The sequence below is a fragment of the Kribbella antiqua genome (assembly GCF_004345665.1).
Lineage (GTDB): Bacteria > Actinomycetota > Actinomycetes > Propionibacteriales > Kribbellaceae > Kribbella > Kribbella antiqua.
Window position 1 is genome coordinate 111,571 of the sequence record NZ_SLWR01000008.1, and the last position, 56,651, is coordinate 168,221.

A 56,651-nucleotide genomic window follows, 5' to 3' on the forward strand; every position below is an offset into this window, starting at 1 on the left:
TCGGCTCGGTGACCGGCACGAAGCAGGCCGACGACAGCGACAGTGACATCGGCGAGGTGACCCGCGCCGACAACATCGTCAAGTCCGGCAACTTCGCCGACCCGGACGTGGAGAGCGTGCTGATCACGTCGCCGGCCGGGACGCTCGACCAGGCGGAGGCAGCCAAGGCGGCCAGTGTGGTGATCCAGCGGATGCGCGCCCTCGGTGGGGTCGCGGAGGTCGCTCAGCCGATGCCGTCACCGAAGAAGGACGCGCTCATCGTCAGGGTCACCCTGAAGGACGGCGACAATGACAACCGGGTACAGCCGTTGCTCGACACCACGGCACAGATCCAGCAGCAGTATCCGAACCTCCGGATCGAGGAGGTCGGCGGCCTGTCCATCGACAAGGCCCTCAACGAGACCCTCGGCAAGGACTTCAAACGCGCGGAGATGTTCAGCCTGCCGGTGACCCTGGCGATCCTCTTGGTCGCGTTCGGCGCGCTCATCGCCGCCTCGGTCCCGCTGCTCCTGGCGCTCTCGGCTGTCGTCGCCGCGATCGGCCTGTCCGCGGCCGCTTCGCAGCTGGTGCCGGCGGTCGATGCGGTCAACAGCGTGATCCTGCTGATCGGTATGGCGGTCGGCGTCGACTACTCGCTCTTCTACCTCCGCCGCGAACGCGAGGAACGCGCCAAGGGCCGCGGTCACGTCGACGCGGTCGAGATCGCCGCGGCCACCTCTGGTCACGCCGTCGTCGTCTCCGGTACGGCGGTGATCATCTCGATGGCCGGCTTGTTCCTGGCCCGGGACGCGGTCTTCTCGTCCTTCGCGGTCGGCTCGATCCTGGTCGTCGCCGTGGCCGTCGTCGGCTCGCTCACCGTGCTGCCCGCCGTACTCGCGAAGCTCGGCCGGTGGGTGGACCGTCCGCGGATCCCGTTCCTGTGGCGGCTTACCGCAAGCAAGGGGCAGCCGCGGTTCTGGCCGGCCGTGCTGAAGCCCGCGCTGAAGCACCCGGTCGCCACGCTGCTCGTTGCCGTCACCGCACTGCTCGCCGTCGCTTCGCCTGCACTGGGCATGACGCTGAAGTTCCCAGGCACCGAGGATCTGCCGCGTGACACCGCGGTGATGAAGGCGTACGACCGGCTCACCGCAGCCTTCCCGAGCACCGGCACCAGCCACGAGGTCGCCGTACGCGCGCCTGCCAACCAGCAGCCGGCAGTGAAAGCCGCCCTGGCTGAGCTGGTCCAGCGCAAGCAGAACGACAAGCTGTTCGCGCAGGACGGCTTGGAAGAGCCACGCGTCTCCAAGGACGGCACCGTCACCGTGCTCGAGGTCGCCACGCCGTACGAGGGTGGTAGCCAGCAGGCCCGCGACTCCCTGACCAAGCTGCGCAACGAACTGATGCCGGAGACGGTCGGCAAGGTGCCAGGAGTCGAGTACGCCGTTGGCGGCTTCGTTGCGGCTGATGTCGACTATGCGGCTCACACGCGAGCGAAGCTGCCGCTGGTGATCGGGTTCGTGCTGCTGCTGACGCTGATCGTGATGATGGTGACGTTCCGGTCCGTGGTGGTCGCGGTCACCGCGATCCTGCTGAACATGCTGAGCGCGGGAGCGGCGTACGGCGTCGTCACCGCGGTCTTCCAGAACACTTGGGCCGAAGGCATCCTCGACTTCCGCTCGAACGGGTCGGTGGTCTCCTGGCTGCCGCTGTTCCTCTTCGTGGTGCTGTTCGGACTGTCGATGGACTACCACGTGTTCGTCGTCAGCCGGATCCGCGAGGCGGTCCTCCGCGGCGTCCCGACCAAGCAGGCCGTTGCCGAAGGCATCACCGGCTCCGCCGGCGTCGTGACCAGCGCGGCTGCCGTCATGATCGGCGTCTTCGCGGTCTTCGCCACGCTCAGCACTCTGGACATGAAGCAACTCGGCGTCGGCCTCGCGGTGGCGATCCTCATCGACGCCACCATCATCCGAGCCGTCGTCCTCCCCAGCGCGATGATCCTCCTGGGCGACACCAACTGGTGGGCCCCCCGCTGGCTCCGCGGCCGCCACCCCAAGCACGCGGCCCCAGCCCCGGCGGAGGAGGAGCGCGAACTAACACCAGTCGGCTAACCCCCAGCACGACCCTCCGCGCCTCGCCCGACCCACTCGGGCGAGGCGCGCGGCTTTCCACCACCAAAGCCCGCCACCGCCCAACTCTCCTGGCCGAGCCATCGACCCTTCCACCACCAAAGCCCGCCACTGGCGGGTTATGTCACCGCTGGCCTGCTGCAACCGGCCATCCGTTACGTATCCCGCTACTGATGCCCTAGGCAACTACCTCGTGAGGCTGGTTTTGCGGGGCGGAAGGCTGGTTAGTTGGGTGGTGGGGTGGATCGGCCGGGGGTAGCGTGCGGTGTCCGTCGGGTTTGAGCGGCCTTGGGGAAAGAGGACGGCGTGGGTGAGCGGGCTGAAGTACTGGCGGAGTTGGCGGAGCTGGTGCTGAAGGTGGAACGGACGCATCCGGTGCGGGTCGCGATCGATGGGTGTTCGGCGGCGGGTAAGACGACGCTGGCCGATGAACTGGCGCAAGTACTGCGTGATCGCTCCGAGCGCCAGGTCATCCGGGTGGGGATCGACTTCAAGCGTGCTCCCAAGTTACGGACGGCGTATCCGCACGACTCGCCGGAGAGCTACTACCTGGACTCCTGGGACAACGATGCGATTCGCGACCGGCTGTTGATCCCGCTCGGCCCAGGCGGCGATCGACAGTACTCGGCCGGCGTCATGGACCCCTCCGCGCAGACTTACCTCGAACCATCGGTCGAGTTGGCCGCCGCCGATGCCGTCCTGCTCGCCGACGGGGCATTCCTGCAACGCCCGGAGCTGGACGCCTACTGGGATCTTCGCATCTACGTAGACGTCACCTTCGACGAAGTCCTCCGCCGCGGAATCGCCCGCGACCAGCAATGGATGACCTCCGCCGAAGCCGCCGAACACCGCTACCGCACCAAGTACATCCCCGGCGAACAGCTCTACGTCAACCAGATCCAACCCCGCGACCGAGCCCAACTCGTCCTGAACAACCAAGACCCCACCAACCCAACCCTCACCCCGCACCCGCACCCCTAGCCACCCCAGCCCGCTGTGCCCCGTGTGTTGTCCGGTCGTGCGCTGCGGTGGGGTGCGCAGCGGGCGGAGGCGGATGGGTGGGTTAGGTGGTGGGTGGGTGTTGGCGGGCTCGGTGGGCGGCTGCTTTGGCTCGGCTTTGGCATTGGGGGGAGCAGAAGCGGCGTTGGGCGTTGCGTGAGGTGTCGACGAAGACGCGGTCGCAGAGTGGGGCGGCGCAGACGCCGAGGCGGCCGCCGAGGTCGCTGCCGAGGGCTATGGCGAGACCGGCGGCGCAGCCGGCTGCCCAGCCGTTGGCCAGTTCGTCGTTGGGTCCGTGGAAGTGCAGGCTCCACCCCTTGCCGCGGCCGCGGTCGAGCTGAGGTCGTGCATTGGTGTCCAGCAGCAGCGCGTTGACCTCGGTCGCCGCCCGGTCCAGGTCTCCCGTGTGAGCCGCCTCGAACACGATCCGCATCCGTCCCGCCAGCGATGCGAGCCGTCGTGCGTCAGCCGCGCGTACGGCGGGCTGCGGGTACCCGATGGCCACCAGCGAGTCCGCGACCGCCTGCGACTCATCGGCCGGCGCGGCGAAGGGCGCGCCGCCGGAGTGGCCGGGCGTCAACCGGTTCACGTACTCGACGGCAGCCGCCAGCACACTCCGTGTATGACTATCAAACGACACTTGACCAGTCACGAGCTCTCTCCGTACAGTCGAACCTGCGTGACTAACCATATCGCTTTAGATAGTCACGCGAGAGGAGATCGCGGTGAGCACACCAACCAGGATCGCCCCGTGGAGCGGGCTCTCCCCAGCTGTATGGATCCTGGTGGTGGCCCGTACCGTCAACCGGATCGGCGCCTTCACCTTGCCGTTCCTCGGCGTGGTGCTCACCGTCGAATTCGGTGCCTCGCTCACCGAGACCGGGCTGATCGTGGCTCTGTTCGGCGCCGCCACGATCCCGTCCAGGCTGCTCGGCGGTCAACTCGCCGACCGTCTCGGACGTCGACGTACGATCGTTCTCGGCCTCACCGGCTGTGCGGTCGCCCAGCTCTGGATCGCCGTCTCGACGCAACTCTGGTCCGCCGTCGTGGCCACTCTTCTCCTCGGCCTGGCCTTCGAGATCTACGAGCCACCCAGCCAGGCGACGATCGCCGACGTCACTGAGCCCGTCGACCGCCCGAGAGCGTATGGGCTGCTCGGTGCGGCGATGGCCGCTGCCGGTGTCCTGGCCGGTCTGCTCGCGGCAGCCGTCAGTCACTGGGACCTGCGCTGGTTGTTCGTCGCCGACGCGCTCAGCTGTCTGGCGTGTGCGGCGCTGGTCGCAAAGGCGTTGCCGGCCGACATACGACGGCATCGTGAGCAGGCGGCGCCAGCGGTATGGCGCGACCGACGGCTCGTGCTCCTGCTAGTCAGCGGCACGGTCTTCGCGACCGTCTACATGCAGCTGATCATCGGGCTGCCGCTGACGCTTCTCGAACAAGGTCTGCCGAAGTCAGGCACCGGCTTCATCCTCGCCGTCTCCGCGGTCACTCTGATCGTCGGCCAGCGACTGCTGCGGGTGCGGCACCTCGACGACTTCCGAGCGATGACAGTCGGCTACATCCTGCTCGCAGCAGGCCTGGCAGTCACTGCCTTCTCGCAGAGCCTCACGGCCTTCCTCATAGCCACATTGCTGTGGAGCCTGGGCGACCTGTTCCTCCTCACCCGCTACCTCACACTGGCCTCCGGACTCGCGCCCGACCATGCACGCGGTCGCTATCTGGCCGTCTTCGGCCTCAGCTGGGGTGTCGCGACCACGATCGCGCCGCTGACGGTGACGCAGCTGCTCAAGATCGGACCAGAAGCACTCTGGCTCTCCAGCGCTGTGGTGTCCGTCGTACTCGCGATTCTCCAGCCCTGGTTCAGGACGAGACTGGCTCGAGCCTGACCGTCAGCCCCTTGGCCACTGGCGTGTTGCTGCCCTTGGCGAGGTCGTCGGCGGACATGAGGACGTTGGTTTCCGGGTAGTACGCCGCGACGCAGCCGCGCGCGGTCGGATACGACACCAGCCGGAACCCGGAGGCGCGTCGTTCGACCCCCGCGAACTCGCTGACGATGTCGACGTACGCGCCGTCCTTCAAGCCGAGGTCGGCGAGGTCCTGTGGGTTCACGAAGACCACTTCGCGCGTCCCGTGGACGCCGCGGTACCGGTCTTCCAGGCCGTAGATGGTGGTGTTGAACTGGTCGTGGCTGCGCATCGTCTGCAGCAACAGCCGACCAGGTGCCGTCGGCAACCAACTCAGCTCGTTGGCGGTGAATTGCGCGTGGGCGTCGGAGGTCCGGAACTCGCGTTTGTCCCGGGCGGCGTGCGCAAGCAGGAATCCGCCCTCGTTGGCTCGCAGCCGCTCCTCGAAGTCCTCATACCCGTCGGCCACCCGACCGATCCGCTGCCGGATCAGGCTGTAGTCATCGGCGAAGTCGGCCCACGGAATCTCGCCGGCATCCGGTACGACGGCCTGCGCCAGCCCGCAGATGATGCCGATCTCCGACTTCAGCTCCGGACCCGGCGGGATCAGGTTGCCGGTCGACAGATGGACGGCGCCTTGGGAGTCCTCGACCGTCACCGACTGCGGACCCGCCGCGGTGTGGTCGTGGTCGGTCCGCCCGAGGGTCGGCAGGATCAGGGCCTCCCGGCCGGTGACCGTATGCGACCGGTTGAGCTTCGTCGACACGTGCACGGTCAGGTCGCACTGCCGCAGACCCCGGTGAACGACCTCGGTGTCGGGGGTCGCGGACGCGAAGTTTCCACCCATCGCGATGAACACCCGGACGGCGCCGTCCCGCAACCGCCGTACTGTCCCGGCCGCGTCGACACCGTGCTCGCGGGGAGATGTGATGGCGAACTCGGCGTCCAGTTTGTCCAGGAACGCGTCCGGCATCTTCTCCCAGATCCCCATGCTGCGATCGCCCTGGACGTTCGAGTGCCCACGCACCGGGCACGGCCCTGCGCCCGGCTTGCCGATGTTGCCCTGCAGGAGCAGCACGTTGACGATCTCGCTGATCGTCGCGACCGCCTCACGGTGCTGCGTCAGGCCCATCGCCCAGCAGATCACCGTTGCCTTGGACTTGATGAATCGCTGGGTGAACTCCTCGATTTCCGTACGACGCAAGCCGGTCGCCAGCTCGACGGCGGGCCAGTCGAGCTCGGCGTTCTGCTTGGCGTAGAGGTCGTAGCCGCTGGTGTGACTCTCGATGAAAGCCTTGTCCAGCACGGTCCCTGGGTTCGCCGCCTCGGCCTCGAGCAGAAGGTGGCCGACGGCAAGGAACAGGGCCTGGTCCCCACCGATCCGGATCTGCAGGTGCTGGTCGGCCAGCGGCGTACCCTTGCCGATCCAGCCGCTCGGGCGCTGCGGGTTCTTGAAGTTCATCAGGCCCGGCTCGGGCAGGGGGTTGACCGAGACGATGCCGGCGCCGTTGCGCTTGGCGATCTCCAGGTGACTGAGCATCCGCGGTGCGTTGGTGCCTGGGTTCTGCCCGACGACGACGATCAGTTCGGCCTGCTCCAGCATCTCCAGCGTGACGGCGCCCTTGCCGCTGCCGATCACGCGTGAGAGCGCCGTACCGGAGGATTCGTGGCACATGTTGGAGCAGTCCGGCAGGTTGTTCGTGCCGTACGCGCGGACGAACAGTTGGTAGAGGAACGCAGCCTCGTTGCTGGTCCGGCCGGAGGTGTAGAAGACGGCGTCATCAGGGTTGTCGAGGCCTTTGAGATGCCGCGCGACGACCCGGAAGGCCTCTTCCCAGCCGACCGGTTCGTAGTGGGTGGCGCCGGCGCGGAGCAGCAGCGGCTCGGTGAGCCGGCCGAGCTTGCCCAGCTCGAACTCGGAGATCTCGTGCATCGCCTCGACCGAGTGCTCGGCGAAGAAGGCTCGCGGCACCCGCTTGCGGGTCGCCTCCCAGGCCACCGCCTTGGCACCGTTCTCGCAGAACTCGGCCGCGTGTTTGCGCTTGTGGTCGGGGTCCGGCCAGGCGCAGGACGGGCAGTCGAAGCCGCCGTCCTGGTTCATCTTCAGGAACACCTTGCCGGTCCGCGCCGGGCCCATCTCCCGGAAACCGAACTTGAACGACGACAGCACCGCGGGGACGCCGGCGGCCTTCTTCTTCGGCTGTTCGATATCGACCATGCTTCAACAATAGGCCCGGCTATCAGCACGCGCCGGATTGATAGGCGAGGTTGTGGACAAGTGGCGGCACCCGCCACCAGTGGCCGTGGAGTTATGTGGTCCCAGCCCATAGTGCGCCGGGCCGCGGATTTCTACAGTCATCGGCCATGGAGACCCGTCGAGCCCTTGTCACCGGAGCTGCGTCCGGCATCGGCGCTGCCTGTGCCCAGCGCCTGGCGGCTGACGGCGTGCAGGTCGTCGCGGTCGACTACGACGCCGCCGGACTCGAAGCACTCGAGGGTGTGGAGACGGTGGTAGCCGACCTGGCCGACCTGGAGCGCCTGGAAGACCTGCCCAAGGACGTGGACATCCTCGTGAACAACGCGGGGGTCCAGCAGGTCGCACCACTCGAACAGTTCCCACCGGAGCGTTTCAGCTACATCGTGCGGCTCATGCTCGAGTCACCGTTCCGCCTGATCCGTCAGACCCTCCCGCACATGTACGGCGCCGGGTGGGGCCGGGTGGTCAACATCAGCTCGGTGCACGGACTCCGGGCCAGCCCGTTCAAAGCGGCGTACGTCGCTGCCAAGCACGGGCTGGAAGGACTCAGCAAAGTGGTCGCACTGGAGGGTGCGCCGCACGGAGTGACCAGCAACTGCGTGAACCCGGCCTACGTCCGTACGCCGCTCGTCACCGCGCAGCTGGCGGATCAGGCGGCTACTCACGGCCTGTCTGAGTCAGAGGTGCTCGACAAGGTCCTGCTCGAGCCGGTCGCGGTGAAGCGGCTGATCGAGCCGGCCGAAGTGGCAGAGCTGGTCGCGGTGCTCTGCGGCCCGGCCTCGGCCTCCATCACGGGGAGCTCGTTCGTACTCGACGGCGGCTGGACCGCCCACTAGCTCAGGAGAGCCCGCCATGACAGCAACAGAACCAGTCCGTACCCGCACACCGATTGTCCGGGTGGTCGGCGCCAGTCTGGTCGGTACCACCGTCGAGTGGTACGACTTCTTCCTGTACGGCGTCGCCGCGTCGGTCGTGTTCGGCGACTTGTTCTTCCCCAAGGGCGAGGAGCTCACCGGGACCCTGCTGAGCTTCGCCACCTTCGCCGTCGGGTTCTTCGCCCGTCCGATCGGCGGAGTCGTGTTCGGCCACTTCGGCGACCGCCTGGGTCGTAAGAACCTCCTGGTGCTGTCGCTGCTCATGATGGGGATCGCCACCTTCGCCATCGGCCTGCTGCCGACGTACGCGCAGGTCGGTGCGCTCGCTCCGATCCTGCTGACCGTGCTGCGGCTGGTGCAGGGGTTCGCACTCGGTGGTGAGTGGGGTGGCGCCGTACTGATCGTGTCGGAGCATGGTGACCCGGCACGGCGAGGGTTCTGGGCCTCCTGGCCGCAGGCCGGTGCTCCAGCGGGTCAGCTGATCGCCAACGGCGTACTGGCCGGGCTGGCGGCTTTCCAGTCGGACGCGGCGTTCGACTCGTGGGGCTGGCGCATCCCGTTCCTGCTGTCCGCCGTACTGGTGCTGGTCGGGCTCTGGGTGCGGCTGCGCATCGAGGAGTCGCCGGTGTTCAAGGAGGCGCGGGCGAAGCAGCAGCCGTCGGACAAGCTGCCGCTGATGGAGGTGCTCACCAAGTACCCGCGTGAGGTACTGACCGCGATGGGTGCGCGCATGGCGGAGAACGTGAGCTACTACATCTTCACCATCGTCATCGCGACGTACGCCAAGGAACACCTGGGCATGGGCAAGTCGTTCGCGCTGAACGCCGTACTGATCGGTGCGGCCGTGCACTTCTGCGCGATCCCGCTGTGGGGTGCCCTGTCGGACCGGATCGGCCGGAAGCCGGTCTACCTGGTCGGTGCGTTCGGAGTCGGTATCTGGGCTTTCGTCTTCGTGAGCTTGGTGGACACGAAGAACTTCGCCCTCGCGACGCTCGCGGTGACTGTCGGGCTGGTGCTGCACGGTGCGATGTACGGGCCGCAGGCGTCCTTCTTCACCGAGCTGTTCGGGACGCGGGTGCGCTACTCCGGTGTCTCGGTCGGCTACCAGCTCGCGTCGATCATCGCCGGTGGTCTGGCGCCGTTCATCGCGGTGGCACTGCTGAAGGCGTACGACTCGGGCTACGCGATCGCCGTGTACGTCGCAGTGTGCGCAGCCATCTCGGTCATCGCCGTGACGTCGTACTCCGAAACTCACCGCCGGGACCTCACCCGGGTCTAGGTGGCATCATCACGAACGTGGAGGAGCTTCTCAGGCTGCTGGCCGAGGATGCGCCCGGGAGTGAGCTGGCCCGGGCGGCGGGCGAGGACGCGGTGGCACGCGACCTCGCCCTCCGCGTCCGAGCCGGCATCGATGCCAGCAAGAAGCGTGAGGCCGAGCTGTCCGCCCTGGTGGACGTTGCCCGCGAACTCGCCTCCGCCCGCGACCCAGGCGGCGTACTCGACACCATCGTCCACCGCGCCCGGACGCTCATCGGGACGGACGTCGCCTACCTGACCCTGTACGACGCCGCACACGGCGATACGTACATGCGTGCGACGGACGGGTCGGTGTCAGCAGCCTTCCAACAGCTGCGGTTGCCACTGGGCGCAGGGCTCGGCGGTCTGGTCGCGGAGACGCACAAGCCCTACTGGACGGCGGACTACCCGTCCGACCGACGATTCCGTCACACAACGCCCATCGACTCCGCAGTGGGGGAGGAGGGCCTCGTCGCCATCTGCGGTACGCCGCTCATAGTCGACGGAGCCTTTGTCGGCGTGCTGTTCGCCTCCAACCGGACACGCCGGCCGTTCAGCCGCGAGGAGGTGTCGCTACTCGGCTCACTCGCCGCACTGGCGGCTGTGACGATCGTCCAGGTACGAGCAGCTGCAGAGACCGCGGCAGCGCTGGACCAGCTCTCCGCAGCCCACGCCGGTGTTGAGCACGCGGCCGCGGCGCACGACCGGTTTGCTGACATCGTGTTGTCCGGTGGGGATGTGGACGCGATCGCCGCCGCACTGGCCGAGCTGCTCGACGTGTGGGTCGTTCTCGTCGATGCTGTCGGCAACGAGTTGGCTGTAGCTGGTGCCGCGCAGGACTCTGCTGTCCCTTGGCAGGAGTCGGAGTCTGGCCGGCTGACACGGATCGGCGACTGCTGGGTCGTCGCTGCGACCGCGAAGGGCGAGCGTCTCGGCGCACTGGTCATCGGCGGCGTGGACGACCTGTCCGGCGCCGACCAGCGCATCGTCGAACGTGCCGCAGTCGTGACCGCTCTGGTGCTGCTCTTCCGTCGCCAGGCCGCTGAGCAATCCCAACGTGCACAGGCGGATCTCCTGGCCGACGTACTCAGTGGAAGCGCAGACCCACGCACACTGACCGACCGGCTCCGCCTCCTCGCACCCAGCCGCCGCCACGACCGGCTGGTCGTAGCAGTCTGCCGCGGCGACCACTCCGCCGTACGCGCTCGCATGCCCGCACCGCTAGAGGACAAGCTCGTCCTCTCCGGCCCGTACGGCGGCGACCTCGTGCTGCTGCTCGCACTACCCGACGCCGTACGCGCGGCACGCGAACTGACCGAGGTAGCCAAGCGGACCGGTGTCACGATCGCCGTGACAGGCCCAGCGGCCTGGGGCTCGGCACTAGTCGAGGCACACCGCCAGGCGGCCCGTCTGGCAACGACCATGCTGCGCCTCGGCCGCAGCGGCGAGTCCGCAACGCCAGACGACCTGGGAGTCGCCGGTCTGGTCGGTGCTGCGGATGTCGACGTACGAGCCCATGTAGAACACGTCCTCGGCTCGGTCCTCCAGTACGACGCCCAGCGCGGCACCGACCTGATCGGCACCCTCCACGCGTACTTCGCCGCAGGCCAGAGCCCCACCCGCGCGGCCACCGCCCTGCACATCCACCCCAACACAGTCCAGCAACGCCTGGACCGCATCAGCGCCCTCCTCGGCGACGGCTGGCAACACCCAGACCACGCCCTGGACCTCCAGGTAGCCCTACGCCTCCACACCGCCCTCGGCTGACCCCGTCAGCCGTTCGGACGACACGGTGTCAGCCGATCGTGGCGACCTGTCATCCGTTCACCCGCTGTGACGAACTCTGGCGCTCCAGCACTCTTTAGGCGGAGCCAACACCGCCGATCGTGACACAGAGTGCTTGTCTCCTTGAGAGGCGCCGGGGGGTGTCGAATGTCGGACGGACGGATCATCGCGGTCTTCGCGGCCAAGGGTGGCTGCGGAAAGACGACCGTCGCCACGAACCTCGCGGTGGCCTTGTGCGCCCGTGGCACCCGTCCCGTCTGCCTGGTCGACCTCGATCTCCAGTTCGGCGACGTTGCCAGCGTGTTGGGGCTCCGTGCCGAGCGCAGCATGTTGCAGGCCTTGGAATGGGCCGGCGAGCTCACCGTGCCGCTGACTGCGGCCCTGATGACGCCGCTTCGGCCCGGTCTGGACTGCCTGCTCGCACCCACCGGCCCGGGTGAGGCCCACCAGATCCCGCCGAGCCTGGTCGCCGAGCTGCTCTCGATCCTGCCCACGGCGTACGACTTCGTCGTCGTCGACTGCCCGGCGGTCTTCAACGGGGTCGTGCTCGCAGCGCTCGACGCGGCGCACCACCAGGTCGTGGTGACAACGTCCGAGCGCCCGGCACTGAAGAACCTCCGGCTCACCCTCGACGTCCTCGATCTGTTGTACGACGCAACGACCCGCTCGGTGGTGCTCAACAAGTCAGACGGACGGACGGGTCTGACCGCGGCAGAGATCGACCAGCTGATCAGGAGTCCGGTCGCGGACTGCCTGCCCCGCTGGGACGACGTACCAGCCTCCATCAACCGGGGCGAACCACTGGCCCTCGCCTACCCGGACCACCCGGTCAGCCAGGCCGTCCGCCGACTGGCCGACGCAGTGGCCACCAGCGACGGGAGGTGCAGCCGCGATCCGCCCGCCGGTTAACCGAACACCTCAACTCCGTCATCCATCGAAAATCCTTTGTACAGAAAGAGAAACCATCATGCTTGATCGAATCCGCGAAGCCCGCAAGAACCAGGCCGGCTTCACCCTGATCGAACTCCTGATCGTCATCGTCATCCTGGGCGTCCTGTCCGGCATCGTCGTCTTCGCGGTCAGCGGCATCCAGAACCGCGGTCACCTCGCGGCTTGCAAGTCCGACCGAGCGAGCGTCGAGGTGGCTGTCGAGGCCTTCTACGCCAAGAACGGCACCTGGCCGGGGTCCATCGCTGCTCTGACCACAGCGCCGAACCAGTTCCTGCGCAGTGAGCCCAGCACCACCTACTACACCATCTCCTACGACTCAACCACTCACGCGGTCACCGGCGATTACGCCGGCTGCAACGCCTGACCTCACGATCCCACTGCCGGGGGAGGGCTTTCCCCAAGGGCCTTCCCCGGCAGTGATCCACAATCTGCAAAGGAATCATCATGAAAGGTCTTGCCCGCGGCAGTCGTGTCGATCTGCTGTTGGAGGAGCTGTGGAACGCCGGCGGTACCGACCTACTGCTCACCGCGGGCATGCCTCCGCAGATCCGTGTCCACGGCGATCTGCACCCCGTCCACGACGCCGCCGTACTCACTCACGACGACACCGACGAACTCGTCGCCGAACTCCTGACCCCCGCCCAGGCCGACGCCTGGACGAACACCTACGAGCTCGACTTCTCCTTCTCCTGGCGCGACAACGCCCGCATCCGCGGCAACGCGTTCAGCCAGCGCGGCGACACCACCGTCGCCCTCCGGATGATCCCGCGCTCGATCCCGACGATGGACGAGTTGTGCCTGCCGCCGGTGCTCGGCGACTTCGCCAAGCAGCACCAGGGCCTCGTCCTCGTGACCGGCCCGACCGGCTCCGGCAAATCGACAACGCTGGCCGCCGTGATCAACCAGATCAACACCGACCGCGCCTGCCACATCATCACCATCGAAGACCCGATCGAGTACGTCCACGACCACAAGCGCTCCGCCGTCAACCAGCGCGAGGTGGGCAGCGACACCGCAAGTTTCCCGGACGCGCTGCGTTCGGCGCTCCGCGAGGATCCCGACGTACTGCTGGTCGGTGAGATGCGCGACCTGGAGTCGATCCGGTTCGCGCTCACGATCGCCGAGACCGGCCACCTGGTCTTCGCCACCCTGCACACCAACGACACCGCGCAGTCGCTGGCCCGCATCATCGACGTCTTCCCGGCCGAGCAGCAGTCCCAGGTCCGGGTCCAGCTCGCGGCCGCGTTGAGCGGCGTCGTCTATCAGCGGCTGATTCCCCGCATCGGCGGCGGCCTGATCGCGGCGTACGAGGTGATGGTCGCGAACTCCGCGATCCGCAACCTGATCAAGGAAGGCAAGACGCACCAGCTGCGCAACTCGCTCGTCACCGGTCAGCGCGAAGGCATGCTGACGCTCGAGCAGTCGCTCTCGTCGCTGGTTCAGACCGGCGTTGTCTCGTACGACGATGCCGTCGCGCGCAGCCTCTACCCGAAGGAGATCGAGATGCGGCCACGGCTGCGGGCGGGGGTGCCGGCATGAGGCACCGTAGGCGAGAGGAGTCCAGCACCATCACGGTGCCCGCGGCGCGGCCCGAGGTCCGGCCGGCGGCGAGCCAGGAAGACCTGCAGATCGAGCGCAATCGCGCCCGCCAGATCGCGACGAGCCACGGTCTGGCCCAGGTCGACCTCGGCGACGTCACCCCGGACCCGGCCGCGACAACCCTGCTCGACGAGCGGACCGCGCGCGTCTTGACCGCGATCCCGCTGACCGCGGATGAGAACAACGTCATCGTCGCGGTGGCCGATCCCGAGGTCGAGGCCGATCTCCGGGCGGCGCTCGGGCGTCCCGTCGTACTGCGGATCGCGGCTCCGACCGACGTACTCACGGCGATCGGCAACAGCTACCGGGCCCTGACCGGTATCGACAGCAGGGTCAAGGTTTTCGAGGCACGCGACGTGATCCGCAAGGACGCCAGCCGGGTGGACCTGGCGACGGCGAACGAGGACGCGCCGGTGGTGCAGGTCGTGCAGCTGATCATCACCCAGGCACTGCGCGACCGGGCGTCCGACGTACACATCGAACCGCACGACGACCGGGTGCGAGTCCGCTTCCGGGTCGACGGCGCGCTGCATGACCAGCTCGAGCTGCCCGGGTCGATCGGGCCGGCGGTGGTCAGCCGGATCAAGATCCTTGCCGACCTCAACATTGTCGAACGGCGCCGCCCGCAGGACGGCCAGATCAGCATGGACATCGAGGGCCGCGAGGTCGACATCCGCGTCTCGACTACTGCGGTCGTCGGCGGCGAGAAGGTCGTGCTGCGGTTGCTCGACAAGAGCCGGCCGCTATTCCGGCTGGAGCAGCTCGGCATGCCGCAGGAGATGGCCGGTCGCTACTCGGCGCTGCTGAGGTCGCCGTACGGCATGGTGATCTGCGCCGGACCGACAGGCAGTGGCAAGACGACCACGCTGTACGGCTCGCTGGGCGAGATCAACACGCCCGAGCGCAACATCATGACGATCGAGGACCCGGTCGAGTACACCTTCCCGTCGATCAACCAGATCCAGATCAACGAGCCGGCCGGCATCACGTTCGCGGGTGGACTGCGGTCGATCCTGCGGCAGGACCCGGACGTCATCCTGGTCGGTGAGGTCCGCGACGTCGAGACCGCGCGGATCGCCGTACAGTCCGCGCTGACTGGCCACTTCGTGCTCTCGTCGCTGCACGCGACCGATACCGCGACCGCGCTGCATCGCCTGCTGGACATGGGCATCGAGAACTTCCTGATCGCCTCGTCGGTGACCGCGGTCGTCTCCCAGCGGCTCGTACGGCGGATCTGCGACAACTGCCGCGAGTCGTACCAGCCGCCCGCCGAGGAGCTCGCGTTCCTGGACACGTTCAGCGGCCACGTCCCGCTCGGTGGGCTGACACGGGGCGCCGGGTGCAACTACTGCGCGCAGACCGGGTTCCGCGAACGGATCGGCGTCTACGAGCTGATGCCTGTCACCGACAGCATCCGCGAGCTCGTGGTCGACCGCGCCTCGCACGACGAGATCCGCAAGGCCGCCCGGTATGAGGGCATGCGGACGCTGCAGGAAGAGGCGGTCCGGCTGGTCGAGGCGGGCGTGACGACGGTCGCCGAAGTTTGGCGTTCCATCTACGTGGTCGGGAGCTGAGATGGCCAGGTACGCGTACGTCGCCGTCGCACCGGACGGCCGCACCGCCAAGGGCGTCACGAAGGCGGACACCCTGGAAGACGCCGAGCTGGCGCTCTACGAACGGGAGCTCCGCGACATCCGGGTGACCGAGAAGCGCAGCGTTCTCCAGCTGGAGATCACCGCGAAGCGGGTCAAGCGCGAAGAGGTCATGCACTTGTCCCGCCAGCTCGGTGCCTTCATCAAGGCCGGCCTGCCGCTGATCGACGCCGTGCACAGCCTGGCCCAGGAGTCCGGCAATTCCTCGGTACGGCGGATGATGACCGAAGTCGAGCACGGACTCCGCGGCGGCGAGACGCTGTCGGACTGCTTCGACCGGCACCCGAAGATCTTTCCCGAGTTCTACCGCGGCATCCTGCGGTCGGCAGAACTGAGCGGTCAGCTCGACACCGTCCTGTCCCAGTTGGCGAAGTACCTCGAGCGCGACCTGGAAGCGCGCCGTAAGGTCAAGCAGGCGATGATCTACCCGAGCATCGTCGCGGTGATGTCGCTGGTCACAGTCGTCGTGCTGGCGGCTTTCGTGCTGCCGCGCTTCAAGGACTTCTTCGCCAGCCTGGACGCCGAGCTCCCGCTGCCGACCCGCATGCTGCTCGCCGTCACCGACTTCCTCACCGCATGGTGGTGGGTGATCGGCGTCGGCGGAGCATTCCTGGCTCTGCTCGTGTTCGCGGTGACGCGGACCCACGGCGGCCGCTATGCCAGGGACAAGCTCTTCCTGGCTCTGCCCGTTCTCGGCGGCACGATCCGGTTCGCCTTGGTCGAACGCTTCTGCCGGATCCTCGCGTCGATGGTCGGCGCCGGCGTCCAGCTTCCCGAGGCCCTGCGCGTCGCGACCGGCTCCCTGCCGAACCTCGTCTTCCGTCGCTCGCTGAACAACGTCGGCGAGCTGCTGCTCGAGGGCGGAGGCCTGGCGCGACCGCTCGCCGCCACCGGTCTCTTTCCGACCACTGCTGCGCAGATGATGCGCGTCGGCGAGGACACCGGAACTCTTGACACCCAACTCGAGGTCACCGCGCAGTACTACGAAGGCGAACTCGACTACAAGCTCAAGAAGCTGATCGGCCTCTTCGAACCCGCCGTCATCATCGTCATGGGCGTGGTCGTGGGCTTCGTCGCCGTCGCCCTCGTCTCTGCCATGTACGGCATCTTCGGGCAGGTCCAAGGCTGATGAGCGGAAGGAGCGCCTCCGAGCGAGGTGAGAGTCTGCTGGAGGTGCTGATCGCCGTAGCCATCATGGGTATCGCCGCGGTGGCGATCATGGCCGGCCTGACCACCAGCGTGCTGATGTCCGACATCCACCGCAAACAAGCGACGGCCGGTACGGCGGTTCGCGACTATGCCGAGGCGCTCCAGACGTTCGTCGCCACCGGGGACAACTACGTTCCTTGTGCGACGGCAGCCGCCTATGCCCTGCCCAGCTTCACCGTGCCGGCGGGCTACGCCAAATCGGTGGTCGCGGGTTCGACTCGCTACTGGGACGGCGCCAGCTGGCAGTCGAGTTGTGGCACGGACAAGGGCCTGCAGAAATTGACGATCCAGGTCGCGAGTAGCGACGGACGCGCCACGGAGCATGTCGACGTCGTACTGCGGAAACCATGCGGGCTGGAGGACGACCTATGTTGAGGAACCGGTGCCGCGGTGAGCGCGGGTTCACCCTGGTCGAATTGATGGTGGCGATCGCCATCCTCGGCGTGATCACCGTGCCGTTGGCCAATGTGATCCTGGGCGCGCTGCGCAACACCACCGAGACCTCCGACCGGCTGGACCTCTCCCACGACGCTCAGATCAGCTCGTCGTACTTCGCCCGTGACGTCGCACAGGTAGGCCTGAGGGACCGGGCAGCTGCCAACGGGGAGTCCGTGCCCTTCAAGCCGTCGGTCGAGGTCGGGGCGGCGTACAACAAGGACGGCAGGGTGTGCGGTGACTCCAGTACGCCGGTGGCCGCCGTACGGCTGCTGTCCGACGCCTGGAACCCCGCGGTGTCCATGACGGACCCCACCACTGACATCGTCGCGTACTACGTCGAAGGCTCCGAACTGCACCGCATCAAATGCATCGGCCCCGCCGTCACCGGAACCGACGTCGTACTCGCTCACAACGTGAAGAGCGGAAGTGTCGCCGTGACCTGTTCCTCGACCTGTACCGGCGTTCCGGTGCCGGACGAGATCACCCTGAAGTTCCTTGCGAGCAAGGGATCCGTCGACGACTACCAGATCACCCTTAACGGCCAGCGGAGGCAGTCATGAGAGGCCGGTTCGTTCGTGCACGAGGAGAAGACGGTGCTGCGCTCGTCCTGGCACTAATCATCGTCACCGTCGTCGCGCTCGGTCTCAGTGCCCTGTTGTCGCTGTCCGACACGAGCATCCGTACCACTGTGGGACTGCGCGATCAGGTGTCGACGACGTACAGCGCCGATGGCGCCATGCAGGCGGCCGTCAACAATCTGCGCAACAGCACCTACAACCACGCCGCCGGCCAGCACTGCTTCGGCACCACCGACACGCTGCAGCTGAGTGGTTTCTACGGTTCGGACTCAGCCGCGGTGACCTGTGAGTCCGACCCGAAGAGGATCCTGATCCACTGCCCCACACTGTCCGACTGCAATCGACCCGGCAACGCCATCCTCACGCTCGGCACCAATCCGGCTGAGGACGGTGTCAACATCACCCAGCCGATCGGCTCGACCTTCAGGGTGCACGGCAACGTGTTCTCCAATTCGAACATCAATGTGGTCAAAGGCGCCCTAAACACCAATGCCGCGGTGTGGGCAAGGTCTTCGTGCTCCGGGACGATCCAGAGCGTCCCCGCGCCCTCGTGCAATTACGGGGACTCGAACGAGTTGGGCGATGACCCCAACTACGTGGCCGACGCGACGACGGCGCCCGTGCACCGGGATCTGCCGACCTGTAACCGGCCGAACTCCCTCGTGACGTTCCTGCCCGGCACCTATGACGATGCGAACGGGCTGAGCACGATGATGGGCAACAGCAGCTCGTGCAAGAACAGCACGTGGTGGTTCACGCCAGGGACCTACTACTTCGACTTCCACAACAGCGGGCCGGCGGCGAACCCGCTGCTCCCGTCGGCCGGCGACAACGTTTGGACGATTGACAACGGCACGCTGGTCGGCGGCACACCCGTTGACAGCGCGGGCGGGATCATCGCTAAGCCGCCGGTGCCCGCGAGCATCCCAGGCTCCTGCGACAACCCGATCAATAACGTGAATTTCACCACCGACGGCGTGCAGTTCATCTTCGGTGGTGACAGCCGTCTCACGGTCAAGGCAGGCGAGGCCGAGCTGTGCGGCTCCATCAAGGAAAACAAAGTGCCTGTGGCCGTCTACGGCCTCAAGTCCGGCACGGAGACGACCACGACCTGGACGGGCGACGCCAAGTCCTTGAAGCTCAACGCGGTCACCGCCGGCAGCAAGTTCACCAACGCCACGCCCACCACGCTCGCAACCAACGACGCTACGGTCGCGACCTGGAACAGCACCAAGAAGAACGACTCGACAGTGCTGACACTCAAGGGATTCGCGCCGGTCGATCCGATTCCGGCTGGATCGAGGCTGCAGTCGGCGGAGGTGAAGATCCGTCACCGGCACACCGATATCACCGCCGCCGATTCCTTTGACGTCAGCTTGATGACCGGGAGTGGTCCGGCCCTGACCGGTTCGACGACCGGGCGAATCGGCAACCCGTCGCTACAGACAGACACGATCAGCCTCGACACCGCACGTACTGGTGCCCTTGCCACAGCCATCTACAAGGGCAACTACAGCGACGCGACGATCGATCTCACGACGAAGCTGCAGAACGATCCCAAGAACGACGCCGAGCTCATCGACTCGGTCCAGCTCGAGCTCACGTTCATTCCTCCCGCCCTACGAGGTGCGAACGGTTGCGTCACCAGTGGGCCGTACACGGGTGGTGGCGATTCGGCAGCGAACTGCTCGATGATCACTGCGACCAACACCTCCGGCAACCAGTTCTACGTTCAAGGCACGACGTACGCACCGAAGGCCGCGCTGGACATCACTCTCAACAACGCTGAGGAACAGGTCTTCCGGTTCGGCGTCATCTCGCGAGCCCTGTGGGTCAAGGAGACCGGCAGTTTCAGCTACACGGGTGTGGTGATCGAGGTCCCGGACGACTCACCGGGCTTCGTCTTCAGCATGTACCTGACTGCGTACCTCTGCCCTGGTGCCGGGCCCTGCAGCACGACCGGCGCACCGGCGCTGCGATCGAAGGTCGCCCTTGTGGACGCCAATCCGAGCACTCCACAACCCGGCGCCCGACAGGTCACCATCCTCAGCTGGTCACGACCTGGCTAGGTGCCTCGGCGGAGTCCCGCCTACTTGGGACCTAAGTCCCTATCTGGCCCCGGTGGCTGTTACCTAGGGTGACGGTCACACGGGGAGGGACACAATGAGTCATCGGATCAGGATCGTCGTGGTCGATGGTCACACACTCACACGGTTCGGATTGGTTGGTCTGGTCAGCGGGCAGCCGGACATCGCTGTTGTCGGGGAGACCGGGCTCGGTGCCGAGGCCGCCGCGATTGTGGCGGCGGCTGCCGCCGATGTGGTTGTGCTTGACAGCGCACTGCCGGACGGCGACGGACTGCGGGTCGCGCGGGCATTGCGCGACCGGTACGCCGGACTCGGCATCGTGCTGCTGACATCGAACGGCGAGGACGACCTACTGTTCCGGGCTCTGGAGCTCGGTGTGTCCGCCTTCGTCACCAAGACCGCTCCGGCGGTCGAGGTGCTGGCCGCGATCCGGCACGCGGCAGTCGCGGCAGGCTCGTTCATAGCCAGCGGTCTCGGCCAGGCCGTCGCCAGGCGCCAGACCGCCGCGGTCAAGGCGGCGCTCAGCCCGCGCGAAGCCCAAGTGCTCGCGTTGCTCGGTCAGGGCCTGTCGGTCGCGGCAATCGGTACGACGATGTTCGTCAGCCACTCCACCGCCAAGACGTACGTCGCGAGGCTCTACGAGAAGCTGGGTGCGTCCAACCGGGCTCAAGCGATCATGGCCGGCCTGCGACTAGGCCTGCTGCAGCAAGAGCTTCTGACACCTGCCTGAGCTCACCCGGCCACCAAGACGGCTAGTAAGGCCGCAGCGATCATGAACGGCCCGAACGGCAGGGCGGTCTTGCGTCCTCCGCGCCCGGTGGCCATGACGACCACGCCGACGACAGCACCGAGCAGGAAGCCGCCGAACGCGCCGATCACCAGCGTCCACCAGGACAGGTAAGCGAGCACACCGCCGAGCAGGCCGGCCAGCTTCACGTCACCCCCTCCCATTCCGCCGGTCAGCGACAGCAGCACGAAGAAGCCGAGCAGCGCCACCGCTCCGATGCCTGCCCGTGCCAGCGGCCACCACACGTGCTCCCAGGCAGCCGACGCCGTCAGCAGCACGGCGAGGATTGGGTACGACGGCAGGATGATGCGGTTCGGCAGCTTCCTCAGTTCGAGGTCGATCAACGCCAGCGCAATCCCGGTCGAGGCGAACCACAGGTACGCCGGCAGCGCGGACAGCAGCCCGAGGTCGTCCAGCCGCCAGGCGAGCGCGGCAAAGACCAGTCCGGTCCCCGCCTCGACCAGTGGGTAGCGCACGCTGATCGGTTCCTTGCAGGCGGCGCACCGGCCGCGCAGCACGATCCACCCGAGCACTGGGACGTTGTGCCGGGTCAGGATCGGCGTACCACAGCGGGGGCACTGCGACGGCGGGCTGCTCAGGGAGAGCCGGCGCGGCAACCGATGGACCACGACGTTGAGGAACGAGCCGATCGCCAGGCCGAACAGAAGTGCGAAGAACTCGACCATTCGGACCTCCGCAATCGGGTAACCAAGTGCTCAACCAACTGGGTGGAAAGCACCCGCTTGAAATGCGTAACGCCGTGTAGCGGCCGTCCGATCATAGTTACAGCAGGTGATACTCGTCACGCTGTGCTGGGGAGATCTTCCGGGGGCGATCATGAGCAATTCCATCACCGTCGTGGTCATCGACGGTCACACGCTGACTCGGTACGGCTTGATCCGGCTGGTCAGCGCCGATACCGATATCCGCGTCGCAGGTGAATGCGGCCTTGCGTCCGAAGCCGCGGCCCTGGTCGCCGAGGCCCGTCCGGACGTCGTCGTACTGGATGTCGTTCTTCCCGATGCCGACGGCCTCCGGCTCGCCCGCGAGTTGCGTGACCGTCACCCCGGCCTGGGGATCGTCGTACTCACCTCGCACGACGAGGACGACGTACTGTTCCGGGCGCTGGAGACCGGCGTGTCTGCCTTCGTCGGCAAGACCGCCCCGAACACGGAGGTGCTAGGGGCGATCCGCCACGCAGCGGTCGCGGCCTCCTCTTTCACGGCGACCGGTCTGGCGTTGGCACTCGCTCGACGCAGCCTGGCCGCTCAGGCCGTCATGGCGCTCAGCCCACGCGAGCGGGAGGTTCTGGCGCTGCTGGCCGACGGGCAGTCCGTGCCGGCGATCGCTGGCATGATGTTCGTCAGCCTCTCGACGGCCAAGACCTATGTGTCACGTCTGTACGACAAGCTGGGCGCTACCAACCGCGCCAACGCGATCATGACCGCCTTGCGCCTCGGCCTGATCAAGGCCGAGCTGCCCGTGCCGGCTTAGTTAACGAGCACCAGGCGGCCGCGGACGCCGCCCTTTGCCAGGCGGTTGTACGCCGCTGGGGCTTCGTGCAGCGGGTAGGTATCGGCAACTCGGGTTGAGAGGACTCCGGCCTCGACGAGCTGGACTAGCTCCTGGAGTTCGCTGCGGTTCGCTTGGACGAAGATCTGCTCCACGGTGATGCCGCGGAGGTGCGGTGGAGTCGGGCCTGCTTGTACGTGTGCGTGCCAGCCGCGGTTGCGGACCGCCTCCTGCGCAGCGATGCCTCGTACTGCGGCGTCCACCAGACCATCCACACCTGCTGGGGCGATCGTGTGTACTGCCGTCAGGTCCTTCGGCACGAAGTGGTCGGCGCCAAGGCGTCGTACTAGGTCTTCGTCTTCCTCGCCGGCACTGGCGATGACGGTCAGGTCTAGACGCTTCCCGAGCTCGACTGCGTAGCCGCCGACCCCGCCAGCCGCGCCGGTGACGAGCAGTGTCTGGCCGGGAGTGAGCTGGAGGGCTTTGAGTGCCTGCAATGCAGTCAGGGCGTTCAGGGCGATTGTGGATGCTGCGGTGAGGTCGAGGCCCTTTGGTGCCGGCGCTACGGCGTCTGCGTTGAGTACGACGTACTCCGCGTGGGTCTTGAGCGGCAGGCCGAGCAGGTCGGCCAGTCCGATGACCGGCGTACCTGGTGTGAGGTCTACGCCTTCGCCGATCGCGTCGATGGTCCCGGCGACGTCCCAGCCGAGTCCGAACTGCTCCCGCGGTGCTGTCACGCCGTACTGGACGACTTTGCCGGTGCTGACCGCTACGTCGACCGGATTGACCGCGGCCGCGGCCACTTTGATTCGGACCTGTCCTGCTGCCGGTTCGGGGACCGGAGTCTCGATCACTTCGAGGGCGTCGGGGCCTTCGAGCCGACGGGCCACGAGTGCGCGCATATCTGTTCTCTCCTTGGCTGAATGATGCTTGGCGACACCACTCTGGGAGAGTTACTCTCTGCCGGGAAGTACGCACTTCTGAGTGCCTACCGTACGACGAGGAGAGTCATGCCGACGCGCACCGCGGCTCAGCGCCGGGAAGAGGCAGCACGTGAGTACGACGCGTTCCTGGCCTCCTGTCCGGCCAGACAGCTGCTCGACCGGATCAGCGACAAGTGGGTGACCCTCATCCTCACTGCACTCGCCGACGGACCGCAGCGGTACTCCGACCTGTCCCGCCGCATCGCCGGCGTCAGCCAGAAGATGCTGACCCAGACTCTGCGCTCGCTGGAGCGCGACGGCTTGCTCACGCGCTCCGTAACGCCGTCTGTACCAGTCCGGGTCGACTACGAGCTCACTCCGCTCGGGACGACTCTGATGCCCCTCATCGCGTCTATCAAGGCTTGGGCCGAGTCGCACATGACCGAGGTCGCAGCCGCCCGAGCGCAGTACGACGACGTGAGCGCTACGGCATGACCGATCGGCGAGTGGTGGTTCTCGTCGTACCTACTGCGGGGACGTGGGCGCCGCCGGGACGGGATCCTGAGGCGTGGCGCCTGGCGATGGCGGAAGACACCTATGAAGTGCTGGCAGCGCTGGACCGGGTGGATGTGGCAGTGGCCGTTGCGGGTGGCGACGAGGCTGCGCTGTCCGAGGTGGGTGCGCTGACGTGGCCTGGGACGCCTGTGTACGCCGTTGACGCCGTACGGCCGGTGCTTGGAGCTGTGGAGGGGGCTGGGCCTGCGGCGGCGGTTGTGGCTGTCAGCTACGACGTACCTGATTTGCCTGGCCTGCTCATTGGGAAGCTATTCCGTGCGCTGAGCAATGCCGATGTCGCTGTGACGCCGGCTGAGGACGGGTCGCTGGCTGCTATCGGTGTCCGGCTCCCGGTCGCGGAATGGGTTTCTGCGGCCGCTCCGACCTTCGACACAGACCTGTCGGCGTTGGAGAGCCTCAAGCCTCGCCGACATGCCGTTGCCATCGGCCCTGGTTGGCACCGTCTGCGATCAACTGCTGACATAGCGCGACTGGATCCGGGGCTTGAGGGCTGGGACGCAACTCGGTCCGTACTTCGTCACGCTTGACCCGTCACCTTCCCGCTGCCCGCTCGTTCATCTGGCAGCGGGGCTTTCTGGGGGAAAGCCCGCGGCCGTCGCCGCGCGGGTGCCGATGCCGTTCAGGGGCGGAGATCGACACCGGGGGGCGCAGCGACGACATCCACGGGGATTCGCACCGTGCTGTGGTGAGGCGGGGACAGTACAAGGGGGTTGTCATGAAGTGGGGCATCACGGGGGCGGCTGGAACTCCGGCGCGGGAAACCGCACTGGATCCCGCACGTCCACCAGTACGACGGGGAATCGCACGAAGCGCATCGCCACACGCTTACTGGCACCGTGGCGAGGCCGAGGAATCTACGACAGACGTCGTCGTGGAACTCGAAATCACCGAGACACGTCTCAGCGCCTAGAAAAACGCGCTGACAAGATTTTCCGCGGACGGGCAGCAAGTGGGGGACTGCGCTACGCGGACCACGGGGGCGGCCGAGGCGACGGTTCGAGGCCTGCGGCCGATGTGGGGATGGGGGAATGCGGTGCAGCGGGGAACGCGGTGAGCAGTAAGTAGCACGGGGGATCGCGGTCATGCGCTGAACACGGGGGCAGCGGTAGACAACTGCAGCTGAAGCGGGGGATCCACTGGGGACAGCACGGAGTTGTGGGATTGCGGGTGCAGCGGGGAAGCGTGGCGGACGGTATCTAGCACGGGGATCGCGGTGATGTGCTGAACACGGGGGCAGCGGCAGACGACTGCAGCTGAAGCGGGGGATCCACTGGGGACAGCGGGGACAGCACGGAGTTGGGGGATTGCGGGTGCAGCGGGGAGCGTGGCGGATGTAGGTTGCACGGGGGCCGCCGCGATGCAGGGAGCACGGGGCAGCAAGTGACGCGGGGTCTGCGGTGATGTGGGGATCACGGGAACAGTGGGGGGCTCCACGCGCCGCAGTGAAACGAGGACAGCAGGTCGTACGGGGATTGCACGGGACTGCGGGGAGCGGAGACGAAGTAGGAGTGGCTTCGGGAACTGCAGTTGAGTGGGGGATTCACGGGGGACAGTTGGGGGATAGCGGGGAACTCGCGCGGCGGCGCGCGGGTCGGTGCAACAAGCCGGCCCGCGGCCGCCCGCACACCCCAGCTCCTCGCGCCAACCGTTCAAAGCACAGCCGTCCCGGCCGAATCCGTGCCATCACGTGCGTGCCGGATGAATCCGCCGTCACCTGCGTGGCGGGTGGATCCGCGCCGTCATCTGCCTGGCGGGTGAACCCGCGCGGTCGCCTGCGCGCCGGTCGAATCCGCGCCGACAGCTGCGTACCGGGTAGCCCACCTCGACTCCTGCGTGTCGGTTGAACCGCAACTATTACCCGGATGACGCCGACACCGGCGACGACGCGGGTGCTGGTTGGGGTCAGGCGGGGATGACGTCGTACTTGATGAGTTCTTTTTCGACCAGGTGGAGGCCGTGCTGGCCGGGGAGGGCGTCGACCTTGGCGTCGATTCGGCGGACCTCGGCCAGGCCCTGCTCGCCGCCGTACAGATAGGTGAGCATGTGCTTCACCTCTTCCGGCGGCATGATCGTCGACCCGACGATGCCCCACCCCTTCGACAGCGCGAACCGGGCGATCCTCTGCGCCTTCTTGCTCCGCAGCAGCCGATCCCGCGCCTGGCTGTTGTAGAACGCGACGTGCCGGGTCTCCTGCTTCGCGATCCGCTTCAGGATCTCCGTCAGTACCGGATGCTTCTCGGCCTGGATCAGCCGCGTGTACGCCGAGTGCGCGCACCACTCGTTGATCGCGCCCCACGCCATGTGGGTGGCGATGAAGTCCTCGCCGATGATGTTCGCCAGCAGCGACTGCCGGATCGGTGCCAGCCGGTCGCGCCAGCCGAGCCGGGATCGCACAGCGCGAGTGTGCTCCGGACCGGTCGGGACGCCGTGCCGCTGGAGCACCTCGTCCAGCACCTCGCCGTGCCAGTACTCCTCGAGGTTCCACATCGTCAGGAAGACGGTGACCTCGGGGTCGGCGTGTGACGGGGTGACGAGCAGGTCGCGCAGGTAGCAGACCGTGTGGGTCTCCACGTCGCTCATGTAGCTGAGGCAGCGCAGGGCGTCTTCGGACAGTGGCTGCGTGTCGAACAGCGACATGTCGAGGTCGTCCCAGCGGATGCGGGTCGAAGTCTGGGCGTAGTGATCGATGTCGAAGCTCACGGACTTCCTTCGGCACACTAGGGCGACCGGATGGGTCGCGAACCGACGCGTGACACCGAGCGTACGGGTTCCCACCGACAGTCCGCTATCAGGTTCTGGGGCAGCGTCCTGCCAACGTTTACCGGGCCGGAGAAGCGGCTGTACGCTCTCGAGCCCTGTGCGCGAGTTGCTGAACTGTGTGGTCTACGTGATCAGGCAGCGCGTCCAGCGAGAACCACGCGAGGTCGTGCGACTCCTCACTGACGACGAAGTCCGTGCCGGCCGTCGCCGTGACCAGAAACTGAACGTCGAGATGGAACGTCCCGGCGCACCCACCGGCCAAGATCTCGTGCCGCGACAGCTGAAGCGGTACCGGATCGATCGACAGCTCCGAAAGCCCGGACTCCTCCGTGGCCTCGCGGAGCGCCGCACCAGCCAGCGTCGTGTCACCGGGTTCACAGTGCCCACCCAGCTGCAGCCAATGGCCAACGACCTTGTGCAAGGTGAGAAGCGCCCGGCTAGCCGAGCTGTTCACCACCAGCGCGCTCGCCGTCACATGCTCAGGCCGGCAGCTCCGCCACATTCCGTCGCCGTACTCCGCGAGATGTCTCAGATAGTGCTCCCGCAACCCCACCTGCTCACCATCAGGCGCCTCCCAAGCACCCAACACCCCCACCGCATCCCCATGCAGCCCGTCCCTTGCCTGACCACTCCCAGCCACCATCACCCCGCCGACCCTAGGCCATCGTCCTGTACGACGCTCGCCGTGCAGAGCCGCCGCCGGAAAGCAGAACACCACTCCCGCTCGATGGAGTCGGGAGTGGCGTGTCGTGGTGCCGGGCTACTTGGAGTCGCCGGGTTGGTTGCCCTTGTCATCTTCCTGGTCGGACGAAGGGGAGTCCTCGTCGGGGAGGAAGTCGGTGATGTCGATGTCGGCCAGTTCGCCGGCATGCTGGGCGAAACCGATCGGGTCGTCGAGGTCCGCGGTGCTCGGCAGCAGGTCCGGGTGCGACCAGAGCTCGTCGCGACCAGCCACACCGCGAGCGTCGCGAACTGCCGCCCACAGGTTCGCCGCATCGCGCAGCCGACGTGGCCGGAGCTGGAGCCCGACCAGTGTGGCGAACGTCTGCTCCGCCGGACCACCCGCGGCCCGGCGCCGCCGTACCGTCTCCGCAAGCTGCACGGCAGCAGGCATCCGATCCTTGGTCGCCTGCCGTACGACGTCGTCCACCCAACCCTCGACCAATGCCAGAGCGGTCTCCAGCCGGCCGAGCGCCGCCTTCTGCTGCTCGGAGTCCTCGGGCTCGAACAGTCCGCCGGCGAGCGCCTCCTGCATGGCTTCCGGGTTCTGTGGGTCGATGTCGGCCATCGCTCGCTCGATCTTGCCGGTGTCGACCTCGATCCCCGCGGCGTAGTCCGCCACTGCGGCCAGCACATGCTGCCGGAGCCAGGGCACGCCGGCGTACAGCCGCTGGTGGGCGACCTCGCGCAGAGCCAGGTACAGCCGGACGTCCTCGTCGGTCAGCCCCAGACCCTCGGCGAACTTCGCTACGTTGTCCGGAAGCAGCACCGCCTGCCCGGTCGGTCCGAGCGGAAGCCCGATGTCGGACGAGCTCACCACCTCGCTGGCAAGCTCACCCAGGCCCTGGCCGACCTGCGCGCCGAAGATGGAGCCGCCCAGTTGACGCAGCATGCCAGCCATCGGCCCGGCCAGCTGCTGAGCCTCGGCGGGAAGCGCGTTGCCCATCGCACCGGCCACGTGCTCCGCTACCGGGTCGACGATCGTCTGCCAGACCGGCAGCGTGTTCTCGACCCACTCGGCGCGGCTCCAGGCCGCGGACGTGGTGGACGCCTCGGGCAGCGTGGTGGCCTCGTCCAGCCAGTGCTCGGCCAGCCGGACAGCATCCGCCACCCGGTCCGAGTCGGTGGATGTGACGGACCGGTCGCCGGCGGCGGCGACGGTCTTGCGGGCGATGTCCTTGGCCAGATCCCAGTTCACCGGCTTCCCGTCGCCGGAACCGCTGAGCAGCTGCTGGACCTGGGCGAAGATCGCGTTCAGGTCGGGAGCGCCGCCCGCGCCGGCCGCACCGGAGAACTGCTGGAACATGGCCTCGAACGGAGTTCCCTTGAACGGGTTGTCCGGTTCGTCGCTCATCGGAGTGGCCTTCCTGTGCGGGTGGGCGTACAACTCCAACGTACTGGTTCCCGCCACCGGTTCCTCCCCTGGCGAACGGATTTACCCCTGAGTTGCCCCTGGGCAGATCCCTGACCCGCTACCCGCTCGACGCGCTGAGGTCCGGGTGGAAGGCAACGACTGCGCAATGGGTGAGCGCGGAGCTCCCTCAAACTCACGCAACCACCGATCCAAGAGCAGTGCGGGAAGCGGGGAAGGGGAACGCGGAGGGCACCGGGGTCGGATGGGTGGTGGAAGGCGCCGGGATCCGATGCGTGGTGCGGGAGGGATGGCAGGGGTCGGGTCGGTGGCGTCCGCCGGGTCGGTGGGGAGGAACGAACGGGATGACGGAGGTGGGGGCCGATTAGCGGTGGGGAGGGCTCCGGCGCCAACCGGTGGTGGGGGCGTGGCATAGGGGAGCCGGGGCGGTTGGATTGTGGCGTTTGCTGGGGCGGTGGAGGCGTGGGGAGTGGGTGGAGGGAGAATTGGGTGGGTGGGGGTTGTTCTGGTAGGTGTTGGGGTTCGGCGGGTGGAGTGAGGGACGGATGAGCGACGCGATCAGGTTGCTGGACATACGCGAGGGCGTGCTGTCCAGTGACGAGGTGCTGGCCGCGATCGCCGATCCGAGTGCCGGCGGTACTGCGATGTTCATCGGTACTGTGCGCAACCACGACCACGAAAAGCCGGTCGATCGGCTCAGCTACGAGGCTCATCCGGACGCGCTGGAGCACCTGCGCACGGTGGCTGAGCGTGTTTGTGAAGACCCCGCCGTGACCGCGCTGGCCGCCGTACACCGCATCGGGGACCTGAAAATCGGTGATGCCGCGGTCATCGTGGCTGTTGCCGCCTCGCACCGTGACGTCGCGTTCGCCGCTTGCCGGAGGCTGATCGACGACCTCAAGGCCGAGGTCCCGATTTGGAAACACCAGCACTTCACCGACGGTGCGAGCGAGTGGGTCGGCGCTCACTGACACGTACGCTGGGCGCATGAAGGTGGCCGGATGAAGGTTTTGGCGTGGCTGGCGTTTCCGCTCGTCGCCACGCTGCTGGCGATGTGCTGGGCCGGGTGGCGCGGCCGGAGCCGTGGTCCGCGCCGGTCGGGTGGCGCCTTCGCATCGGTCGAGGACTTTCGCCGCTTCAACGAGGCACTCGCCGCGCCAGGCCCCAGCGCCACCCCGGAACGCCGTCGCGGCCTCCGCCGACCCAAGCCCACAAACACAGACTCGGTCGCCAAACCCACCTCCACCGAAGAGCCAAGCTCCACCGAGAAGTCCGGGCCGGCCGTGGGCGTCGGGGCCGCGGGGACGCTCGGGACGGCCGGGACGTTGGGTTCAGGAGACGGCTCAGTCTCCACCAGGAAGCTCGGTTCGGCCGAGAAGCTCGGTTCCACCAAGATCGCAGGGCAGGGTTCGTGACACGTCGTACCGCCACGCTGGTCGCCTCGATCGTCGTGCTCGTCATCTCGCTCGGGCTGGTCACCGCCTTCCCGGTGCCGTTCGTCTCGTTCAGCCCTGGACCGGTGAAGGACACCCTCGGCGAAGCGAAGGGCAAACCGGTGATCGAGATCACCGGGCACGAGACCTTTCCGACCAGCGGTCAGCTCGACCTGACGACGGTGTCGGTGACCTCGCCGGACCGTGAGCTCACCCTGCCGCAGGCGATGCGCAACTGGCTCGACCCGCATCACGACCTGTTCCCGCGCGACATCATCTACCCGCCGGATCAGAGCGCGGACGAGGTCGAGGAGCAGAACACCGCCGAGATGACCGGCTCCCAGGACAGCGCGGTCGCGGCGGCTCTGCAGCAGGCGAAGGTCCCGTTCCACCCCAAGGTCTCCACGGTGGCCAAGGACACCCCGGCGGACGGCAAGCTGAAGCCCGGCGACGTCGTCCTGGCTGTCGACGGGGTAAAGGTGTCGCAGGTGCCTCAGGTCGGCGAGCTCGTCCGCAAGCACAAGGTCGGCGAGAACGTGGTCTTCCTGATCCGCCGCGGAAGCACCGAACAGACCGTGCAACTGAAGACCGCGGCCACCCCCGGTGAGGCGACGCGCCCGATGGTCGGCATCAGCATCGGCGTCGACTCCCCGGTCAAGGTGACGGTCAACCTCGGACAGGACATCGGCGGACCCAGCGCCGGTACGGCGTTCGCGCTCGCCATCTACGACAAGCTGACGCCGGGCGAACTGCTCGCAGGCAAGCACGTCGCCGGCACGGGCACGATCGACGCGCTCGGCCAGGTCGGCGCGATCGGCGGGATCCAGCAGAAGATCGCCGGCGCGAAGGAGGACGGCGCGACCGTCTTCCTGGTCCCGGCGTCCAACTGCGAGGCGGCCATGCACGCAGACGTGAAGGGCATCCAGCTGGTGAAGATCACCACCCTGAGCGAGGCCATAGACGCACTGAAGGCACTTGCGAGCGGAAGCGGAGACGTCCCCGCATGCACCCAATGAGCCACCTGACCGCATCCGCCAGCCGAAGGGGAGATCAGCCGGCATGGATTCCGTAGGTACTTTGCCCGCCGACGCATTGAGTCGCGCGGTGATCGAGATCGAGAAGCACGTGAGCAGCGCGGGCTGGGACCAGCCCGCGCAGCTGTTCGCCCTGGTACCCACCGACGAGCTGCTCCGCGCCGCACCGAAACTCGCCGCGGAACTCGGCGCAGAGGACGCGTCCGAGCCGCTGACCTCGATCGCCCAGGGCGAGCTGCCCGACGGCTTGGCGGACGAGGCCCTGGCCGACGCGCTGGCCCGCATCGAGTGGCCGGACACCGTCAGCGGCTGCGCCCTCGCCATCGAGCGGGTGGTCCTGCCCGCTTCGGTCGAGGCAGGCCTGTCCAGTGCCGAGTCGGATGCCGAACTGACCCGGATGGTGGGCAGCGATCCGCGCCGCCACGAGGTCCGGATGGTCGCCGCCGTGCTGCGGGAAGGCGACCGTTTCGGCGCCGTCCGGCTGCGTTCGCACGACGAGGACAGCGCCGTACTGACAGGCACGGACTTGGTCCCCACGCTGTGCGAAGTACTGTCTTTGACATTCGAACCTTCGGTCGGCAGCCGGTCGGGCGAGGGTCCTGGGGACGACGGCATGAGTGACGAGGAGAACCGACCATGAGCGACGGCGTCTACGACATGCCGGAGGAGCCGCGCCGAACGCGGCGAACGCCTGGAGGACGTCCCCGGGCCCTGCTGCCGACGATCGCGACGCTGGTCGTCCTGCTGATCCTGTTCAGCGTCTTCACCGACGTCTGGACCCAGCGGCTCTGGTACCGCTCGGTCGACCTCGGTTCCGTGTTCAGCACGGTGCTCGGGACTCGTGTGCTGCTGTTCGTCGTGGTCGGCCTGATCATGGCCGCCGCTGTCGTGGCGAACATCGTCGTCGCGTTCCGCACCAGGCCACGTGTCGCCCTCGCGCCGTCCCCGAGTCCCGGTTTCGAGCGGTACGGCGACCTGCTGCAACAGCGCGGCAAGATCGCCGTCGGGGCGATCGCGACCCTGATGCTGGTGTTCGGCGGCTCGGCCGCGTCGGGGGAGTGGAAGGTCTTCCTGGCGTGGCGGAACCGGACCCCGTTCGGCGTCACCGACAAGCACTTCAACAAGGACATCTCGTTCTTCGTCTTCGACTACCCGTGGCTGCGTGTCCTCCTCGGCTTCGGCTACTCGATCGTGCTGCTGTCGCTGGTCGCCGCGATCATCACCCACTACCTGTACGGTGGCTTCCGCCCGTCCGCGAAGGGGCAGAAGGCCTCCGGTGCGGCGCAGGTTCAGTTCTCCGTGCTCCTGGGTCTGCTCGTCCTCCTCAAGGCTTTCAGCTACTGGCTGGACCGTTACGGCCTGACGACTGCCGACAGCCGGTTGTTCACCGGTATCTCCTATACAGGTGACAACGCAGTCCTGCCCAGCAAGGAGATCCTGGCGGTCATTGCTGTGCTGTGTGCCGTGTTGTTCTTCGCCAACGTGGTACGCCGGACCTGGCTGCTGCCGGGCGTCGGCACCGTGGTGCTCATCCTTTCCGCGATTCTGCTTGGCGCTTTGTGGCCGGCGGCATTGCAGCAGTTGCGTGTCCGGCCGAGTGAGCCGGTCAAGGAAGCGCCGTACATCACGAAGAACATCCAGGCGACGCGAGACGCGTACGGGCTCGCGGGCACGAAGGTCGTCAACTACGAGGCGAAGACGACCGCGAGCCCGAGCGAGCTGAACGCGGACGCCGAGGTGCTGCCTGGTATCCGGCTGATCGACCCGAGTGTCGTCGGCCCGACCTTCGAGCAGCTGCAGCAGGTCCGCGGCTTCTACTCCTTCCCGACCGACCTCGACGTCGACCGGTACAAGATCGGCAACAAGGTCAGCGACACCGTGATCGCGGTCCGCGAGGTGCAGATCGACCGGCTGCCGGCCGGACAGCGCAACTGGAACAACGACCACACGGTCTACACCCATGGCTACGGAGTCGTTGCCGCCAACGGCAACCAGCGGGCCAGCGACGGTACGCCGGTGTGGTCGGAGAAGGACCTGCCGCCGACCGGTCAGCTCGGCGACTACGAGCCGCGGATCTACTTCGGTGAGCAGTCTGCGGAGTACTCGATCGTCGGTGCTCCGAAGGGTGCGCCCGCAGTCGAGCTGGACACGCCGGAAGGCAAGAACGGCGGCGACCCGACGCTGAACACCTACGCCGGCAAGGGCGGTGTCCCGGTCGGCTCGTTCGGCAACCGGTTGCTCTACGCAACAAAGTTCCGGGACGCGAACATCCTGCTGTCCAGCCGGGTGAACGCCGACTCGAAGATCCTCTACGACCGCAGCCCGCGTGAGCGGGTCGAGAAGGCCGCGCCGTGGCTGACCCCGGACGGCGACCCTTACCCGGCCGTCGTCGACGGTCAGGTCGTGTGGATCGTCGACGGCTACACCACCTCGGCGAACTACCCGTACTCGGAGAAGGTCGCCCTGGACGACAGCACCCGGGACACCACCACGGGCCGCGGCACCATCGCCCAGCAGCCGAGCGAGGAGATCAACTACATCCGCAACTCGGTCAAGGCGGTCGTCAACGCGTACGACGGCTCGGTCGAGCTGTACGCCTGGGACGAGAGTGACCCGGTCCTGAAGACGTGGATGAAGGCGTTCCCGAACACGGTCAAGCCGCGCTCCGACATCTCGCCGGCCCTGATGTCCCACCTGCGGTACCCGGAGGACATGTTCAAGGTCCAGCGTGACCTGCTGGCCAAGTACCACGTGACCGACTCGACCACCTGGTACCAGAACAGCGACCTGTGGCGTGTTCCGGCCGACCCGACCGCGGTCTCCGCCGGCACGGACTCCTCGGTTCAAAACAACCAGCCTCCGTTCTACCTGTCGTTGCGGATGCCCGATCAGCAGGAGCCGAAGTTCTCGCTGACATCGGTGTACGTACCGAACGCGGAGCGGGAGAACCTGACCGCGTTCATGGCCGTCGATTCCGAGGCGACGTCTCCGGACTACGGCCAGTTCCGGATCCTTCGATTGCCCGGCAACGTGCAGATACCTGGTCCGGGACAGGTCTTCAACAAGTTCCAGACCGACGACGGCATCAGAACCGCGTTGCTGCCGATCAACCAGCCGACCAGCGGCGTCAGAGCCCAGTTCGGCAACTTGCTGACACTGCCACTGGGCGGTGGTCTGCTCTACGTTCAGCCGGTCTATTCGGTGAAGACCTCCGGCGCGGGTAGCTATCCGGTGCTCCGGTATGTGCTCGTCTCCTTCGGTGACCGCGTCGCCTACGGCGCGACATTGTCGGAGGCGCTGACCAAGGTCTTCAACACCAACGTCAGCACCGGTGAGCCGACCACCCCGACGACGCCGACCACTCCGCCGAACACCAACCCGACAATCAAACAAGCGCTAGCGCAGGCGCAGGCTGCCTACGCGGCGGCGCAGGCGGCGTTGACGCGTGGTGATCTCGCCGGATACCAGGCCGAGGTCAACAAGATGAAGCAGGCGATCGACCGGGCCGTGGCGGCCGGGGCAACGGTCACCCCGACCACCCCAACGCCGACCACGACCCCGTCGACCACTCCATCACCGACGAGCCCACCAAGCTCACCAACAGGCTGACCCCGGCTTGATCCCAGGGCGGCGACACCGATCACCATCGGCGTCGCCGCCCTTTTCGTAGCCCAAGGCCCGGAATCTGAGCAGGCGGACACGGCAGACGCCGCCGGCGGCACCAAGTCGACGCTCGTTGCCCGAAGCCCCGAATCCGCGTAGCCGTCAGCGGGTGCTCTCCGGGTGGAAGCCGGTCGCGGTGTCGAAGAGATCCTGCTCGGTGAAGCGACCGAGATCGATTGACACCTCGGCCGCGACGCCCGGCGCGATGAAGTAGAACACCTCGTGCTCCGCGGCCAGGCCGTCGTACGGGCCGATCTTCACCGGGCGCAGCTCCCAGCTCTCCGGGTCCTTCTCCTCGTACTCGGCCAGGAAGGCTTTCAGCGCCTCGAGATCCGTCAGCTTCTCACCGCGCAGCGTCTTCACCGTCAGGTCGACCTTGTACCCGCCCTCGGCATCCGGCCCGGTCTCCCAGACCCGGCTGCGGAAGCTGACGTCCTCCCACTCGTACTCGAAGTCGGTCGGCGTACCGATGCCGCCGGGAAGGTGCTCGATCACGAAGCCGTCCAAGGTGCATGCCCTTTGCTCGATCGACGGGGGAGCCACGACGTACCACGGAGCACTCGCCGCCACGGCCGGGGTTGTCGCCCAGGCGCCGAATGTGGCGAGGACGACCGCGCTCCCGATCACGATACGACGGGTCGACGGCACGACTCGGGAACGAAGGAATGAACGCGACATGGCTGCCTCCTGGGGCCCGCGACGACTTGCCTGCTGCAAGACGCCTCTCTTGCCCTAGAAAGTGCACCGATCGCCGCGCTTTTCCGGCCGCGATTTCGAACCTGTGGACAACCCCCGGATCAATGCCCGATCAACCGGTGCAGCCGATGGAACGTCTGCCGGAACCCGAGCCGCGGCCACGTCCTCGACGACAGCAGATTCGTCACCCGCCAGTCAGTGACCACCGAGGTATAGCCGGTATCAGCAGACCACTGCAGCACCGCCTCACCCAGCGCACGACCGGCGCCGCGCCCGCGTGCCTCCGACAGTACGGCGGCAAACCCCAGGAAACCGGCGTTGTCCGGCCGGGCCAACCCGCTGTGCGCACTGGACTTCTCCAGCGAGCACCCGACCGCAGAACCGATCACACGACCGTCGTACTCGGCAACAAAGGTCGCATAGTCCTGGTCGTCGATCGACTCCTCCCAGTCAGCCAGCGCCTCCTCCAGCGTCGGCATCTCCCCAGAGGAGAACACCGGCGACTGGCCCTGGTGTCGTGGCAGCACCAGATCCAGCTCAGCCAGTACGGCGATGTCGTCGCGCGAGGCACGTCGTACGCCGAGATCCGGGTGCGGCGCGAGCGGAGCATCCGGCACCGGACGGACCGCATGAGCGTGCTGCGACCCGAACCCCAAGCAGAACCACGCATCAATCAGCTCGGCGTCGTCCGGCACCAGCACGTACTGAGCCGTGCGGCCGTCGTCCACCCACTTCGTGGCGGCTGCGGCGTACAGGTCGCGGATGTGTTCAGGCTCACGTACGGCGTGACCCGCGGACTCCACCCAGACGTTCGGACCCCACACCGGTGACGGCTTGGGCGCACCCAGCACGTAGCCGGTCAGCTCCAGCCCTTCCGTCATTACGGCGCCGGACGCGCTCTCGCTCTCCCACAGCGCGGTCACCTCGACCAGGGCCAACTGCTCGTCCTCGTAGTCGGCCGGCAGCAGAGGGTGCCGCTTCCGATGCTCCTTGTGCCGCTCCGCGAGCAGTCCGGCGGCCGCGGGCAGGTCCGCCTCCTCGAACGGGCGAATGACGTGTCGGGACATACCCGGACGGTACGCCGTCGGCCAGCCGCTCGACACGGGTTTTCACCCACCCAGAGCCACGCCGGCACCCGATTTGGTTGCTCAGCCCCGATCCACTAAACTAAAACCACAACGGCGCGGGGTGGAGCAGCTCGGTAGCTCGCTGGGCTCATAACCCAGAGGTCGCAGGTTCAAATCCTGCCCCCGCTACGAAAGAAGGCCCGGACCAACAGGTCCGGGCCTTCGTCTTGCTATGTGGGGTCTGACCTGGGGTTTTGTCCGTCGCTGCTCGGCCCAGTGCTCCGCATCAGCCGACGACTGCGAGGGGTGGGTCTCCGTCGTCGGGGTCTGTGTCCGGGCGGTTTGTGACCAGATCTGTGACCAGCGGGTCTGATTCTGGCTCTGTGATGCCCGCCGCATGAGCGATCAGCGCTCCCATAGCCTGCGCGAGCGGGCGGTCGATGCCGTGTGACCGATGGGTGTAGATCTTCATCGTGACGGACGTGTCCGCGTGGCCGATTCGTTCGCTCAGGATCTTCACGTTGTGTCCAGCGTCCTGAGCCATCGTCGCGTAGGTGTGGCGCACGTCATGCAGCCTGATCCGGGGAACACCTGCTCGATCCACCAGCCGGTTGAATCGAGCCGTGATGGTGTCCGGGTGCAGCGGCCGTCCCTCCGGTCCAACCATGATGTAGTCATGCTTCGGATAGCTCCCCTCGAATGCGTCTCGCTCGTCGTTGATGCGTTCGACGTACCGGCGCAGGTGGGTCAGCGTGAAGGTGTCGAGCGCGATGTCGCGCTCGCCCGCGTCGGACTTGCCGTCAGACTCCACCGCTCGGCCGCGCACCACCACTCGGGTGTCCTCGATGGTGAGTGTTCCTGCGTTCAGGTCGAGCATGGACCGCTGGACGCCGGCCAATTCCGATCGGCGCATCCCCGTTGTGGCCGCCAGCAACCACATTCCGTCGTACCGGTCCTGTAGAGCTACGCGCAGGAAGGATCCGAGCTGCTCGACTGTCCAGATGTTTCCACGCTTCCGAGCGGAGCGCCGCCTTTCTCGGGGGAGTACCGCGAACGCGGCCGGGTTGGTGTGCAGGTAGCCCCAGCGCACGGCGTCCGCGAGCGAACGCAGCATTACGACGTGGACGTTTCGAATCGACTTCACACTCAGACCAGCGGAAAATTCTCCTGGCACTCTGCCGCGCCGGTACCGGCGCACGGCCTCGCGGGCGGCGTTGTAGTTCGTGCCGCACGCCCTGGCGATGTCGGTTGGCGTCGGTCCCGCGCCGTCCCTGTCGGACTGATGACTGAGCCAGAATTCGTACATTCGATGGTTGCCGTCACCTTTCCGTCGTCCGTTGTCCCGTAGGTGTTTGTAGAACGCGTTGATTCTTGGCACCGTCAGTTCACCGAGCCAGCGAGTGCCGAGGACGGGTTCGATGTACGCATCGATGTTGTCGCGGTAGTTCTGCACCGTTGTGGGTTTGAGGTTGTCCTCGTTAGCAGTGAGCCACTCGTTCATGTAGGTGGCTACGCGAATCTTCTTGGCGGTGACAGAACGGCCGGTTTCGGCGCGCTTCTTCGCCTCGATTGCAGCCTCCAGAGCGTCTTCCTCCGTTGCGAAGCCGCCTTGATATGGGCGCTGTCGCGCGCCGGTCAGCGGATGCGGCTCCAGTTCGACGCGATACGCCCAGGTGTTCCCGCGCTGCCAGACCGTGATGCCAGGGATCTTCCGGCGGCTCATGCTGCCTGTACTTCCTCTCCGTCGATGAACGCTTGAAGCTTTGCGGTGACTACAAAGACCCTGCCTCCCAACCGACGCGTGGGCAGCTCGCCGGTAGCGGCGAATCGGTAGGCGCTCGCACGGCTGAGCCCGATGAGCTGGGCTGCCTTCGGTACAGAGATCAGGGCCGGGAGGGTGGCGATGTCGATCATTGGTGGTGCGTCTCCTTCACGGTCGAGAGGCCCTGACAAAATTGACAAAATTGACAGAACTCGGGTTTTTGTCATTTTTGTCAGGGGGTGGCGAGGACTGCGGGGTGGACTTCGTAGGCGGTCGAGGGGCGGCCCCGGCCGGGCTTGGTGTCGCTGGCCTTGGGCCGGATGTGGCCGTGGTCGGTGAGGATGTGGAGTGCGGGGTCGAGGTCGGCGGCGGTGGTGAATCGGGTGCGGCCTTGGAGGGAGCGGAGGGCATCTCGTCGGGTGAAGGTGGGGTGGCCGTGTTTGGTGATCCAGGCGAGGACTTCGCGGGCGTCGTCTAGGTCGGGGTCGGATCGGCCCATGAGGTCGTAGACGGCTAGGGCGTGGTCGAGGTAGTAGCGGCCGACGTTTTCGGCGGCGCGCATGGTGTCGGCGGTGATGGGGCGGGCGTAGCCGTGGTGGAAGTTGTGGGCCACGTGCAGCAGTGCGGCCAGCCGGACGACGGCACCGGCGAGCTTGGAGGCCCAGTCGGTGATTCCGGCGAGCTGGCCGGTCTGCGGGTGCAGCCTCGGTTCCAGCCAGTTCTGGAAGTCCAGCAGCACCTGTCCGGCTTCCGGGTCGAGGGCGAGCTGGTGCGGGGTGTCGTGGTCGGCCAGGACCAGGACGAGGGTCATGAGCGCGTCGCGGTACGTCGTCTCGACGTGCTCGGGAACGGGGTCGGCTTCGTTGTTGCGGCTGCCCACGGTGTTGGGCGGCAGGCTGTAGAGGATCCGGGCGAGGACACCGCGATCCCGGAACCCGGGCTGTGCGGCCAGCCCGGCAAGTGTTCCCGGTTGGGTGGTGACGCCCAGGGTCAGCGCGGGCCGTTCGACGGTTTCGGAATCGCGGCCCTTGCGGTCGACCTGGAGCTTGTCGCCGGCGTGGCCTTTGAGGAACACGCCCAGGTTGGGCTGTGCGGAGTAGCGGGTGCCGGTGAGGGTGGCGAACACGTCACCTTCGGCCGACAGCACGGCCATCCGGCCGCCGTGGGTGGCAAGCAGTGAGATGCACGACTCGGGGGTGACGTCGTCGGTCATCAGCCGGGGCAGCTCGGGTACGACGATCCCCGCGGCTTCCTTGGCTGCCGCCGTCGCATCCGCCAGTGCCTCGTGCGGGTTCGCCTGGGCGCGTTCGGCCTTCTTGGCAAGGTCTTCCGCGCGTGCCCAGGCGACCCGGGCAGCAAGCTCGGCTTCCACCCGCTGCTCTGCCGCGATCTCCCGCAGCGCGTCCTCAGCGTCCGACAGCGGTGCGGTCATCGCCCGGAACACCGGCGACTTACGCGACCCGGGCGGTAGCGCGGTGACCGTGTAGAGGTTGACCTGTTCGACCCACGATCGGGTGACCCGGACCAGGACCTTGCCCCCGGCCGCCGTGGACACGCACGCCAGCGCCACGGACGCGGCCAGGTCGACCGGGGTCTGGGTGGCTTCCGCGACGCCGTGAACTTGATCGGCCAGCCAGCCGGGGAACACGTCGACCGGGAACGGCCGGACCAGCCGCTTGGTCTTCAGCGGCACCGGCGGGCCGTCCCATCCCTGCGCGGCCGGTACCGGAAAACCGCCGCGTGGATCCACACCACGGTTCTGTGCCAGCGTCGGCCGGATCGGGGTCGGCGGCACCGCTCCCCATGGGTCGTCGTCCGGTGGCTCGGTGATCGGTGGCAGGGGTGGCAGCCAGTCCGGCAGCTCGGCAGTCACGCGGCGATCCCTTCGGCACGGAAGCCACCAGCGATGGCGGCGCGGATTTCGCGGGCGGTCTGTTCGGCTTGCTGCCCCACATCGGTCAGCGCGGCAACAGCGTCGGCGTGGCTGATCGCACCGGCCGCAACCATCCGCGCAACACCCCGCGCGGCGCCGTAGAGCGTGGTTCGACGCTTTCCTTCGGGGGCGTGGCGTACGGCGTTCAGGTGCGAGGTGAGTAGGCGGTCAGGGTGGGAGATGCCCCCCGCTTCGGTCGTAGGGATTTGGCCGGCGCGCGGCACCGGGTCGGCGGGTGGTGGCTGGCACGCGGTGACGAGCGCGGGGGGCATCTCCACTGGTTCGGACACTGGGTGTCCCCATTGGTAGGGGCGGTGGGTGCGGTGGTGGCTGGATGGGGGCAGTACGACGTACCCGCCGTCTGCCTTGATGTCGATCCCCGGGCGGTTCGGCATCGGCCGTGACGGCATGTGCTGGCGGGGGTGGCGGTAGTACAGGTGCTGACCGAATGACCCGGTGAGGACCCACAGCGTGCGCGGCACCAGCCGCTTGGCCACCAGTTCGGCCAGGCTCGCAGTGCCGCCGTGGGCGGGGTCGACGTCGACCACCAGCAGCCCGGACACGGCCCCGGTCCTGACGGCGAGCTGCCCGGCGGGTACGGCGTCCACGATGGCGGCGACGCGGGCCGGGTTGGTGCTGGCGGCGTAGAACCCGTGGCAGGTCAGGTGCTCGCAGCTCGCCGGGTCGTGCGGGTTGTCGTGGCAGAGCTGGCAGTTGGCGACCGGCCGCTTGGAGCGACCGAGCATGAACACCGGCCAGCCATGTTCGGCGGCATCCAGGGCGGCGGTCAGCAGGTCGTTCATCGGTGGTACCTCCTCGAGGTGGGGTCAGGCAGCGTGCGGGTAGCTGGCGGCGTCGATGCAGTCGTTGCAGCGGCCATCTGAGGTCGGGATGCAGTAGTCGGTGACGGCCTTGCAGAGCTGGCACGTACGGCGCGCCTCCATCGCCTTGTCCAGCGCGTTGAGCTGAGCCGGAGACGGGACCCGGGACGGCCTGGCGAGGTCGAGCCGGTACAGCCATGCCCAGCGTTTGCCGTTGCGCCACACCAGCAGCGCGTACGGCTCCTGCCCGCCCGGACACATCCGCATCGCCCGCAGCTGGCGGCGCGTGGCGAGCCCTGCGGGTGCCCGCCGGAACCGGAACACCGGCGTCCCGTAGTAGTCCCAGCCGAGAGCCTGTTTGCCGTTCCACAGCTCGATCCAGCGCGACGCGGCCGGGTGCAGCGTGGCGCGGTCGATCGGCGCGGCCATCAGCGACGCCACCACGAGCGCGTGCGGTCGGCGCGGTCGAACCTGTCACGCGCCTGGCGGGCTTCGGCGGTCTCGTTGTTGTGCGAGTAGCGGTTCAGGTCGGCCAGCGCTTCGCGGTACTCCTCGCGCGGAGTCAACGGCCGGTCCTCGGTCTTCTTGCCTTTGCTCTCGGCAACGGGCTTGCGGGGTTTGCGTGGGGTGGCCATCGGTGGTGGTCTCCTCAGATGGGTTCAGCGGTTGCTGGTGCGGTCGAGCAGGCGACGGCCGATCCGGGTCCGGCGGCCGGTGCCTTTGCAGCGGGGACAGTTGCGGAACGCCTTCCGGCCGGGTGCGCCGGACTTACCGGTGCCGTTGCAGCGGGGGCAGTTGGCGTAGGGCCAGATGCGGCAACCGAGCAGGTAACCGACCACCAGCACGACCCCGACAGCGGTCAGGAGGAGGACGGATCCGGCGGTGACGAGCGCGGCCAGCGGCGGCACAGAATCCAACATCTCTGTCACTTTCTGTAGTCGAATCAGGGCATGGCGAGCCAAGGCGGGCACCTGGCGGTGGCCGTCTGGTGTGGATGGTTTGGACAGTTAGGTGCCGGTGATCGGGTTAGGTCTGTAACTCACCGGCTCAGTGGGGGCTAATGTGGCTCTGACCTGCGGAAAGTTACCGAGTGAGGCGAGTTAACCCGGCGCAGGAACCCGCTGGCCAGAGCCCGATTTGGGCGGTTTCCGGCCCGTGGTGTGGAGCTAACTCGCGAGCTGTCCAGCGTCGTCGCTGTCCTCGTCGGCATCGTTCGCGTTCTGCTCTAGCCGCACGATCGCGTCACGGACGGTAGCGGGATCGAGGGGGTAGCGGTTGCCGGTCGACGGGACACGGATGCCGTGCTCGGTGTCGAGCAGCTCCCGCAGCGCCTTGCCGGTCAGCGACTGGTACGGCGTCCAGGCCGGGGCGAGCCGCTTGAGCAGGGCGGGCACGTCCGCGCTCGGCACCGGCTCGTCTCCGAGGACTTCGTCCAGGTCGCTCAGCAGGTCGCGGGTTTCGATCTCGACCGGCCGGGAGTCGGGCACGGTCTTGCCGAGCTTGGCGATCGCGTCCAGGGACCGCTTGATCAGCGGGGTCACTTGGTCATTGCCCTTGGCAACGTCGAGGTAGTACCACTGCAGGATCTCGGACCGCTCGCCGGTGAAGCCCTTCACGACAGCGGTTCCCTTGTCGGTGCCGGGGATCAGCTCGGTCGCCCGGTGACCGGCCGCGTACGCGCCCTGACCGAGCAGGGCATCGTTGGCGACGTGGTCACCGACCGCGAACGCGATCCCGTTGGAGCAGTTGCGGGTCACGTCACGCGGCATCGAATCGCGCGTGGGTGCCTGGGTCGAGATGATCATGTGGATGCCGCGCTTGCGGCCGAGTTTCACGATCTCGACCAGTAGCTTGGAGATCTCCTTGCCGTAGGTGTCGTCGGTGATCGCCACGTGCGCCTCTTCCAGCAGGCAGATCAGCGGGTGCAGCCCGACACCAGCCGAGGCGAGTTCACGAGTCACGGCGGGCACCTCGTAGCGGATCAGCAGCTCGCCGCGCCGCTGCACCTCTTCATGAACGTTCACGAGCTGGTCTCGGATCGCTTTCATGGATTCGTCGTCCGCGCCCATCACGTAGGACGAGCACCGCGGCTTGAACACCTCGAAGTCGAAGTTCGTGTCCGGCACCCAGATCCGCAGCTCGGTCGTGGGGTCGAGCGCGCACCCGGCCATGACCGCCCGCGCTGCGCTGGACTTTCCCTGACCGGGCATGCCACCGGTCATCGTGTTGCGTTCCATGATCGGCGCGAGCATCGCGTCACCGCGCAGCGTCTTCCCGGCAGGCACGCCCTTGAACACGTCCACCAGCCCGCCGGCCAGCAGCGGGTAGTCACCCGCGCCCTCAGCGAGCGCGCCCTTGTCGGCGATCCACAGATCCAGGATCCCGGCCTCGCTGCCGGTGGTCGGCCACACCTCCTTCGCAGCGCGGTGCAGACCGGTCGCCAGGTCGCCACGGCGTCGTGCGATCTTCTCCGCCGTCACACCGGCAGGTAGCCGCACCACCGCGTGCGTGCCACGACCGTCAACCCGGGCCGGAGTGATGAACTGCAACTTCAGCCCGGACTTCAGGTACTGCGTGATGGCCGGGATCCGCAGCGCCTCCAGCGCCCTCGCGATCGTGGTTTCATCGATCGCCGCATCCCACTCCGCGTCAGCCGTCGTGACCAGCCACGCGGGCGGCTCCGCCCGGCGCCTGCCCTCGCGCCACGCGGCCAGCACGATCAGGAACGGCGCAGCCATGGAGACACCACTCCACACGAGTGCACCGGCCGCGATCAGGAACCCGATCAGCGCGAAGAACCCCAGCCACACATCCGTGAACGAGCCGTTCCCGGTGGCCTTGGTCAGGATCGCGATCAGCAGCACCAGGAACGGCACACCGATCACCATGGCTACGGTGACTTTCAGGACACCCCAGGCGAGCTTCGGCAGGTCCAGCAGTCGGCGGTGACGGCGTTCGGTGGCCATCTCCTTGCGGTCGGTCCACTCCTTCAGCTCCTCGCGATCCCCGACCGCCTCAGCCGCCTTGATCTGGCGCCGGTACACACCCATGGTCGACGCGTCCCACGCACGCTTGGCCCAGGACTCCACCCCCTGCACGACCGTGAAGCCCTCGCGCAGCAGCACCTTCCCGGCCGTCTTCGTCTTGTCGTGCGTGGACACCTTCACTACCGCCCGAGTAGCGACCTGCGTACCGGTCACCGCCCGCCGTACCAGCGCGCCGCGGTTGGCAAGTCGGCGGTCCAGCTCGGCTTCCTCTTCCTCGGTGAGGATCTCGGCTTCGATCACCTCACCCTCGCCCGGCTCCGTCTCAGCGTCGACGCGCTCAGCCGGTTCGTGAACGATGCCCCGAGCAACATCCTGCGTCGTCTCGTCGGCGTTGTCGTGGTCGTCGTCGTGAAGCTTGTGCACGTTGTCCATGCGCTTGCGCTCCTATCGGTCAGGCCGCGACCCGGGCCGGTTCGCCCATCGCGTCCGCGTCGTGGTTCGTGGTCTTCGGGGAAGTGGTCAGCTCGTCGCGGACAGCCGCCGCGACCTTCGGGGACAGGCCGGTTGAGCAACCGGTTGTGTGCCGCGCCCACGCCGGGGTGATGTCGTCGGCCGCCGTACCGGGCTCGACCGCCGCGAGAGCTTCGGTCACGTAGTCGGCCAGCAGCTTGCGACCCGGCTTCGCTGTCTTCCGGCGCGGCTTGGCTGGCTTGCTGTTCGCCTTGGCTGCCGGGGCCGTCTCGGTCGTCTCAGCGGCCGTCTGAGCGTCGTTGGTGGTGGCCGGCAGCTCAGCAGCGGCGGGCGGGGTGTCGAGCCGGTGAGATGGCCCCTCCGGGTCAGCCAGCGCGGCTGCCCGCTCCGCCCGGAGCACCGCTTCGGTCAGCCGGTCCCGCAGCACCGGCGCAGTCTCGGCGGCACAGAACACCAGCAGCGGCGGAACCGAGTGCAGCACGATCCCCGCGATGTCTCGATGACCGAACGACGCCCACGTGTTCATCACGTACGTTGCCGCGAACGCGAGCTTCTTGGTCTTGCCGATCCACTTCGTGTCGTCGAACACCTGGTATCGCGCGGTGATCTGCTCAGCTCGCAGTACCGCGATCAGCACCAGCGACACCATCGGGTCCAGCAGCCACGCCGCGAACCACGGCAGCGACCACAACACCGCACCCTGCGCCGCGAACGCCTGAACGTTGACCATCGTGAACGCCAAACCGAGCACGATCCCGACCCACATGCACCGGTCAACCTGCGTACGGACCGACTCCACCCGCAGCGCAACCACATCCGGATGCGTGGACAGTGCCCGTACCTGCGACGCCTCCGCAGCAGCCGACCGGAGCTTGTCCACGGCGTTGGGCTTGCCGGTGGCCGGCGCTTTCTCCGGGGCAGGTACGACGGTGCTCATCGGTCGTCCTCCTTGTCCAGGCGGAAGCCCTGCCAGGTGATGGCGAGCTGGGCGGCAGCCGCGCACTCAGCGGTTCGGTCGGCGTGGGTCGCGGTCTCTGCCAGCGCGGCGGCCGCCATCGCGACGCTCTGGGCGGGGTCGCGGGTGTCGTCGTAAACGTCGTACTCGGTCAGCGACCGGCGTAACCCGCTGCTGAGCTGGGTGGCGAGCCGGGCAACGGCGTGTTCGAGCTGGCGCAGCGAACCCAGCAGCGCGTAGGCGACCGGGGCCGGGACCGTGGCCGTGAGGGTGGCGTGGTTCAGTGTCCGGATCGCCTCGTAGGCGTCATTGGCGGACTTGATCATCGCGTCCATGCGGTCGGGGTTCATCGGCCGTCCTCCTCGCCGCTCAGCACGCGCTTGGCGTCGGCCAGGAACCCGGACAACACCCACAGCTCGCCGTACGCCGTCGCGGCCTCCGCCGACACCGCCTTACCGGCCGGGGGCATCCCCCCACAGAGCACGAACCGCGACAGGTGCTCGAACCGCGCCCGCAGCTCGTCCTCTACGCCGTCGACGCTGTCGATGCCGAGCCGGTCAGCCCAGACCTCGTCCAGGAACACCGGGTCATGCACCTTCGGGCGGCTCACTGGGCACCCACAGCGATGAGGTACATCCAGGCGTAGAGGTTGCCACCGACAGCGGCAGCCGTGACCGCGACCCGCGCCATAGCGGTCTTGATCTCGTCGGAGAACGCCCGCCCCGGTATGACCACCAGAGTGGACATGACGATCGCGAAGACGATCCCGGCCAGGCCAACCGACAACAGCACCCGGACAGTGCCGTGATACCTGCTCACGTCGTTGAAGGTCAGAGCCAGCGCGAGCAGCGTCGACATCAGCAAGAACACGTTCCGGGCCGTGTTCTCAGCAGCCGTGTACTGCCTCTCGGGAGCGGTCCGGCCGTTCATGCCGCACCTTCCGAACCCGAGTCGTCGGACGCCAGTTCGCGGGCCACAACCATGACCCGGTGCTCCGCACGCCGCACTCGACGCCGGTCCAGAACCGACGCGGCTGGACCCGCGTTGATGTACGCGATCTGTGCGTCCAGCAAGTCCAGTTCGGCCGTGATCAGCGGCCACTCCTGTTCGATGGCGGCCAGATCAGCGGGGGTCGGCTCCTCGTCGCTGACGGCTGAAAGGTAGATGATGCTCACGGGTAGTGCTCCTGTTCTGAAGGGACGGGCGCGACCCAGACGCCTCGGCGGGTGCCACCGCCGGGGCGTCGCTATTTGTTGCCCTATGGGCCTTGGTCTTCTTATCTGGCTTGTTGGAACAAGTTGCTTCGAGTGACATGTTGGAACAAGCCGCATAAGCTTGTCAAGCAGCAATCGAGAGGACCTTGAGATGCCGGAGACGTTGCAAGAGCGGGTCGCCCGCCTGATCCGTGACTCGCTGGGCGAGCCCGGTTCAGCCTTGCCCAGCGAGGCGGAACTCGTGGATCGCTACGGCGCGAGCCGCAACACGGTCCGTGCCGCACTGGCCGCGCTGGAGGCCGAAGGGCTGATCACGAGCAGCCAGGGAAGGACCCGCCGCGTCCGTCAGATCCACCGCTGGGAGTGGAAGATGGCGGAGTGGGAGAGAGCCCACAACAACGACGGCGACGCCTGGGCGAACACCATCAAGGCTCAGGGCGGGATACCAAAGAACGACCTCAGCATCCTCACGATCCAGGCACCGGCCGAGGTAGCCAAGGCGCTACAGATCCCCGAGGGAACCCCGATCCAGGCGCGTAATCGCCTCCGGTGGGTCAACGACGAACCTCACCAGCTAAGTGACTCGTACTTCCCGCCCTTCGTGACCGACGGAAACGAGCTGTTCTGGAACCCCAGCGACCTCGGCGTCCAGGGCGGCCTGCTCGCCGCGACCGGACACAAGCAGGCGCGCTGGCACGACACCCTCACAGCCCGGATGCCCAGCACGGAAGAATCCCAGCGCCTGATGATGGCCCCGGGCACCCCATTACTCGTTCACACCCGCGTCGGCTACGACGCCGAAGGCCGTCCGGTGCGCTACATGGTGACGCGCATGGCGGCCGACCGCGTCGAGGTCTCGTACGACCTGGACGCCTGATGCTGATCACACTTGACGAATCACACCGCCAGCTCGTCCATCGCGTCCGCGATGAGGCGGGCGAATGGCTGGCAACCAAGGACACCGACCAATATCGCGGCGGTCTCGACATGGCCAAGGTCCACGCCAATATCGATCGCGACTTCGACAACTACCCGTTCGTTGGATGGGAGGTTGACGGTGAGGTTGTCGCGATGATGGCTCTAATTGATCCGGAGTCCGACTTCTGGTCACCTGAGGAGTTGGCTCAGCCGCAGATCTACATCAGCCGGTTCTTCGTCGTTGAACACGGCAAGGGGTACGGCGACGCCCTCCTGAGGGCGGTCGAGGATCTGGCGCGCGAACAGGGAAAATCCTGGGTCCGCATGAACGTCTGGAGCACGAATACCAAGCTGCATGACTACTACCTGAAGCGTGGTTACGACCATATACGAACCTGTCAGGTTCCCGGCCGGATGAGTGGCGCACTCTTCCAAAAGCGGATTATCACGTAAGCGCTGGCGCTTGCACTAGAGCCTTCGGACCCCTTCGCGGTCGCCGACCACCTCAGCGGCTTGGTCTGGCGCCGGTGGAAGACCTATGGTCATCCGCTGACGTGGGTCAGCGCTCAGTGAGGTGCCCCTCTGTGGCGCTCGGTCCCTGGCCGCACACCTCCTGTCGCATGGACCCATCGGCAAGCCCGTCGTGAATCGGCGACGTACGAACACGCCCAGCGGCTACATGGCAACCTGATGACGCTGCTTCCGTCACTGGCCGTGCGCTGAGACACTCCTTACAGGTAGCAGCACCCATGGCATCATGGGCAGGCGAGCGCTACCGGTGTCAGAGCGACAATGAGGTGGAGACGAATGTCCACGGTGCCACTGAGTCACGATGAGTTGGCTCTTGTTGTGAAGGGGCACTTCAATCCTGCCATATTTTCGCCGGCTTGGCTCTCAAAAGTCGAGTTGATTGGACCAGGGGAATACGAAGACTCTGAAGTCCAGGTGATTTCGCCCGCCGTTGCCAAGTTCCAGTGTGGCTGGTTGGAGTGCACTGTCACGCAAGACACGTTGCAGCTAAGCACAACGGAGGAGGCTGAGTTTGAGCGAACCCGGGATGCGGCTGCCGGCGTTCTGCGCATACTCGATCAGACCCCTATCGCGGCACTGGGTATCAATCGGTTTGTGCATTTTCCTGCTGGTTCTCTGGAGCAGTGGCACAGCATCGGGGACACGCTCGTCCCGAAAGATAACTGGAGTGGCGTTCTGACCCTCCCTGGTCTGCTGAATCTAACGCTTTATGGCGTTCGGCCAGACAGGTATGCCGGTAAGGTTCAAGTGATAGTTGAGCCATCCGAGTCGGTTCAATATGGTGTCAAGGTCACGCATAATGATCACTACGATCTAAGGCTTGTCGAGAGTCAGCCTGTCGATAGGGAAAGTGCGGCGAGAATGAATTATGAGGGAACTGGGGTTCCCTCATCGGACAGAATTCCGCTTGCTCTTGAGATCCTGCGTGATGATTTCCAATCTGCGATTAAGCGGTCGAATCAAATGGTGAATCATTTGTTTAAGGTGGGGGGGATTTCATGACGGTGTCTGGCGAGGGGACTGTGGACATAGATGCCCCAAGTTCGCCCACGCTTCCAGATTTCGCTTCGCTCTTTAATCGTGCGCCGCTTGGGCCTGCACATTTTACGGCTGGGGTGCCTGTTCCTAGGGCGACCATGCCGCCAATTGGTCGTAACTTTTCAAGCGTGCTGCGTTCACGCACCTTCCGTTTCCCCTCAGGTGATTCCGATCAACTGATGGCCGAGTCCTCGCGAATCCTCCACGATCACTTGATAGGTCGAGTCCATCCAGATGTAGGGCCCCTCTCGACGTACTTGGATGCGATTCGTTTCGCCTCAGGCGCGCCATTGCGGTCGTTGAGCGAGGGGCCTAGCCAGGCGCCGCCGAAGCCCGCCGATGTGGTTGTGAGTGGAATGGAGAAATGGGAGGGCAGGGTTGTTGAAGTTGAGGACGACTATTTCACTGCAGAAATTACCCCACTCAGCAGTGAAGGCTCTGCTGTATACGCGGATTTTTCGACCGAGTTGCTCTATCCAGAGGTCGTGGTGCCGGGCGACGTTGTCTATGTGACGGTGCGCACTGTGAATCACGGCAGGGGTTATGGCGTGAGCAGGACCTCATCGGTCCGGCTGCGGAGGCTCGGGGTTTGGACAACCGAGGAGGTCGAGCAGATCAAGGCCCGCGGTAGGCAGAGGTTTGAGGACGTTGCGGACTACATCGAATAGCGCGCAAACTGCCGGTCCGCCGGCCGGCGATGTGATAGAGGTCTCCATATTTGGTCCCGGGAAAGGTGAGTCAATCCTCATTCACCTTGGGAATGGTGATTGGGTCATTGTCGACTCCTGTGTTAATCAGACCGATAACACTCATCCTGTGCTGGATTACCTGGACCGTCTCGGTGTCGACGTTTCAACTCAATTGAAGCTCGTAGTCGGAACGCATGCCCATGACGACCATATCGCTGGACTTTCTCAGGTCTATACGAGGGCGTCTTCGGCCCAGTTCGTTATGTCGGCCGCCGCTACCTCTGAGGAATTTTTCGCGCAAGTTGAGGCGGATGAATCGATCGAGCGGGAGATCCGGCCGAAAATTAGGAGCGAGTATCGAGCCATTTTGGATGAGGCCAAACGGCGCGGGGCGATCAGGAATAATCCGAGACCGATACTGAAGGCATATGAACAACGGCCACTTTGGCAGCGAAGTGCGCGCGATGACCTGCCGGGTGTAGCAATAACCGCTTTATCTCCATCTGATGAAGCCATTGATCGCGCCCAACTCAAGTTGGCTGAAGGTACAGCGAAGGTCGAGAGCCGGCGTAGGCTTTCGGCGGCCGACCCGAATGAAATGGCAGTGGCTATCTGGGTTGAAGTCGGTGACCACGCGATTCTGTTGGGATCTGATCTACTGAACGGACCCTCGCGCTGCGGGTGGAGTGCGGTGCTGTCCAGCATTACGACGGACGCGCGAGCATCGGTGTTCAAGGTCGCACATCACGGCTCTCCAAACGCTCATCACCCGAGCGTGTGGTCCGACCTGCTCGATCCCGATGTAGTTGCGCTACTCGCTCCCTACAGAGGTGGCAGAACTCCCCGGCCGGCGCCTAGCGATATTTCCAGAATCTTGACCCTGACTGACAATGCCTACATTTCTGCGACCCCGACGAAGCCAGAATCCGCCGCTACCAGACGGGTTGCAGCGCACCTGAAAGGACTGGCGACGTCGGTGCGTGACCCTTGGGCGACAGTTGGGCAGGTGCGTGCACGGATGCAATTCGAAGCATCTGTATGGGATGTGGAAACGGTCCGCCCGGCCCGGCATCTGTCGCAGGTTAGCCGCTAGAAACCCAGATCAGCCTCTATGGTGCTCACGGTGGTAACGAAGGTGTTCTGTGTCAATCGTGTGGCGCCGATGAACAGTCAGACGAATAGGTCCGGCTGGTCGCGTGACTGTTAGGTCGTCACCGACAGAAATCATGCCAAAGTCGAACAACACATGGCAATTAGGGCACAGGCACAGAATGTTCTCTGGAACGTCAGGTCCGTCGTGTGGCCGACCGAGGGGTCGAATGTGGGCTGCTTCTGAGTAGCCTCTGCCGCGGACAGTGAGCCGCAGGCCGCAGAACTGGCAAGTGTGGTCGTGCAGGTCCTTGACGTGTTCTGCGACGGCGCTGGAGCGCACGACGCGTTGCACGGTGGAACTGCGTCGACCGGGCCTTTCCGTGCCTGTTGGGGCGTCCCTGTCGGCATCGGACCCAGGTTCGGCGGGCAGCTCGGCGGTCAACTTGACCAAGCGGTATCGGCAGATACGGAAACCGCTCCTACCTATCTGAGTCCACCAGCTCTCGACTCGGAACAAGCCATCGTAGCGATAGCCGGCCGAGGGAGCGTGAGGCGAGCTGTGCGGGCCACGAACCACCCTCACCGGTGCTCCAGTTAGGGAGCTGGTGACCAACGCCGCGTTGCCGCGAGCATCGAGGGACTGGTCTGCGACCTGGCGACGAGTACCCGGGTCGTTTCCTCCGTGACCGGTGTAGATGATGAAGTCGCCATGGTCCTCGTCATCTTCGTAGCCACCAGATACAACCACGGATTCGGCGCCGGCTGCAGCCGTGCCGACGATGCCGGCCTGCCCTTGGCGATGTACCCCCGCGGCGTAGGCCGCCTCTCGCGACGGAAACATGGTCCCCACGGGCACACCCGGAACATGCCCAAACAGTCTCTGAGTCGCCATGCTGTGAATCATGCCGGAGACGATCGACAGTTCGCTTCCCTGATGGCGTCTGCTCGAGCCTCGACGCGGAAATGGTGCGGAAGTTTGGTCATTGGCCAGCATCTCCGCAGGTCAGGGCGATTCAGACACCCCTCCGTAAATCTGTCGGCGTGTGCCAACGCAGGTTCGCACCCCTGCGCTGGCCAGAAGCCCAGCTTCCGTCTTAGCCGACAGGAACGACGTGCTGACGTCGCGCGTCCAATGTGGTCGAAGGCTCTCGCTATGGACCTTCTGGCCAGTTCGTTCGTTGGGGATCAAGGAGGTCGGCTCAGCATGAGGGCGGTAGGGGTGCGGGCGCGGACGGCGGTTGGCGCATTGACCAGGTCGAGGCCGCGACGAAGTGTCAGTCAGGTAGCCGGTCGCCGGCGCCATGCAGCAGTCCATGCAGAAGGTCGCTCGGCAGAGCCTCGTCGACTGGCGGCAATCGAGAGGGCAGGTCTGTGGGCCGCCGTTGTGTCAACTGTGATCTCGGCGGTAGCGCTCACCTATACGGGACTTGCTTACCGAGATCAACTGGAAACGAATGCCCAGCAACAACGAGCGATTGCTCAGCAGGAACGAACGATTGAACTTCAGGCAGCCGCGCTCAACTCGCAACGGCAATCGATGCAGCTTGAGCTGGATGCAGCCAAGGTGCAACGCGCGACCCTCGCAGTTCAACTCCGCATCGCTCAGGAGCAGTTGGCCGCGTCGCGCCGGAGGAATGCCGACTCGCCCGCTCGTGAGCAGGGATAGGCGCGTCCCGATGTAGTACCCGAACGGGGTGACAATGAGCTGTGGGGGCGAAGTACCCATCTCCCAAGAAGGCAAGGCGGGGCGGTCGGGACATTGGCGAAGGCGGCGAAGGCTCAGGCTAGGAGTAGGCATCTCGAGCGGTGGCAGACGTTGTTAGCCGCGGCCATCGCCGCGCTTGCGAGCGTCGTGGTTGCCTTCATTGGATTCGCAGGTCAAGACGGCCAACCGCCAGGTGCGCCGACAACGACCGGATCCACCTTGAGCACGTCTGTGCCCACGCCGACAGAACCTACATCGAGCACGTTCACCCTGGGCCTGGCCGAGATTGCTATCACTTCCTGGTCCGAACGCCCGATGCCACCGCCGCCTGGCCGGCGGTATGTGTTCACCGGTATCGCACGAAACCTCCCTGGCGAGAATTCCTCGATCTTTGTTGTTGCTAGGCGGTCGCCCTCGGAGTCCGATGCGATGCGAGTACCGGACCTGTGAGTGAAGCGTGGTTGGTCTCGCCGAAGGCCGCGACGGGAAAGGACGGGAGGTGGACTGTCCGCTGGGACCTACCTACCCCGCCCGCGGAGGCGCAGTGGATCGCCGTGGTGTGGCTCGCGGTGCCCAATTCGTGCTCCCCGGGACGCGCCTGTGGCGGGGATCCATACGAGGAACTCCAAACTAGGGGCCCGCAGGCATCAGACGTGCCGGGCCGTCGCCACAGCACCACCCGGCGCCCGTCGAGCACCGTAATCGGCGGCACGGAACCGCCAATACAAGGAAACCCATGGGCATGGACGAGGTCGATCCGTGACCGGATCTGTGACCGAGATGTCCTGACAGGTGGTCGATCGGATCGCTACGGATGAGACGGTTGAGACCGGCCCGCAGGCGGGCAGCGTCGTCACTTGGCACCAGGTGAGGTCGATGAGACAGCGTCAGGGCTACTCATAACCCAGAGGTCGCAGGTTCAAATCCTGCCCCCGCTACGAAAGAAGGCCCGGACCATCAGGTCCGGGCCTTCGTTTTGCTCTGTGAGCTCTGAACTGCGGTTTCGTGCTTCAGCCCCGGTTGGGGCGTGGCCTGTGTCATATTCGTGGCATGGCGGAGGTCGTCCGCGGGCGGGACAAGGAACTCCAGGCTGTTGCCGAGTTCTTCGACGCGGTGACGGCCGGGCCGGTCGGCCTGGTGTTCGAAGGGGACGCCGGGATCGGTAAGACCACGGTCTGGAATGCGGCCGTTGCTCAGGCGCGCGCGACCGGACGAGTGCTGGTCGCGCGGCCAGCCAAAGCGGAGTCGGGGTTGGCGTTCAACGTCCTGACGGACTTGCTCGAACCCGTCTTCGACGACGTTGTCGCCGATCTGCCGGAGCCCCAGGACCGGGCGCTGTCCATCGCTCTGCTGAGGGTCGAACCCGGACCGGATCGGCTTGACCAGCGCGCTGTTGCCGCGGCCACCGTGTCCGTCCTGCGCAGACTGGCTGCGAATGGTCCGACCGTACTGGCGATCGATGACCTCCAGTGGGCGGACCCGCCGTCGGCCAGAGTCCTTGCCTTCGCCCTCCGTCGGCTCGCCGGGCTTCCCGTCGGGCTCTTGGCCTGTGTACGGCGCGGTGAGCCGGACGGACTCGCGGACGACGTCGTACGGTCGATCGATCGCTGCCGGCGGATCCAGGTCGGGCGGCTGGGGACTGAAACTCTGCGCGACCTGCTCGAGGACAGGCTCGACCGGCGATTCACGAGCCGGGCGATGGCGCGGATCGATCGAGTCGCCGATGGAAATCCGTTCTTCGCGCTCGAGTTGGCTGAAGCCGGCGACGACCCCACCCTGCAAGTGCCGGACCGACTGCGGCGCATCGTGAGTGACCGTATCGCCACCTTGTCCGATCAGGCGCGCGATGCACTGCTCGTCGTCGCCGCTGCAGGAACGGTGGAGGTCGAGCTGCTCCCGGCCGCCGTACTGCAAGAGATAGCGGGCATAGTCGACCTGCACGCATCGAAGGTGACCTTCCGGCATCCCCTTTTCGCCGCGGCTGTGTACGACGCCGCAGCACCGGAGCAGCGTCGTCAGGTGCACGCGAGGCTCGCGCAGCTCGTCACGGACGTCGAAGAGCGAGCCCGTCACCTGGCGCTGGCAGCAGCTGGTCCGGACGCGGCAATCGCAGACCTGCTGGCGGATGCGGCTGAACACGCTCGTCGCCGCGGTGCACCCGAGACCGCCGCCGATCTGGTCGAGCACGCCAGCGCCCTGACGCCCAACGATCAAGCCGACGTACGACGTCGTCGAACCATCCAGCGGGCTGAGTACGCCTTCCACGCGGGCGACCTCGCAGTTGCCCGCGAAACGCTGCTGGCGATGCTGAAAGAGGAGGCCGACGGGCCGCAGCGAGCTGACGCCCTTCGACTGCTCGGCGAGATCCGCTACCTGGGGGACAGCTTCTCCGAGGGGATCCAGCTGTTGCAGGAGGCAATGAAACATGCCCGCGGCGACAGCGCCCTGGAAGCCGAGATCGAACTGCGGCTCGCCTTCGGCACCCTTTCGACCGCGGACTACGACGCCGCGGCGGACCACGCTCATCGTGCCCTCGACCTTGCTGAGCAGGCTGAGGAGCCCGCCCTGCTCGCCGAAGCACTCGCGTCGGTGGCCGGCCTCGACGTACTCGTCGGACACAGCGTCGACAACGTCAAGATCGCGCGTGCTCTCGACCTCGAAGACCCGCATCGACCGGCCTCGTTCATGATGCGGCCGAGCCGGGTCGCCGCGTACCTCGAGTTCTACGCCGGCCATCTGGCTGCAAGCGACCGGCTGCTGGAAGCGCTGCGGCGGCGGACCATCGACGGCGGCGAGGAGACCGACCTGCCCTATCTTGACGGCTACCTCATCTGGTCAGCGTGCTGGCGCGGCGACCTGCCGGCGGCCGCCGCGTACGCCGACGAGGCGCTCGATGCCGCCATCCGGACCGGCTCGGAGTCCTTGCGGTCCGCGGCACTGGGCTTCGCCGCACTGCCACCCGCGTTCGCAGGCGACAGCGCGCTGGCAGAGAGCCGTGCAGCGGAAGCCATCCAGCTGGCCGGGAGCACTGGTCGCCGGCTGTCTGTGCTCTGGGCGAGCTGGGCGCTTGCACTTGTGGCGCTCGCACAGGACGACCCGAAGGCCGCCCACGATGCCCTAGGACCTCTCGCCACAGACCATGCCATCGCAGAGCCGATCCGTGCCTTCTTCGTTCCCGACGAGATCACCGCGCTCGTCGGGATCGGCGAGCTCGTTACGGCGGAGCGTTCGCTCGACCAGTTCGAGGAGGCCGCCGTACGCATGGAGAGGTCGTGGGCACTGATGCTGAGTGACCGCTGTAGAGCGCTCGTACTCGCGGCACACGGAGACCTAGCGGCCGCGTCCTCGACGATGCAGGCTGCGCTGACCAGATGCGCGGATCTCGAGCTGCGGTTCGAGGTAGCGCGCACGTACCTGATGGCCGGCCAGCTGGAGCGTCGGTGTCGGCGACGGGGTGCAGCCGCTGAGTATCTCGGGCAGGCCAGAGACCTCTTCGACGCGGCGGGCGCTGAGCTCTGGGCGGCACGGACGCGCACCGAGCTTGCCCGGCTTGGCCAGACCCGCACTGATCCGGCAGAGCTCACTCCCACCGAAGCGCGAGTTGCCGAGCTGACGGCGTCCGGCCTGACCAACAGGGAAGTGGCTGCAAAGCTGTTCATCAGCGCCAAGACCGTCGAGGCGAATCTGGCCCGCGTCTACCGCAAGCTGAACATCCGGACGCGAGCCGAGCTCGGCGCCAGGCTGTCCCGCCATCCATAGAGACATAGGGAAACACCCGATTCGAGAAAGCCCGGACGACCCTACGGTGACGCCATGAGCACTCTTCGGATGACCGGCCTCGACGGTGAGCCGGTACGGGTGACGCAGCAAGCGCTGGCGGCCCTGGCCAAGAAGATGGAGGCCCCGCTGCTGCGCCCCGGCGATGCGGGCTACATCGAAGCGACAACGATCTGGAACGGCATGGTGAGGCGCCGGCCGGCCCTCGTGGTCCAGCCTGTCTCGGGTGCTGAGGTGGCCGAGGCTGTGCGCTTCGCACACGCCCATGGCCTGCTGCTGTCGATCAAGGGCGGTGGTCACAACGTTGGCGGAACCGCGTTGGCCGACGGCGGGCTCACCGTGGACATGTCACGGCTGCGCTGGGTCGAAGTCGATCCCGTACGTCGGCTCGCACACGTCGGACCGGGTTGTCTACTCGGCGACGTCGACCGCGCCACCCAACCGCACGGACTCGCCACCGTGCTCGGCATGATCTCCCTC

General features: G+C 66.6%; 54 protein-coding genes and 1 tRNA gene (2 of these 55 only partly in view). 32 read left to right on the top strand and 23 right to left on the bottom strand.

What is annotated here, in order from left to right; all coding sequences use genetic code 11:
• Together EV646_RS22860 and EV646_RS22865 are read left to right on the top strand one after the other, a co-directional pair.
• Positions 1-2,087: the 3' portion of an MMPL family transporter gene (locus EV646_RS22860; RefSeq protein WP_132151812.1), read on the top strand. Its footprint begins 103 nt before the window's first position; only the last 2,087 of its 2,190 coding nucleotides appear in the window; the start codon falls outside the window, past its left edge; it ends in the stop codon at positions 2,085-2,087.
• Between the two features lie 324 nt (positions 2,088-2,411).
• Positions 2,412-3,086, top strand: a complete 675-nt coding sequence (locus EV646_RS22865) for a nucleoside/nucleotide kinase family protein (protein ID WP_132151814.1) — start codon at positions 2,412-2,414, stop codon at positions 3,084-3,086.
• A gap of 82 nt (positions 3,087-3,168) precedes the next feature.
• On the opposite strand, the gene EV646_RS22870 is transcribed toward EV646_RS22865, so the two are convergent.
• Positions 3,169-3,717, bottom strand: coding sequence for a CGNR zinc finger domain-containing protein (locus EV646_RS22870; RefSeq protein WP_241996266.1), 549 nt, complete (start codon positions 3,715-3,717; stop codon positions 3,169-3,171).
• A 112-nt stretch (positions 3,718-3,829) separates the two neighbouring features.
• Here EV646_RS22870 and EV646_RS22875 point away from each other — a divergent pair, with 112 nt between their 5' ends.
• On the top strand, positions 3,830-4,990 hold the full coding sequence (locus EV646_RS22875) for an MFS transporter (protein ID WP_132151818.1): 1,161 nt from the start codon (positions 3,830-3,832) through the stop codon (positions 4,988-4,990).
• Here EV646_RS22875 and EV646_RS22880 read toward each other — a convergent pair.
• Entirely contained in the window at positions 4,965-7,226 is a 2,262-nt protein-coding gene (locus EV646_RS22880) for an FdhF/YdeP family oxidoreductase (protein WP_132151820.1), read from the bottom strand. The two genes, EV646_RS22875 and EV646_RS22880, sit on opposite strands and share 26 nt — an antisense overlap.
• A gap of 146 nt (positions 7,227-7,372) precedes the next feature.
• Here EV646_RS22880 and EV646_RS22885 point away from each other — a divergent pair, with 146 nt between their 5' ends.
• The 12 genes from EV646_RS22885 (at position 7,373) to EV646_RS22940 (ending at position 20,465) form a co-directional block, all read left to right on the top strand.
• Complete coding sequence (locus EV646_RS22885; protein ID WP_132151822.1) at positions 7,373-8,101, top strand: 3-hydroxybutyrate dehydrogenase; 729 nt, start codon at positions 7,373-7,375, stop codon at positions 8,099-8,101.
• 16 nt (positions 8,102-8,117) lie between these two features.
• Positions 8,118-9,419 carry an MFS transporter gene (locus EV646_RS22890; RefSeq protein ID WP_132151824.1) on the top strand — a complete coding sequence of 434 codons (1,302 nt, stop codon included), beginning with the start codon at positions 8,118-8,120 and terminating at the stop codon, positions 9,417-9,419.
• Between the two features lie 17 nt (positions 9,420-9,436).
• Positions 9,437-11,203 carry a helix-turn-helix domain-containing protein gene (locus tag EV646_RS22895; RefSeq protein WP_132151830.1) on the top strand — a complete coding sequence of 589 codons (1,767 nt, stop codon included), beginning with the start codon at positions 9,437-9,439 and terminating at the stop codon, positions 11,201-11,203.
• A gap of 165 nt (positions 11,204-11,368) precedes the next feature.
• On the top strand, positions 11,369-12,130 hold the full coding sequence (locus EV646_RS22900) for a CpaE/TadZ family protein (protein WP_132151832.1): 762 nt from the start codon (positions 11,369-11,371) through the stop codon (positions 12,128-12,130).
• A gap of 58 nt (positions 12,131-12,188) precedes the next feature.
• Positions 12,189-12,536, top strand: coding sequence for a type II secretion system protein (locus tag EV646_RS22905; protein WP_132151834.1), 348 nt, complete (start codon positions 12,189-12,191; stop codon positions 12,534-12,536).
• A gap of 80 nt (positions 12,537-12,616) precedes the next feature.
• Complete coding sequence (locus EV646_RS22910) at positions 12,617-13,711, top strand: type IV pilus twitching motility protein PilT (RefSeq protein ID WP_132151836.1); 1,095 nt, start codon at positions 12,617-12,619, stop codon at positions 13,709-13,711.
• Positions 13,708-15,345: a GspE/PulE family protein gene (locus EV646_RS22915; protein WP_132151838.1), complete on the top strand. Its 1,638-nt coding sequence runs from the start codon at positions 13,708-13,710 to the stop codon at positions 15,343-15,345. Before EV646_RS22910 ends, EV646_RS22915 begins: the two co-directional genes overlap by 4 nt.
• Position 15,346: 1 nt before the next feature.
• Positions 15,347-16,552, top strand: coding sequence for a type II secretion system F family protein (locus tag EV646_RS22920; protein WP_132151840.1), 1,206 nt, complete (start codon positions 15,347-15,349; stop codon positions 16,550-16,552).
• Positions 16,552-17,007, top strand: a complete 456-nt coding sequence (locus EV646_RS22925) for a type IV pilus modification PilV family protein (RefSeq protein WP_132151842.1) — start codon at positions 16,552-16,554, stop codon at positions 17,005-17,007. Before EV646_RS22920 ends, EV646_RS22925 begins: the two co-directional genes overlap by 1 nt.
• Positions 17,001-17,630, top strand: a complete 630-nt coding sequence (locus tag EV646_RS22930; protein WP_132151845.1) for a PulJ/GspJ family protein — start codon at positions 17,001-17,003, stop codon at positions 17,628-17,630. Before EV646_RS22925 ends, EV646_RS22930 begins: the two co-directional genes overlap by 7 nt.
• The gene (locus tag EV646_RS22935) at positions 17,627-19,717 is read left to right on the top strand and encodes a hypothetical protein (protein WP_132151847.1); all 2,091 of its coding nucleotides are present in this window, start codon (positions 17,627-17,629) and stop codon (positions 19,715-19,717) included. Before EV646_RS22930 ends, EV646_RS22935 begins: the two co-directional genes overlap by 4 nt.
• Before the next feature lie 94 nt (positions 19,718-19,811).
• Positions 19,812-20,465: a response regulator transcription factor gene (locus tag EV646_RS22940; protein ID WP_132151849.1), complete on the top strand. Its 654-nt coding sequence runs from the start codon at positions 19,812-19,814 to the stop codon at positions 20,463-20,465.
• Positions 20,466-20,467: 2 nt separating this feature from the next.
• Here the strand turns inward: EV646_RS22940 and EV646_RS22945 are convergent, their stop codons facing one another.
• Entirely contained in the window at positions 20,468-21,208 is a 741-nt protein-coding gene (locus EV646_RS22945) for a prepilin peptidase (RefSeq protein ID WP_132151851.1), read from the bottom strand.
• A 151-nt stretch (positions 21,209-21,359) separates the two neighbouring features.
• Between EV646_RS22945 and EV646_RS22950 the strand changes: the two genes are divergently transcribed.
• On the top strand, positions 21,360-22,016 hold the full coding sequence (locus EV646_RS22950) for a response regulator transcription factor (protein WP_132151853.1): 657 nt from the start codon (positions 21,360-21,362) through the stop codon (positions 22,014-22,016).
• Here EV646_RS22950 and EV646_RS22955 read toward each other — a convergent pair.
• Positions 22,013-22,936, bottom strand: a complete 924-nt coding sequence (locus EV646_RS22955) for an NADP-dependent oxidoreductase (protein WP_132151855.1) — start codon at positions 22,934-22,936, stop codon at positions 22,013-22,015. The genes EV646_RS22950 and EV646_RS22955 overlap by 4 nt on opposite strands.
• 108 nt (positions 22,937-23,044) lie before the next feature.
• Here EV646_RS22955 and EV646_RS22960 point away from each other — a divergent pair, with 108 nt between their 5' ends.
• Together EV646_RS22960 and EV646_RS22965 are read left to right on the top strand one after the other, a co-directional pair.
• The gene (locus EV646_RS22960; protein WP_132151857.1) at positions 23,045-23,452 is read left to right on the top strand and encodes a winged helix-turn-helix transcriptional regulator; all 408 of its coding nucleotides are present in this window, start codon (positions 23,045-23,047) and stop codon (positions 23,450-23,452) included.
• Complete coding sequence (locus tag EV646_RS22965; protein WP_132151859.1) at positions 23,449-24,060, top strand: DUF2064 domain-containing protein; 612 nt, start codon at positions 23,449-23,451, stop codon at positions 24,058-24,060. The genes EV646_RS22960 and EV646_RS22965 overlap by 4 nt, the downstream gene beginning before the upstream one ends.
• A gap of 1,375 nt (positions 24,061-25,435) precedes the next feature.
• On the opposite strand, the gene EV646_RS22970 is transcribed toward EV646_RS22965, so the two are convergent.
• The 3 genes from EV646_RS22970 to EV646_RS22980 all read right to left on the bottom strand — a co-directional run bounded on the left by EV646_RS22970 (position 25,436) and on the right by EV646_RS22980 (position 28,367).
• Entirely contained in the window at positions 25,436-26,233 is a 798-nt protein-coding gene (locus EV646_RS22970) for a ferritin-like domain-containing protein (RefSeq protein ID WP_132151861.1), read from the bottom strand.
• A gap of 118 nt (positions 26,234-26,351) precedes the next feature.
• Positions 26,352-26,846 (bottom strand): NUDIX hydrolase, encoded by a 495-nt coding sequence (locus EV646_RS22975; RefSeq protein WP_241996267.1) that lies wholly within the window; start codon positions 26,844-26,846, stop codon positions 26,352-26,354.
• 207 nt (positions 26,847-27,053) lie between these two features.
• Complete coding sequence (locus tag EV646_RS22980) at positions 27,054-28,367, bottom strand: zinc-dependent metalloprotease (RefSeq protein ID WP_132151863.1); 1,314 nt, start codon at positions 28,365-28,367, stop codon at positions 27,054-27,056.
• A gap of 563 nt (positions 28,368-28,930) precedes the next feature.
• Between EV646_RS22980 and EV646_RS22985 the strand changes: the two genes are divergently transcribed.
• From EV646_RS22985 to EV646_RS23005, 5 genes are read left to right on the top strand one after another with little or no spacing between them, the layout of a single operon-like run.
• Positions 28,931-29,356 (top strand): molybdenum cofactor biosynthesis protein MoaE, encoded by a 426-nt coding sequence (locus EV646_RS22985; protein WP_132151865.1) that lies wholly within the window; start codon positions 28,931-28,933, stop codon positions 29,354-29,356.
• Positions 29,357-29,386: 30 nt separating this feature from the next.
• Positions 29,387-29,800, top strand: coding sequence for a hypothetical protein (locus tag EV646_RS40185; RefSeq protein WP_241996268.1), 414 nt, complete (start codon positions 29,387-29,389; stop codon positions 29,798-29,800).
• Positions 29,797-30,834: a YlbL family protein gene (locus tag EV646_RS22995; RefSeq protein ID WP_132151867.1), complete on the top strand. Its 1,038-nt coding sequence runs from the start codon at positions 29,797-29,799 to the stop codon at positions 30,832-30,834. The genes EV646_RS40185 and EV646_RS22995 overlap by 4 nt, the downstream gene beginning before the upstream one ends.
• A gap of 43 nt (positions 30,835-30,877) precedes the next feature.
• Positions 30,878-31,492: a PPA1309 family protein gene (locus EV646_RS23000; protein WP_199237132.1), complete on the top strand. Its 615-nt coding sequence runs from the start codon at positions 30,878-30,880 to the stop codon at positions 31,490-31,492.
• Positions 31,489-34,461 (top strand): UPF0182 family membrane protein, encoded by a 2,973-nt coding sequence (locus tag EV646_RS23005; RefSeq protein WP_132151869.1) that lies wholly within the window; start codon positions 31,489-31,491, stop codon positions 34,459-34,461. The genes EV646_RS23000 and EV646_RS23005 overlap by 4 nt, the downstream gene beginning before the upstream one ends.
• Before the next feature lie 156 nt (positions 34,462-34,617).
• Here EV646_RS23005 and EV646_RS23010 read toward each other — a convergent pair whose 3' ends face one another.
• Both EV646_RS23010 and EV646_RS23015 read right to left on the bottom strand, forming a co-directional pair.
• On the bottom strand, positions 34,618-35,193 hold the full coding sequence (locus EV646_RS23010; protein WP_132151871.1) for a hypothetical protein: 576 nt from the start codon (positions 35,191-35,193) through the stop codon (positions 34,618-34,620).
• A gap of 119 nt (positions 35,194-35,312) precedes the next feature.
• A complete protein-coding gene (locus EV646_RS23015) occupies positions 35,313-36,278 on the bottom strand; it encodes a GNAT family N-acetyltransferase (RefSeq protein ID WP_241996269.1) in 966 nt (321 codons plus the stop codon).
• Between the two features lie 115 nt (positions 36,279-36,393).
• On the opposite strand from EV646_RS23015, the gene EV646_RS23020 reads away from it, so the two are divergent.
• A tRNA-Met gene (locus tag EV646_RS23020) sits at positions 36,394-36,467 on the top strand.
• Between the two features lie 97 nt (positions 36,468-36,564).
• Here EV646_RS23020 and EV646_RS23025 read toward each other — a convergent pair.
• The 13 genes from EV646_RS23025 to EV646_RS23085 form a co-directional block, all read right to left on the bottom strand.
• On the bottom strand, positions 36,565-38,001 hold the full coding sequence (locus tag EV646_RS23025; protein WP_132151873.1) for a site-specific integrase: 1,437 nt from the start codon (positions 37,999-38,001) through the stop codon (positions 36,565-36,567).
• The gene (locus EV646_RS23030) at positions 37,998-38,192 is read right to left on the bottom strand and encodes a helix-turn-helix transcriptional regulator (protein ID WP_199237133.1); all 195 of its coding nucleotides are present in this window, start codon (positions 38,190-38,192) and stop codon (positions 37,998-38,000) included. The genes EV646_RS23025 and EV646_RS23030 overlap by 4 nt, the downstream gene beginning before the upstream one ends.
• A gap of 80 nt (positions 38,193-38,272) precedes the next feature.
• Positions 38,273-39,913 (bottom strand): YfjI family protein, encoded by a 1,641-nt coding sequence (locus EV646_RS23035; protein ID WP_132151877.1) that lies wholly within the window; start codon positions 39,911-39,913, stop codon positions 38,273-38,275.
• The gene (locus tag EV646_RS23040) at positions 39,910-40,776 is read right to left on the bottom strand and encodes a bifunctional DNA primase/polymerase (RefSeq protein WP_132151879.1); all 867 of its coding nucleotides are present in this window, start codon (positions 40,774-40,776) and stop codon (positions 39,910-39,912) included. Before EV646_RS23040 ends, EV646_RS23035 begins: the two co-directional genes overlap by 4 nt.
• A 24-nt stretch (positions 40,777-40,800) precedes the next feature.
• On the bottom strand, positions 40,801-41,223 hold the full coding sequence (locus EV646_RS23045) for an RRQRL motif-containing zinc-binding protein (RefSeq protein ID WP_132151881.1): 423 nt from the start codon (positions 41,221-41,223) through the stop codon (positions 40,801-40,803).
• Entirely contained in the window at positions 41,223-41,429 is a 207-nt protein-coding gene (locus EV646_RS23050) for a hypothetical protein (RefSeq protein WP_132151883.1), read from the bottom strand. Before EV646_RS23050 ends, EV646_RS23045 begins: the two co-directional genes overlap by 1 nt.
• A 24-nt stretch (positions 41,430-41,453) precedes the next feature.
• Positions 41,454-41,714: a hypothetical protein gene (locus EV646_RS23055; RefSeq protein ID WP_199237134.1), complete on the bottom strand. Its 261-nt coding sequence runs from the start codon at positions 41,712-41,714 to the stop codon at positions 41,454-41,456.
• A gap of 246 nt (positions 41,715-41,960) precedes the next feature.
• Positions 41,961-44,213, bottom strand: a complete 2,253-nt coding sequence (locus EV646_RS23060; protein WP_132151885.1) for an ATP-binding protein — start codon at positions 44,211-44,213, stop codon at positions 41,961-41,963.
• Between the two features lie 19 nt (positions 44,214-44,232).
• Positions 44,233-45,189 (bottom strand): hypothetical protein, encoded by a 957-nt coding sequence (locus EV646_RS23065; RefSeq protein ID WP_132151887.1) that lies wholly within the window; start codon positions 45,187-45,189, stop codon positions 44,233-44,235.
• Entirely contained in the window at positions 45,186-45,557 is a 372-nt protein-coding gene (locus EV646_RS23070; RefSeq protein ID WP_132151889.1) for a hypothetical protein, read from the bottom strand. Before EV646_RS23070 ends, EV646_RS23065 begins: the two co-directional genes overlap by 4 nt.
• Positions 45,554-45,817, bottom strand: a complete 264-nt coding sequence (locus EV646_RS23075) for a hypothetical protein (RefSeq protein ID WP_132151891.1) — start codon at positions 45,815-45,817, stop codon at positions 45,554-45,556. The genes EV646_RS23070 and EV646_RS23075 overlap by 4 nt, the downstream gene beginning before the upstream one ends.
• Positions 45,814-46,137 (bottom strand): hypothetical protein, encoded by a 324-nt coding sequence (locus EV646_RS23080; protein WP_132151893.1) that lies wholly within the window; start codon positions 46,135-46,137, stop codon positions 45,814-45,816. Before EV646_RS23080 ends, EV646_RS23075 begins: the two co-directional genes overlap by 4 nt.
• Positions 46,134-46,382: a DUF6284 family protein gene (locus tag EV646_RS23085; protein ID WP_132151895.1), complete on the bottom strand. Its 249-nt coding sequence runs from the start codon at positions 46,380-46,382 to the stop codon at positions 46,134-46,136. The genes EV646_RS23080 and EV646_RS23085 overlap by 4 nt, the downstream gene beginning before the upstream one ends.
• 190 nt (positions 46,383-46,572) lie before the next feature.
• On the opposite strand from EV646_RS23085, the gene EV646_RS23090 reads away from it, so the two are divergent.
• From EV646_RS23090 to EV646_RS23110, 5 genes are all read left to right on the top strand, one after another.
• A complete protein-coding gene (locus tag EV646_RS23090) occupies positions 46,573-47,298 on the top strand; it encodes a GntR family transcriptional regulator (protein WP_132151897.1) in 726 nt (241 codons plus the stop codon).
• Positions 47,298-47,792 carry a GNAT family N-acetyltransferase gene (locus tag EV646_RS23095; protein ID WP_132151899.1) on the top strand — a complete coding sequence of 165 codons (495 nt, stop codon included), beginning with the start codon at positions 47,298-47,300 and terminating at the stop codon, positions 47,790-47,792. Before EV646_RS23090 ends, EV646_RS23095 begins: the two co-directional genes overlap by 1 nt.
• Positions 47,793-48,146: 354 nt before the next feature.
• Entirely contained in the window at positions 48,147-48,872 is a 726-nt protein-coding gene (locus EV646_RS23100; RefSeq protein WP_132151901.1) for a hypothetical protein, read from the top strand.
• Positions 48,873-49,087: 215 nt separating this feature from the next.
• Positions 49,088-49,576: a hypothetical protein gene (locus EV646_RS23105; RefSeq protein WP_132151903.1), complete on the top strand. Its 489-nt coding sequence runs from the start codon at positions 49,088-49,090 to the stop codon at positions 49,574-49,576.
• Between the two features lie 148 nt (positions 49,577-49,724).
• Complete coding sequence (locus tag EV646_RS23110) at positions 49,725-50,690, top strand: ComEC/Rec2 family competence protein (protein ID WP_132151905.1); 966 nt, start codon at positions 49,725-49,727, stop codon at positions 50,688-50,690.
• A 9-nt stretch (positions 50,691-50,699) separates the two neighbouring features.
• On the opposite strand, the gene EV646_RS41020 is transcribed toward EV646_RS23110, so the two are convergent.
• Entirely contained in the window at positions 50,700-51,683 is a 984-nt protein-coding gene (locus EV646_RS41020) for a YDG/SRA domain-containing protein (protein ID WP_199237135.1), read from the bottom strand.
• Positions 51,684-52,082: 399 nt separating this feature from the next.
• Between EV646_RS41020 and EV646_RS23120 the strand changes: the two genes are divergently transcribed.
• The 3 genes from EV646_RS23120 to EV646_RS23130 form a co-directional block, all read left to right on the top strand.
• Entirely contained in the window at positions 52,083-52,355 is a 273-nt protein-coding gene (locus EV646_RS23120; protein ID WP_132151907.1) for a hypothetical protein, read from the top strand.
• 1,089 nt (positions 52,356-53,444) lie between these two features.
• Entirely contained in the window at positions 53,445-56,153 is a 2,709-nt protein-coding gene (locus EV646_RS23125; RefSeq protein WP_132151909.1) for an AAA family ATPase, read from the top strand.
• 54 nt (positions 56,154-56,207) lie between these two features.
• Positions 56,208-56,651, top strand: partial view of an FAD-binding oxidoreductase gene (locus tag EV646_RS23130; RefSeq protein ID WP_199237136.1) — the 5' end (the start) only. 1,002 nt of this gene lie beyond the right edge of the window; the window shows 444 of its 1,446 coding nt (coding positions 1-444); its start codon is at positions 56,208-56,210; its stop codon lies beyond the right edge, outside the window.

Bases quoted from the DNA above. Each gene is read 5' to 3' on its own strand.
- EV646_RS22880 (WP_132151820.1), bottom strand. From the start codon at position 7,226: ATGGTCGATATCGAACAGCCGAAGAAGAAGGCCGCCGGCGTCCCCGCG.
- EV646_RS22885 (WP_132151822.1), top strand. From the start codon at position 7,373: ATGGAGACCCGTCGAGCCCTTGTCACCGGAGCTGCGTCCGGCATCGGC.
- EV646_RS22890 (WP_132151824.1), top strand. From the start codon at position 8,118: ATGACAGCAACAGAACCAGTCCGTACCCGCACACCGATTGTCCGGGTG.
- EV646_RS22900 (WP_132151832.1), top strand. From the start codon at position 11,369: ATGTCGGACGGACGGATCATCGCGGTCTTCGCGGCCAAGGGTGGCTGC.
- EV646_RS22905 (WP_132151834.1), top strand. From the start codon at position 12,189: ATGCTTGATCGAATCCGCGAAGCCCGCAAGAACCAGGCCGGCTTCACC.
- EV646_RS22910 (WP_132151836.1), top strand. From the start codon at position 12,617: ATGAAAGGTCTTGCCCGCGGCAGTCGTGTCGATCTGCTGTTGGAGGAG.
- EV646_RS22915 (WP_132151838.1), top strand. From the start codon at position 13,708: ATGAGGCACCGTAGGCGAGAGGAGTCCAGCACCATCACGGTGCCCGCG.
- EV646_RS22920 (WP_132151840.1), top strand. From the start codon at position 15,347: ATGGCCAGGTACGCGTACGTCGCCGTCGCACCGGACGGCCGCACCGCC.
- EV646_RS22925 (WP_132151842.1), top strand. From the start codon at position 16,552: ATGAGCGGAAGGAGCGCCTCCGAGCGAGGTGAGAGTCTGCTGGAGGTG.
- EV646_RS22930 (WP_132151845.1), top strand. From the start codon at position 17,001: ATGTTGAGGAACCGGTGCCGCGGTGAGCGCGGGTTCACCCTGGTCGAA.
- EV646_RS22935 (WP_132151847.1), top strand. From the start codon at position 17,627: ATGAGAGGCCGGTTCGTTCGTGCACGAGGAGAAGACGGTGCTGCGCTC.
- EV646_RS22940 (WP_132151849.1), top strand. From the start codon at position 19,812: ATGAGTCATCGGATCAGGATCGTCGTGGTCGATGGTCACACACTCACA.
- EV646_RS22945 (WP_132151851.1), bottom strand. From the start codon at position 21,208: ATGGTCGAGTTCTTCGCACTTCTGTTCGGCCTGGCGATCGGCTCGTTC.
- EV646_RS22950 (WP_132151853.1), top strand. From the start codon at position 21,360: ATGAGCAATTCCATCACCGTCGTGGTCATCGACGGTCACACGCTGACT.
- EV646_RS22955 (WP_132151855.1), bottom strand. From the start codon at position 22,936: ATGCGCGCACTCGTGGCCCGTCGGCTCGAAGGCCCCGACGCCCTCGAA.
- EV646_RS22960 (WP_132151857.1), top strand. From the start codon at position 23,045: ATGCCGACGCGCACCGCGGCTCAGCGCCGGGAAGAGGCAGCACGTGAG.
- EV646_RS22965 (WP_132151859.1), top strand. From the start codon at position 23,449: ATGACCGATCGGCGAGTGGTGGTTCTCGTCGTACCTACTGCGGGGACG.
- EV646_RS22980 (WP_132151863.1), bottom strand. From the start codon at position 28,367: ATGAGCGACGAACCGGACAACCCGTTCAAGGGAACTCCGTTCGAGGCC.
- EV646_RS22985 (WP_132151865.1), top strand. From the start codon at position 28,931: ATGAGCGACGCGATCAGGTTGCTGGACATACGCGAGGGCGTGCTGTCC.
- EV646_RS40185 (WP_241996268.1), top strand. From the start codon at position 29,387: ATGAAGGTTTTGGCGTGGCTGGCGTTTCCGCTCGTCGCCACGCTGCTG.
- EV646_RS23000 (WP_199237132.1), top strand. From the start codon at position 30,878: ATGGATTCCGTAGGTACTTTGCCCGCCGACGCATTGAGTCGCGCGGTG.
- EV646_RS23005 (WP_132151869.1), top strand. From the start codon at position 31,489: ATGAGCGACGGCGTCTACGACATGCCGGAGGAGCCGCGCCGAACGCGG.
- EV646_RS23010 (WP_132151871.1), bottom strand. From the start codon at position 35,193: ATGTCGCGTTCATTCCTTCGTTCCCGAGTCGTGCCGTCGACCCGTCGT.
- EV646_RS23015 (WP_241996269.1), bottom strand. From the start codon at position 36,278: ATGTCCCGACACGTCATTCGCCCGTTCGAGGAGGCGGACCTGCCCGCG.
- EV646_RS23025 (WP_132151873.1), bottom strand. From the start codon at position 38,001: ATGAGCCGCCGGAAGATCCCTGGCATCACGGTCTGGCAGCGCGGGAAC.
- EV646_RS23030 (WP_199237133.1), bottom strand. From the start codon at position 38,192: ATGATCGACATCGCCACCCTCCCGGCCCTGATCTCTGTACCGAAGGCA.
- EV646_RS23040 (WP_132151879.1), bottom strand. From the start codon at position 40,776: ATGAACGACCTGCTGACCGCCGCCCTGGATGCCGCCGAACATGGCTGG.
- EV646_RS23045 (WP_132151881.1), bottom strand. From the start codon at position 41,223: ATGGCCGCGCCGATCGACCGCGCCACGCTGCACCCGGCCGCGTCGCGC.
- EV646_RS23050 (WP_132151883.1), bottom strand. From the start codon at position 41,429: ATGGCCACCCCACGCAAACCCCGCAAGCCCGTTGCCGAGAGCAAAGGC.
- EV646_RS23055 (WP_199237134.1), bottom strand. From the start codon at position 41,714: ATGTTGGATTCTGTGCCGCCGCTGGCCGCGCTCGTCACCGCCGGATCC.
- EV646_RS23060 (WP_132151885.1), bottom strand. From the start codon at position 44,213: ATGGACAACGTGCACAAGCTTCACGACGACGACCACGACAACGCCGAC.
- EV646_RS23065 (WP_132151887.1), bottom strand. From the start codon at position 45,189: ATGAGCACCGTCGTACCTGCCCCGGAGAAAGCGCCGGCCACCGGCAAG.
- EV646_RS23070 (WP_132151889.1), bottom strand. From the start codon at position 45,557: ATGAACCCCGACCGCATGGACGCGATGATCAAGTCCGCCAATGACGCC.
- EV646_RS23080 (WP_132151893.1), bottom strand. From the start codon at position 46,137: ATGAACGGCCGGACCGCTCCCGAGAGGCAGTACACGGCTGCTGAGAAC.
- EV646_RS23090 (WP_132151897.1), top strand. From the start codon at position 46,573: ATGCCGGAGACGTTGCAAGAGCGGGTCGCCCGCCTGATCCGTGACTCG.
- EV646_RS23095 (WP_132151899.1), top strand. From the start codon at position 47,298: ATGCTGATCACACTTGACGAATCACACCGCCAGCTCGTCCATCGCGTC.
- EV646_RS23100 (WP_132151901.1), top strand. From the start codon at position 48,147: ATGTCCACGGTGCCACTGAGTCACGATGAGTTGGCTCTTGTTGTGAAG.
- EV646_RS23105 (WP_132151903.1), top strand. From the start codon at position 49,088: ATGGCCGAGTCCTCGCGAATCCTCCACGATCACTTGATAGGTCGAGTC.
- EV646_RS41020 (WP_199237135.1), bottom strand. From the start codon at position 51,683: ATGCTGGCCAATGACCAAACTTCCGCACCATTTCCGCGTCGAGGCTCG.
- EV646_RS23125 (WP_132151909.1), top strand. From the start codon at position 53,445: ATGGCGGAGGTCGTCCGCGGGCGGGACAAGGAACTCCAGGCTGTTGCC.